At 65.9% G+C, this 56,158-nt stretch carries 50 protein-coding genes (2 of these 50 cut by a window edge); 32 read left to right on the top strand and 18 right to left on the bottom strand.

Features of this window, described 5'->3' with window-relative positions; all coding sequences use genetic code 11:
• The 3 genes in view from ACFQNJ_RS06130 to ACFQNJ_RS06120 are tightly spaced (at most 40 nt apart) and all read right to left on the bottom strand, a layout consistent with a single transcriptional unit that may run on beyond the window.
• Positions 1 to 283, bottom strand: the 5' portion of a protein-coding gene (locus tag ACFQNJ_RS06130; RefSeq protein WP_382254979.1) for a thiolase family protein. It extends 965 nt beyond the left edge of the window; 283 of the gene's 1,248 nt are visible here — the first part of the coding sequence; the start codon lies at positions 281 to 283; the stop codon falls past the left edge of the window.
• A gap of 11 nt (positions 284 to 294) precedes the next feature.
• On the bottom strand, positions 295 to 2,151 hold the full coding sequence (locus ACFQNJ_RS06125; RefSeq protein WP_382254977.1) for a feruloyl-CoA synthase: 1,857 nt from the start codon (positions 2,149 to 2,151) through the stop codon (positions 295 to 297).
• 40 nt (positions 2,152 to 2,191) lie between these two features.
• Positions 2,192 to 2,983 carry a crotonase/enoyl-CoA hydratase family protein gene (locus tag ACFQNJ_RS06120; RefSeq protein ID WP_374643221.1) on the bottom strand — a complete coding sequence of 264 codons (792 nt, stop codon included), beginning with the start codon at positions 2,981 to 2,983 and terminating at the stop codon, positions 2,192 to 2,194.
• Positions 2,984 to 3,176: 193 nt separating this feature from the next.
• Here ACFQNJ_RS06120 and ACFQNJ_RS06115 point away from each other — a divergent pair, with 193 nt between their 5' ends.
• From ACFQNJ_RS06115 to ACFQNJ_RS06090, 6 genes are all read left to right on the top strand, one after another.
• Positions 3,177 to 4,202 carry a TRAP transporter substrate-binding protein gene (locus tag ACFQNJ_RS06115; RefSeq protein WP_382254974.1) on the top strand — a complete coding sequence of 342 codons (1,026 nt, stop codon included), beginning with the start codon at positions 3,177 to 3,179 and terminating at the stop codon, positions 4,200 to 4,202.
• Between the two features lie 247 nt (positions 4,203 to 4,449).
• Positions 4,450 to 5,490: a TRAP transporter substrate-binding protein gene (locus ACFQNJ_RS06110; protein WP_382254971.1), complete on the top strand. Its 1,041-nt coding sequence runs from the start codon at positions 4,450 to 4,452 to the stop codon at positions 5,488 to 5,490.
• Between the two features lie 157 nt (positions 5,491 to 5,647).
• Positions 5,648 to 6,169, top strand: coding sequence for a TRAP transporter small permease (locus tag ACFQNJ_RS06105; protein ID WP_382254969.1), 522 nt, complete (start codon positions 5,648 to 5,650; stop codon positions 6,167 to 6,169).
• 3 nt (positions 6,170 to 6,172) lie between these two features.
• Positions 6,173 to 7,489 (top strand): TRAP transporter large permease, encoded by a 1,317-nt coding sequence (locus ACFQNJ_RS06100; protein WP_382254966.1) that lies wholly within the window; start codon positions 6,173 to 6,175, stop codon positions 7,487 to 7,489.
• Positions 7,490 to 7,595: 106 nt separating this feature from the next.
• Positions 7,596 to 8,504: an NAD(P)-dependent oxidoreductase gene (locus ACFQNJ_RS06095; RefSeq protein WP_382254963.1), complete on the top strand. Its 909-nt coding sequence runs from the start codon at positions 7,596 to 7,598 to the stop codon at positions 8,502 to 8,504.
• A 17-nt stretch (positions 8,505 to 8,521) separates the two neighbouring features.
• On the top strand, positions 8,522 to 9,493 hold the full coding sequence (locus ACFQNJ_RS06090; protein ID WP_382254960.1) for an AEC family transporter: 972 nt from the start codon (positions 8,522 to 8,524) through the stop codon (positions 9,491 to 9,493).
• 21 nt (positions 9,494 to 9,514) lie between these two features.
• Here the strand turns inward: ACFQNJ_RS06090 and ACFQNJ_RS06085 are convergent, their stop codons facing one another.
• Positions 9,515 to 10,414, bottom strand: a complete 900-nt coding sequence (locus ACFQNJ_RS06085; RefSeq protein ID WP_382254957.1) for a LysR substrate-binding domain-containing protein — start codon at positions 10,412 to 10,414, stop codon at positions 9,515 to 9,517.
• 188 nt (positions 10,415 to 10,602) lie between these two features.
• On the opposite strand from ACFQNJ_RS06085, the gene ACFQNJ_RS06080 reads away from it, so the two are divergent.
• The 8 genes from ACFQNJ_RS06080 (at position 10,603) to ACFQNJ_RS06045 (ending at position 17,390) form a co-directional block, all read left to right on the top strand.
• On the top strand, positions 10,603 to 11,631 hold the full coding sequence (locus tag ACFQNJ_RS06080) for an amidohydrolase family protein (RefSeq protein WP_382255379.1): 1,029 nt from the start codon (positions 10,603 to 10,605) through the stop codon (positions 11,629 to 11,631).
• Between the two features lie 27 nt (positions 11,632 to 11,658).
• Complete coding sequence (ligK, locus tag ACFQNJ_RS06075) at positions 11,659 to 12,342, top strand: 4-carboxy-4-hydroxy-2-oxoadipate aldolase/oxaloacetate decarboxylase (protein WP_382254954.1); 684 nt, start codon at positions 11,659 to 11,661, stop codon at positions 12,340 to 12,342.
• A 129-nt stretch (positions 12,343 to 12,471) separates the two neighbouring features.
• Positions 12,472 to 13,404, top strand: a complete 933-nt coding sequence (locus ACFQNJ_RS06070; RefSeq protein ID WP_382254951.1) for an amidohydrolase family protein — start codon at positions 12,472 to 12,474, stop codon at positions 13,402 to 13,404.
• 1 nt (position 13,405) lies between these two features.
• Positions 13,406 to 13,849: a protocatechuate 4,5-dioxygenase subunit alpha gene (ligA, locus tag ACFQNJ_RS06065; protein ID WP_374643240.1), complete on the top strand. Its 444-nt coding sequence runs from the start codon at positions 13,406 to 13,408 to the stop codon at positions 13,847 to 13,849.
• Between the two features lie 2 nt (positions 13,850 to 13,851).
• Complete coding sequence (locus ACFQNJ_RS06060; RefSeq protein ID WP_382254948.1) at positions 13,852 to 14,730, top strand: class III extradiol dioxygenase subunit beta; 879 nt, start codon at positions 13,852 to 13,854, stop codon at positions 14,728 to 14,730.
• A 12-nt stretch (positions 14,731 to 14,742) separates the two neighbouring features.
• Positions 14,743 to 15,696 (top strand): Gfo/Idh/MocA family oxidoreductase, encoded by a 954-nt coding sequence (locus ACFQNJ_RS06055; protein ID WP_382254946.1) that lies wholly within the window; start codon positions 14,743 to 14,745, stop codon positions 15,694 to 15,696.
• Between the two features lie 78 nt (positions 15,697 to 15,774).
• Positions 15,775 to 16,362: a hypothetical protein gene (locus tag ACFQNJ_RS06050; protein WP_382254944.1), complete on the top strand. Its 588-nt coding sequence runs from the start codon at positions 15,775 to 15,777 to the stop codon at positions 16,360 to 16,362.
• Between the two features lie 26 nt (positions 16,363 to 16,388).
• On the top strand, positions 16,389 to 17,390 hold the full coding sequence (locus tag ACFQNJ_RS06045) for an aldo/keto reductase (protein WP_382254942.1): 1,002 nt from the start codon (positions 16,389 to 16,391) through the stop codon (positions 17,388 to 17,390).
• A gap of 55 nt (positions 17,391 to 17,445) precedes the next feature.
• Here ACFQNJ_RS06045 and ACFQNJ_RS06040 read toward each other — a convergent pair whose 3' ends face one another.
• A complete protein-coding gene (locus ACFQNJ_RS06040) occupies positions 17,446 to 18,792 on the bottom strand; it encodes an esterase-like activity of phytase family protein (protein ID WP_382254939.1) in 1,347 nt (448 codons plus the stop codon).
• A gap of 236 nt (positions 18,793 to 19,028) precedes the next feature.
• On the opposite strand from ACFQNJ_RS06040, the gene ACFQNJ_RS06035 reads away from it, so the two are divergent.
• The 5 genes from ACFQNJ_RS06035 to arsA are packed head-to-tail and all read left to right on the top strand — an operon-like array spanning position 19,029 to position 23,761.
• A complete protein-coding gene (locus tag ACFQNJ_RS06035) occupies positions 19,029 to 19,499 on the top strand; it encodes a Spy/CpxP family protein refolding chaperone (RefSeq protein ID WP_382254936.1) in 471 nt (156 codons plus the stop codon).
• Positions 19,500 to 19,511: 12 nt separating this feature from the next.
• A complete protein-coding gene (locus ACFQNJ_RS06030; protein ID WP_382254934.1) occupies positions 19,512 to 19,826 on the top strand; it encodes a hypothetical protein in 315 nt (104 codons plus the stop codon).
• Positions 19,827 to 19,830: 4 nt separating this feature from the next.
• Entirely contained in the window at positions 19,831 to 20,532 is a 702-nt protein-coding gene (locus ACFQNJ_RS06025) for a response regulator transcription factor (RefSeq protein ID WP_382254932.1), read from the top strand.
• Positions 20,529 to 21,917, top strand: a complete 1,389-nt coding sequence (locus ACFQNJ_RS06020; protein WP_382254930.1) for a HAMP domain-containing sensor histidine kinase — start codon at positions 20,529 to 20,531, stop codon at positions 21,915 to 21,917. The genes ACFQNJ_RS06025 and ACFQNJ_RS06020 overlap by 4 nt, the downstream gene beginning before the upstream one ends.
• 44 nt (positions 21,918 to 21,961) lie before the next feature.
• Positions 21,962 to 23,761: an arsenical pump-driving ATPase gene (gene arsA, locus ACFQNJ_RS06015; protein ID WP_382254928.1), complete on the top strand. Its 1,800-nt coding sequence runs from the start codon at positions 21,962 to 21,964 to the stop codon at positions 23,759 to 23,761.
• Between the two features lie 12 nt (positions 23,762 to 23,773).
• On the opposite strand, the gene ACFQNJ_RS06010 is transcribed toward arsA, so the two are convergent.
• Genes ACFQNJ_RS06010 through ACFQNJ_RS06000 form a run of 3 tightly spaced genes read right to left on the bottom strand, consistent with a single transcriptional unit; the run spans position 23,774 to position 26,535 of the window.
• Complete coding sequence (locus ACFQNJ_RS06010; RefSeq protein ID WP_382254925.1) at positions 23,774 to 25,006, bottom strand: NAD(P)/FAD-dependent oxidoreductase; 1,233 nt, start codon at positions 25,004 to 25,006, stop codon at positions 23,774 to 23,776.
• A complete protein-coding gene (locus ACFQNJ_RS06005; RefSeq protein WP_382254922.1) occupies positions 25,003 to 25,326 on the bottom strand; it encodes a 2Fe-2S iron-sulfur cluster-binding protein in 324 nt (107 codons plus the stop codon). The genes ACFQNJ_RS06010 and ACFQNJ_RS06005 overlap by 4 nt, the downstream gene beginning before the upstream one ends.
• A gap of 21 nt (positions 25,327 to 25,347) precedes the next feature.
• The gene (locus ACFQNJ_RS06000) at positions 25,348 to 26,535 is read right to left on the bottom strand and encodes a cytochrome P450 (RefSeq protein WP_382254919.1); all 1,188 of its coding nucleotides are present in this window, start codon (positions 26,533 to 26,535) and stop codon (positions 25,348 to 25,350) included.
• Between the two features lie 112 nt (positions 26,536 to 26,647).
• Here ACFQNJ_RS06000 and ACFQNJ_RS05995 point away from each other — a divergent pair, with 112 nt between their 5' ends.
• The gene (locus ACFQNJ_RS05995) at positions 26,648 to 27,589 is read left to right on the top strand and encodes a helix-turn-helix domain-containing protein (protein ID WP_382254917.1); all 942 of its coding nucleotides are present in this window, start codon (positions 26,648 to 26,650) and stop codon (positions 27,587 to 27,589) included.
• On the opposite strand, the gene ACFQNJ_RS05990 is transcribed toward ACFQNJ_RS05995, so the two are convergent.
• Entirely contained in the window at positions 27,590 to 28,504 is a 915-nt protein-coding gene (locus ACFQNJ_RS05990) for a LysR family transcriptional regulator (RefSeq protein WP_382254915.1), read from the bottom strand.
• A 95-nt stretch (positions 28,505 to 28,599) separates the two neighbouring features.
• Between ACFQNJ_RS05990 and ACFQNJ_RS05985 the strand changes: the two genes are divergently transcribed.
• Both ACFQNJ_RS05985 and ACFQNJ_RS05980 read left to right on the top strand, forming a co-directional pair.
• On the top strand, positions 28,600 to 28,944 hold the full coding sequence (locus ACFQNJ_RS05985) for a protocatechuate 4,5-dioxygenase subunit alpha (RefSeq protein WP_382254913.1): 345 nt from the start codon (positions 28,600 to 28,602) through the stop codon (positions 28,942 to 28,944).
• 15 nt (positions 28,945 to 28,959) lie between these two features.
• Positions 28,960 to 29,808: a class III extradiol dioxygenase family protein gene (locus tag ACFQNJ_RS05980; RefSeq protein ID WP_382254910.1), complete on the top strand. Its 849-nt coding sequence runs from the start codon at positions 28,960 to 28,962 to the stop codon at positions 29,806 to 29,808.
• Positions 29,809 to 30,224: 416 nt separating this feature from the next.
• Here ACFQNJ_RS05980 and rpoD read toward each other — a convergent pair whose 3' ends face one another.
• Together rpoD and dnaG are read right to left on the bottom strand one after the other, a co-directional pair.
• A complete protein-coding gene (gene rpoD / locus ACFQNJ_RS05975) occupies positions 30,225 to 32,543 on the bottom strand; it encodes an RNA polymerase sigma factor RpoD (RefSeq protein WP_382254907.1) in 2,319 nt (772 codons plus the stop codon).
• Positions 32,544 to 32,829: 286 nt separating this feature from the next.
• Positions 32,830 to 34,797 (bottom strand): DNA primase, encoded by a 1,968-nt coding sequence (dnaG, locus tag ACFQNJ_RS05970; protein ID WP_382254905.1) that lies wholly within the window; start codon positions 34,795 to 34,797, stop codon positions 32,830 to 32,832.
• A 47-nt stretch (positions 34,798 to 34,844) separates the two neighbouring features.
• On the opposite strand from dnaG, the gene ACFQNJ_RS05965 reads away from it, so the two are divergent.
• Positions 34,845 to 36,491, top strand: coding sequence for an acyl-CoA synthetase (locus ACFQNJ_RS05965; RefSeq protein WP_382254902.1), 1,647 nt, complete (start codon positions 34,845 to 34,847; stop codon positions 36,489 to 36,491).
• Positions 36,492 to 36,518: 27 nt separating this feature from the next.
• On the opposite strand, the gene ACFQNJ_RS05960 is transcribed toward ACFQNJ_RS05965, so the two are convergent.
• Positions 36,519 to 38,375, bottom strand: a complete 1,857-nt coding sequence (locus ACFQNJ_RS05960; RefSeq protein WP_382254899.1) for a gamma-glutamyltransferase family protein — start codon at positions 38,373 to 38,375, stop codon at positions 36,519 to 36,521.
• Positions 38,376 to 38,511: 136 nt separating this feature from the next.
• On the opposite strand from ACFQNJ_RS05960, the gene ACFQNJ_RS05955 reads away from it, so the two are divergent.
• The 3 genes from ACFQNJ_RS05955 to ACFQNJ_RS05945 all read left to right on the top strand — a co-directional run bounded on the left by ACFQNJ_RS05955 (position 38,512) and on the right by ACFQNJ_RS05945 (position 43,025).
• Positions 38,512 to 40,455 (top strand): GspE/PulE family protein, encoded by a 1,944-nt coding sequence (locus ACFQNJ_RS05955; RefSeq protein ID WP_382254897.1) that lies wholly within the window; start codon positions 38,512 to 38,514, stop codon positions 40,453 to 40,455.
• Positions 40,456 to 40,513: 58 nt separating this feature from the next.
• Positions 40,514 to 42,430, top strand: a complete 1,917-nt coding sequence (locus ACFQNJ_RS05950) for a GspE/PulE family protein (protein ID WP_382254894.1) — start codon at positions 40,514 to 40,516, stop codon at positions 42,428 to 42,430.
• A gap of 67 nt (positions 42,431 to 42,497) precedes the next feature.
• Entirely contained in the window at positions 42,498 to 43,025 is a 528-nt protein-coding gene (locus ACFQNJ_RS05945; protein ID WP_374640614.1) for a GspE/PulE/PilB domain-containing protein, read from the top strand.
• Positions 43,026 to 43,032: 7 nt separating this feature from the next.
• Here ACFQNJ_RS05945 and ACFQNJ_RS05940 read toward each other — a convergent pair whose 3' ends face one another.
• The 3 genes from ACFQNJ_RS05940 to ACFQNJ_RS05930 all read right to left on the bottom strand — a co-directional run bounded on the left by ACFQNJ_RS05940 (position 43,033) and on the right by ACFQNJ_RS05930 (position 45,789).
• Complete coding sequence (locus ACFQNJ_RS05940; protein WP_382254892.1) at positions 43,033 to 43,791, bottom strand: 3-hydroxyacyl-CoA dehydrogenase; 759 nt, start codon at positions 43,789 to 43,791, stop codon at positions 43,033 to 43,035.
• Positions 43,792 to 43,893: 102 nt separating this feature from the next.
• On the bottom strand, positions 43,894 to 44,937 hold the full coding sequence (locus ACFQNJ_RS05935) for an extracellular solute-binding protein (protein ID WP_382254890.1): 1,044 nt from the start codon (positions 44,935 to 44,937) through the stop codon (positions 43,894 to 43,896).
• A 306-nt stretch (positions 44,938 to 45,243) separates the two neighbouring features.
• Entirely contained in the window at positions 45,244 to 45,789 is a 546-nt protein-coding gene (locus ACFQNJ_RS05930) for a phasin family protein (RefSeq protein ID WP_374640611.1), read from the bottom strand.
• A 251-nt stretch (positions 45,790 to 46,040) separates the two neighbouring features.
• Here ACFQNJ_RS05930 and ACFQNJ_RS05925 point away from each other — a divergent pair, with 251 nt between their 5' ends.
• From ACFQNJ_RS05925 to ACFQNJ_RS05915, 3 genes are all read left to right on the top strand, one after another.
• Positions 46,041 to 46,976 (top strand): histone deacetylase family protein, encoded by a 936-nt coding sequence (locus ACFQNJ_RS05925; protein WP_382254887.1) that lies wholly within the window; start codon positions 46,041 to 46,043, stop codon positions 46,974 to 46,976.
• Positions 46,977 to 47,012: 36 nt separating this feature from the next.
• Positions 47,013 to 47,459: an acyl-CoA thioesterase gene (locus ACFQNJ_RS05920; protein ID WP_374640609.1), complete on the top strand. Its 447-nt coding sequence runs from the start codon at positions 47,013 to 47,015 to the stop codon at positions 47,457 to 47,459.
• Positions 47,460 to 47,529: 70 nt separating this feature from the next.
• Entirely contained in the window at positions 47,530 to 48,255 is a 726-nt protein-coding gene (locus ACFQNJ_RS05915; protein WP_382254884.1) for a nitroreductase, read from the top strand.
• A 9-nt stretch (positions 48,256 to 48,264) separates the two neighbouring features.
• Here ACFQNJ_RS05915 and ACFQNJ_RS05910 read toward each other — a convergent pair whose 3' ends face one another.
• Complete coding sequence (locus tag ACFQNJ_RS05910; protein WP_382254881.1) at positions 48,265 to 49,041, bottom strand: hypothetical protein; 777 nt, start codon at positions 49,039 to 49,041, stop codon at positions 48,265 to 48,267.
• Between the two features lie 178 nt (positions 49,042 to 49,219).
• Between ACFQNJ_RS05910 and ACFQNJ_RS05905 the strand changes: the two genes are divergently transcribed.
• Positions 49,220 to 49,603, top strand: coding sequence for a cupin domain-containing protein (locus ACFQNJ_RS05905; protein WP_374640606.1), 384 nt, complete (start codon positions 49,220 to 49,222; stop codon positions 49,601 to 49,603).
• A 5-nt stretch (positions 49,604 to 49,608) separates the two neighbouring features.
• Here the strand turns inward: ACFQNJ_RS05905 and ACFQNJ_RS05900 are convergent, their stop codons facing one another.
• Together ACFQNJ_RS05900 and ACFQNJ_RS05895 are read right to left on the bottom strand one after the other, a co-directional pair.
• Positions 49,609 to 50,700, bottom strand: coding sequence for an endonuclease/exonuclease/phosphatase family protein (locus tag ACFQNJ_RS05900; RefSeq protein ID WP_382254878.1), 1,092 nt, complete (start codon positions 50,698 to 50,700; stop codon positions 49,609 to 49,611).
• Positions 50,701 to 50,737: 37 nt separating this feature from the next.
• The gene (locus tag ACFQNJ_RS05895; protein WP_382254876.1) at positions 50,738 to 52,516 is read right to left on the bottom strand and encodes a DEAD/DEAH box helicase; all 1,779 of its coding nucleotides are present in this window, start codon (positions 52,514 to 52,516) and stop codon (positions 50,738 to 50,740) included.
• Positions 52,517 to 52,803: 287 nt separating this feature from the next.
• Between ACFQNJ_RS05895 and ACFQNJ_RS05890 the strand changes: the two genes are divergently transcribed.
• Both ACFQNJ_RS05890 and ettA read left to right on the top strand, forming a co-directional pair.
• Complete coding sequence (locus tag ACFQNJ_RS05890; protein ID WP_382254873.1) at positions 52,804 to 54,981, top strand: DUF1631 family protein; 2,178 nt, start codon at positions 52,804 to 52,806, stop codon at positions 54,979 to 54,981.
• A gap of 149 nt (positions 54,982 to 55,130) precedes the next feature.
• Positions 55,131 to 56,158: the 5' portion of an energy-dependent translational throttle protein EttA gene (gene ettA, locus ACFQNJ_RS05885; RefSeq protein WP_382254870.1), read on the top strand. Its footprint extends 637 nt past the window's final position; only the first 1,028 of its 1,665 coding nucleotides appear in the window; its start codon is at positions 55,131 to 55,133; the stop codon falls past the right edge of the window.

Genomic DNA, 56,158 nt, shown 5'->3' with positions numbered 1-56,158 from the left:
GGGCCATCAGCGCCGGCACGTTGACCGGCACGCCGGCATACAGGCCGATGTGGCGCGGAAGGAAGAACTGGTCGAAGTCGCCAGGCGCCATGTTGCCGGTAACCACCGAGCCGATCTCCTCGGCCTGGGTACCGGTGCGGGCCAGCGCTTCGCGCGCCACCTTGATGCCCAGGTCGGTGGGGGAGACGTGCCCCAGGGCGCCGCAGTAGTCCACCATCGGGGTGCGCACACCGCCGAGGATGACCACGTCATCGAATGCGTTGAAAAAGCCTTTGCTGGCCATGGTGATGCCTTTCAGACGGTCGGTTTGATGATGTAGCGCAGCTCGTCGGCGTGCAGCTTGGCCACGGTGTCGGCGCGGTGCGCGAGCACGGCGCGCTGGTTGATGGAGCCCTTGTCGGTGATTTCCCCGCGGTCGATGGTGGGCGGGTCGGCCAGCAGGCACAGGCGTGCGATGCGGTTGGCGCTGCCGGTGGCCGTGCGGGCCAGCTCGTCGATCACGGTCTGGAAATGGGCGAGCACGCCGGGCGCATCCAGCACGTCGTGCATGGAGGCGTCCGCCGGCAGGCCGGCGAGCTGCCGCACAGCGGGGGTGGGGAAGACCATCGCACCGACCTCCTTCATGTTCAGCCCCGTCAGCACCACATCCTGGATATAGGGCGCGCCAGCGGCAATGATCTTGCCGCGCAGCGGGCCGACGCTGACGAAGGTACCGGTGGCCAGTTTGAAGTCCTCGGCGATGCGGCCGTCGAACTTCAGGCCTTGGTGCACGTCGGTCTCGTCGATCCACTTGAGTGCATCACCGGTCTTGAAGAAGCCTTCCTCGTCGAAGGCGTCGGCCGTCTCCTCGGGCATGCGCCAGTAGCCGGGTGTGATGTTGGGGCCGCGGTAGCGCACCTCGGTCTTGCCCTGCATGTCCACCAGCTTGAGCTCCAGGCCTGGGGTCGGCAGGCCCAGGTCGCCCGCCCTGACGTTGGGGCTGGTGACGAACAGGCCGAAGGGGCCGGATTCGGTCATGCCCAGGCCCGAGGTCATGACGATGCGTTGGCCCACTTCGCGCTCGGCGCTCTCGAACAGGCTGTCCCACACCGGCTGGGCCAGTGCGGCGCCGGCATAGAAGAACATGCGCACGCGCGAGAGCAGTGTGCGGCGCAGCTGGTCATCGGTTTTCATCGCATTGGCGATGGCCTCGAAGCCGGTGGGCACGTTGAAGTACACCGTGGGGGCTATCTCGCGCAGGTTGCGCAGGGTCTCGCCGATCAGCGCCGGCGTGGGCTTGCCGTCGTCGATGTACATGGTGCCCCCGTTGAAGATCACCATGCCGAAGTTGTGATTGCCACCGAAGGTGTGGTTCCAGGGGAGCCAGTCGATCAGCACCAGTTCGCCTTCGGTCAGCACCGGCATGGACTGCGTCATCTGCTGCTGGTTGGCACACCACATGCGCTGGGTGTTGATGACCGCCTTGGGCATCTTGGTGGAGCCCGAGGTGAACAGGAACTTGACGATGGTGTCCGGGCCGGTGGCGGCCATGGCCGCGTCCACGGCGGCGGTGGCTTCGGTGGCCAGCAGCGAGGCAAAGGAGGTGGTGTCCCGACCGGGCACGGTGCCTTCGGTACAGACCAGTTCGACGTCATCGCCCAGCGTGGCCAGCATGGCGCGTGCATAGCGGTTGGCGTCGCTGGCGAACACCAGGCCCGGTGTCAGGGTCTTGACGACGTGCTTGAGCTTGTCGAAATCCTGGCTGATGAGGGAATAGGCCGGGGAGGTGGGGCACCAGGGAATGCCGGCGACCATGCAGCCCAGTGCCAGCAGGGCGTGCTCCAGATCGTTCTCGCTGAGCACCAGCACCGGTCGCTCGGCCGACAAGCCCCGGTCCAGCAGCGCCTGGCCGATGCGGCGGGCAGCGTCCAGCGCCTGGGCAAAGCTGATGTGCTGCCAGTCGCCGCTGCTGCCGTCGGCCATGCGCTGGCGTCGGGCGAACAGGGTCTGCTGTGGCCGCTCCCTGGCCCAGTGCACCAGCCGGTCGGTCAGACGCTCAGGGTAGGGGGCCAGGGCCTGGTCGGCCACCAGGTAGTGCACGCCGGCTTCTCCGTCGCGCAGGGTGGCCTGGGTCACGCCGAAGGTCAGGGGGCGGTACTGGGCGGTCGTCATGTGGTTGTCTCCTGGGTCTTCTTGTGGGGCCAGCGCGGCCTCAGTCTTTCTTGACCTTTGCGGCCTTGCCTTCCAGAAAGGCTCGCACCCGGGCCTTGGCCTCGGGCGCGGCCTGGGCAATGGAAGAGATCAGCGCTTCGGTGAAGAAGCCGTGGTCGCCCGGCTGTTCGGCGATGCGGGGCAGCGCGTGCATCAGCGCGTAGTTGGTCATGGGCGCGTTGGTGGCGATGCGGGTGGCCAGCTCCAGGGCCTTGTCCAGCGCGGTGCCACCGGGCACCAGGTATTGCGCCAGGCCGATGCGCTCGCCGTCGGCGGCGTTGTACACGCGGCCGGTCAGCATCATGTCGGTCATGCGGGCCGCGCCGATCAGTTTGGGGATGCGCACCGAGCCGCCACCGCCGACGAAGATGCCGCGCGTACCCTCGGGCAGGGCAAAGAAGGTGCTGTCATCGGCCACGCGGATGTGGCAGGCACTGGCCAGTTCCAGCCCGCCGCCCACCACGGCGCCGTGCAGCGCGGCAATCACGGGCACGCGGCCCTTCTCCACGCAGTCCAGCGCCTGGTGCCACATGCGCGAATGGAAGATGCCTTCGCTGGCGTCGCGTTCCTGCAGCTCGGACAGGTCCAGGCCGGCGCAGAAGTGCTCGCCCTCACCATCAATCACCGCCGCGCGCACGCTGGCCGGCAGGTTCTGGAAGGTGTCACGGATGGCCAGGATCAGGCCGTCGCTCAGGGCGTTGCGCTTTTTGGCGCGCTGGAGCGTAATGACGGCGACTTCGGAATGTTCGCCATGCAGGCGCAGGCTGAGGTCGGCAGAGGAGGTGGTGGACATGGTGGCGTTCTCGCTCAGGTTTGATGGGATGATTATGGTTATAAATAATAACCAATGCAAGTCGTGCGAACCTAGGGTAAGCCCCATGTCCATGGCTTCCCTTGATGGTTATAAACAATAACCAACAGGGTCCAGGGTGGTCGTTGCCGGCTGGATCGTGTCCCCCGTTCCAACCCTTTTCAGGAGACATCCCATGGCATGGAAATTCAAGATCGCTACCCTGGCATTGGCCGCTTCGGCCAGCTTTGGCGCCCTGGCGCAGGAAGTGACGCTGCGTCTGCACCAGTTCCTGCCCCCGCAGGCCACCATTCCGGCCAAGGCCATCGTGCCCTGGATCAAGAAGATCGAGACCGAGTCCAATGGTCGCATCAAGATCCAGATGTTCAGCGCCATGCAACTGGGTGGCACGCCGCCCCAGCTGTTTGACCAGGCCCGTGACGGCGTGGCTGACATCACCTGGACCGTGCTGGGCTACACCCCCGGCCGCTTCATGAAGACCGAGGTGTTCGAGCTGCCTTTCATCACCGGTCTGTCATCGGAGAAGTCGTCTCGCGCCCTGTTCGAATACGTGCAGAAAAACGCCATGGACGAATACAAGGATGTCCAGTTGCTGACCGTGCACACCCATGGCCCGGGCCTGTTCCACACCAAGCAGCCGGTCACCGGTCTGGAGAGCCTGCGCGGCATGAAGATCCGTGGCGGTACCCGCATCGTCAACAACATGCTGACCAAGCTGGGCGCGACCCCGGTGGGCATGCCGGTGCCGGCCGTGACCGAAGCCCTGTCCAAGGGCGTGCTGGACGGCACCACGATCCCTTGGGAAGTGGGCCCATCGCTCAAGGTGCAGGAACTGGTCAAGCACCACACCACCTTCGCCGGTGGCAATGGTCTGTATGTGACGACCTTTGCCCTGTCGATGAACAAGAACGCGTACAACAAGCTGCCGGCGGACCTCAAGAAGGTCATCGACAACAACTCGGGCATCGAGACGGCGGCGTTCTTCGGCAAGGCCATGGACGAGGGTGACAAGGTCGGCCGAGACCTGGCCACCAAGGCCGGCAACAAGATCACCGAGCTGGAACTGGCGGAAGTGCAACGCTGGCGCCGTACCGCCAGCACGGTGGAGTCCGACTGGATCAAGGAGGTCGGTGCCAAGGGTATTGACGGCGCACGACTGGTGTCGGAAGCCCGCGCGCTGATGTCCAAGTACGAGAAGTAAGTCCCTGCCCCCGGCGTGGAGTGGAGCCTTCAGTGACGGCTCTCCGGGCCGGGGCGTGCCTGTCAATGTGGTCGAGGAGCTTTTTTCCATAACAAGGCGGCATAGCTGAAAGTCGGCGATGCCGCTTTTCAACAACTTGCAAAAAGCTCAAAGTCCTTACGGTTATCCATGGTGACCGGGGTTGCGGGTAAACCCGCAGCCTGCCTCAGCCGCAGGGCCGTTGACCACCATTGACCAGGAGACTCGCATGACCTACATCCGCCGCACTGCCCTGGCCGCGCTGGCCGCCCTTTCCACCCTCGCCATGCCAGGACTGGCGCAGGCCCAGCAGACCGTCACCCTGCGTCTGCACCAGTTCCTGCCGCCGCAGGCCGTGATTCCCGCCCAAGCCATCATTCCCTGGGCCAAGAAGGTTGAGGCCGAATCGAACGGCCGCATCAAGGTGCAGCTGTTCCACGCCATGCAGATGGGTGGTTCGCCGCCTCAGCTGTTCGACCAGGCCCGTGACGGCGTGGCCGACATCACCTGGACGGTGCTGGGTTACACCCCGGGCCGCTTCAACAAGTCCGAGGTGTTCGAATTGCCTTTCATGTGCAAGGGCGGTGGCGAGAAGTGCTCCCGCGCCTTCCACGAGTACGTGGAAAAGAACGCCGCTGACGAGTTCCGTTCGGTCAAGCTGCTGGCTGCGCACACCCACGGGCCGGGCCTGTTTCACACCAAGAAGCCGGTCGAAGGTCTGGAGAGCCTGCGCGGCATGAAGATCCGCGGCGGTTCGCGTGTGATCAACAACATGTTGACCAAGCTGGGTGCCACGCCCGTGGGCATGCCCGTGTCGGCGGTGACCGAGGCCCTGTCCAAGGGCGTGATCGATGGTGCCACCGTCCCTTGGGAAGTGGCGCCTTCCATCAAGCTGCCCGAACTGGTGAAGAACCACACCAGCTTTGCCATCGACGAAGGCATGTTCACCCAGACCTTCGCGTTCGTGATGAATCGCGCGGCCTACGACAAGCTGCCGGCTGACCTCAAGAAGGTGATCGACGACAACGCCGGTATCGAGACGGCGGCCATGTTCGGTCGTGCCATGGACGCCGGCGACAAGACGGGTCGCGACATGGCCGTCAAGGCCGGCAACAACGTGGCCATGCTGGACGTCGCGGAAACGCAGCGCTGGCGCCGCACGGCCAGCACGGTCGAGTCGGACTGGGTCAAGGAAATGCAGGGCAAGAACATCGATGGCGCCAAGCTGGTTTCGGAAGCCCGGGCCACCATCGGCAAGTACGCCAAATAAAGAGACAAGCCCGGCCCCACAGGGGCTGGGATTTCGATAGGTATAACGAATTTCATGATCCGTAACTCTGCGGTATAGTCGGCCGCCGAGCGGTGGCCGCTGCCCTGGCGGGGTCACTTCGCGGACAATGAATTCCCCTGTGTCAAAGGATCCGAGGATGATTGGTTTCATTTACCGGCTCTCGCACTGGACTGCCCTGGTGGGCGGCCTGGTGCTGGTGGCCCTGACCCTGATGGTGGTGGCCAGCGTGGCCGGCCGCGCACTGATCGGACTGGGCCTGGGGCCCATCCCGGGCGACTTTGAACTGGTGGAAGTGGGGGTCGGCATCGCCGTGTTCTTCTTCCTGCCCTGGTGCTACCTCAAGGGTGGTCATGCCACGGTGGATCTGCTGTACATGCACATGCCCAAGTGGTGCCAGCGCGGCATCGTGATCATCAGCGACCTGTTGATGCTGGTGGTCTGGCTGGTGCTGACCTGGATGCTCTGGCAGGGCATGCTGGAGAAGAAGGAATACGCCGAGACGACCTTCATCCTGCAGATGCCCATCTGGTGGGCCTATGCCTTCAGCCTGGTGGGTGCCGTCATCGGTTGCCTGAGTTATTTCGCCAAAACCCTGACCCTGCTGGGTCTGGCGTCCGAGCCCGAAGGCTGGACCGTTGAAGCCAATGCGGGGCACTGAAGCATGAGCAACCTTGAACTCGCCCTCTGGTCTTTCCCGATCCTGCTGCTGCTGATCTTTGTCCGTGTACCCATCGGCCTGTCGATGCTGGTGTGCGGTCTGGGTGGTGCCTGGATGATCTACGGCAACGCCGCGCCTATCCTGAACCAGCTCAAGCAGGTCACCTACACCACTTTCTCCAACTACAACCTCTCGGTCATCCCGCTGTTCCTGCTGATGGGGCAGTTTGCCGCGCTGGGCGGACTCTCCCAGGCGCTGTTCAAGGCGGCCGAGGCCTGGATGGGGCATCGCAAGGGCGGTGTCGCCATGGCGGCCGTCGGTGCCTGCGCGGGTTTTGGCGCGATCTGCGGTTCTTCGCTGGCCACCGCGGCCACCATGGGGCAGGTGGCTCTGCCCGAGCTCAAGCGCGCTGGCTACGCCGGTGGCATCTCCACCGCCTGTCTGGCCGCTGGCGGTACCTTGGGTATCCTGATTCCGCCATCGGTGGTGCTGGTGATCTATGCCATCCTGACCGAGCAGAACATCGCCAAGCTGTTCCTGGCGGCCTTCGTGCCTGGCATCCTCGCCGCGGTGGGCTACATGATCGTGATCTCGATCTACGCACGCCTGAACCCGAAGGAAGTGGGCAGCATGCCGCCCATGCCCATGAAGGAGCGCTGGGCTGCGACCATGCGTACCTGGCCCGTGATCGTCATCTTTCTGGTGGTGGTCGGCGGCATCTACAGCGGCGTGTTCACCCCCACCGAGGGCGCGGCCATCGGCGCCTTTGGCACGGGCATCGCGGCCTGGGCCGGTGGCGGCCTGAACCGCAAGACCTTGCTGGGTGCGGTGGTGGGTACCGCCATCGCCTCGGGCATGATCTACATGATCGTGCTGGGCGCAGGTCTGTACAACACCTTCCTGGCGCTGTCGCAGCTGCCGCAGGAAGCCGCCACCATTGTGGCGGGCTGGGGCCTGAGCCCGGTGCTGGTGCTCGTGGCCATCCTGGTGCTTTACATCCTGCTGGGCTGCTTCATGGATTCGCTGTCCATGATCCTGCTGACCATTCCGGTGTTCTTTCCCATCATCATGGCGCTGGACTTCGGTCTGCCGCCCGAGGAGCTGGCCATCTGGTTCGGTATCCTGGTGCTGATCGTGGTGGAGGTGGGACTTATCACGCCACCGGTGGGCATGAACCTGTTCGTGATCAATTCGATGGCCAAAGACGTGCCGATCACCCACACCTACCGTGCCGTGATGCCCTTCGTGGCCAGCGACATGATCCGCACCGCTATCCTGGTGATGTTCCCGTCGATCACGCTCTTCGTGCTGCGTTTCTGACACGGGTTCATTGATCGCATTGCCGCAGATCAGCCAAGGCCCGCCCGTGACGGCGGGCCTTTTTGCTTCCCGATATGGTGACATGCTCTCGCACCTGGAGTTTCACATGACCACACAGCCACTTCGCATCGGCATCATCGGCTACGGCGAGGTGGGCCGCATCTTCGCGGCCGGTCTGCAAGGGAGCGCTGGCTGGACCGGGGCCTGGGACCTCAAGTTTGAGGATCCAGCACTGGCCGCGGCTGCGCTTGATCATGCCGCACGGGCTTGCGTGACCGCCTGCGGCTCGGCCCGGGAACTGTGTGCCCAGTCCCATCTGATCATCTCCGCCGTCACCGCCTCCAGCACCCTGGAGGTGGCCCGGGAGGCGGCCGGGTTCCTGCGGCCAGGCACGTTCTTCCTGGATCTCAATTCGGCCTCGCCGGGCACCAAGCAGCAGGCTGCTGCTCTGGTGGATGCGGCCGGAGGGCGCTACGTGGAGGCCGGGGTGATGACCTCGGTCCCGCCTTACGGCATCCGCGTGCCCATGCTGCTGGGGGGCGCCCACGCGGCGGCCTTGCAGCCTGTGCTGGCGGGGCTGGGCATGTCGGTCCAGGTGGCCAGCGATCGGCTGGGGGTGGCGTCTGCCACCAAGATGTGCCGCAGCATCATGATCAAGGGGCTGGAGGCGCTGGTGATTGAGAGCTACACGACCGCGCGCCACTACGGCGTCGAGGACGCGATGATCGCCACGCTGCAGGAGACCTTCCCCGGCATTGACTGGACGCAGCAGGGTGCCTACTTCTTCAGCCGCGTGGCGCAGCATGGCCAGCGGCGCGCCGAAGAGATGCGCGAGGTGGCCAACACCGTCCGCGAGGCGGGGTTCGAGCCGTTCATGGCCAGCGCGATTGCCCGCAAGCACGACTGGATGGCGGCGCAGGCGCGCGCCGGCCATTTCGCCGATCTGCCCAAGGCCCCGGCCTGGCAGGCCTTTGCCGACCGTCTGCTGGCGGCGCGCCCTGCCGCCAACGACTGATTCCCGTCACACACACCATGCTCGACATCCTGGCCATCACCGGCCCCATTTACCTTTGCATCCTGGCGGGCTACGCCGCCGTGCGCTGGGGCATCTTCACCAAGGCGGAGATGCGGGTGCTGGGCAAGTTCGTGCTGCAGATCGCGCTGCCGGCGTTGCTGTTCTACGCCCTGGCGTCGCGGCCGCTGGCCGATGTGCTGCGACCGGGCTACTTGCTGGTCTACACCGCTGGCTCCTTGCTGGTGTTGCTGGGTGGCCTGCTGTGGTGGTGGAAGGTCCAGGGCAAGCCGCTGACCGAAAGCGCCTACGTGGCCATGGGCATGACCTGCTCCAACAGCGGCTATGTGGGCTACCCGATGATGCTGCTGCTCTTCGGACCGCTGGGTGGCGTGGTGCTGGCACTGAACCTGATCGTGGAGAACCTGGTCAAGCTGCCCCTGCTATTCACCCTGGCCGATGCCGGTGCACATGAGGGCGCCCGACCTACCGCTGGACAGGTGCTGCGCCAGACCCTGGACCGGCTGGTGCGCAACCCGTTGATCGTCGGCATCGTGCTGGGCCTGGCGGTCGCCCTGTCGGGCTGGCAGATGCCCCAGGTGCTCACGCGGGCGGTCACGCTGTTCTCCGGCAGTGCGGGTGGGCTGGCGTTGTTCATCATCGGCGGCAACCTGGTGGGGCTGCAGGTCAAGGGCATGCGGCGCCAGGTGGGGCTGATCGCGGTGGGCAAGCTGCTGATGCACCCGGCGGCCGTCTGGCTCGCCATCGCGGTGTGCGCCGCACTGGGTCTGCCTGTGCCCGAGGGGGATCTCAAGGCGGCGGCGGTGCTGTCGGCCGCCATGCCCATGCTGGGCGTTTACGCCATCCTGGCCCAGCGCCATGGGCATGAGGGATTCACCTCGGCCGCCTTGCTGGGTACCACTGCTGCCTCTTTCTTCACGCTCAGCGCCATCCTGTGGCTGCTGCGGCACAGTGCCGGCTGGCTGGGCTGACGCGCCCGGACGCTGGGTGCCTCAGCCCTGGGGTTGCATCACCGAACGGATCAGTTGCAATGCGGTCTGCTGGGTCAGCGTCGCCGGCCGCTGGGAACTGATGGCCAGCGCCACCCGGGTGCGCAGGGGCGGGTCGATGCGCCGCACCCGGTAGGCCGACGGCCGGATCGAGCTGGCCACGGCGTTGTGCGAGAGGAGGGCGGCACCGGCCCCGTCCGCCACCAGGTCGAGGATCGCGGGGACACCGTCGATTTCCAGAGTGACCGTCGGGCGCATGCCGATGGCGGCCATTTCGGTTTCCACATGCATGCGTACCGCGTTGGGGCGGCTGGGAATCACCAGGGGCATGCGGGCCACCTCCGCCAGGGGAACCGGCGCCGGGGGCGGCTCTTCAGACAGGCCGGGCGGACGGGGTTCGACCAGCCAGAGCTCTTCGTCGTCCAGGGGAATGAGTTCGATCTCGGGGGCAGGCTGGGCGTTGTAGAGCACGGCAATGTCCAGGCGTCCCGTCACCAGCCATTCCTGCATGGAATTCGACAGGCTTTCGGTGATGGACAGGCTGGCTTCGGGCAGTTGCTGGCGGAACTGCCGCGTCAGCGGCACGGTGAGCACGCGCGCCAGGCTGGGCGGCAGGCCGATGGCGACCCGGCCGGCCAGTGCGCCGCGCACGCGGCCAAGTTCTTCCCGGGCCCGCGCCACCTGGTGCAGGATACCCCGGCCGTGTTCCAGGAGCAGCTTGCCCGCCTCGGTGGGCGTGGCGCCGCGGCCGTTGCGCAGCAGCAGGTTCTGCCGCAACTCGACCTCCAGCAGACGGATCTGGCGCGAGAGAGCCGGTTGCGCGACATCCAGGGCCATGGCCGCCTTGGTGAAGCTGCCCATTTCGGCCACTCGCACAAAGTACTCGAGTTGCTTGAGGTCCATGATCTGCTGTTGGAGGAATAGCTGGATGATAGCTATAAGCAACTGTTCTAGCTGATAGCGCCGCCAGGCGGTTGGACAACGGGCGGGGCCGAATCACAATGCATGCTGATCCCCTGTGCCGGGTCCAGCGGTGGCTGATCGACGGCACGCACCACACCCGAGGAGCGTTCATGAGCCTGCAGAAACCCCTGATCATCGACTGCCACGGCCACTACACCACGGCCCCGAAGGCGCTGGAGAACTGGCGCAACCAGCAGATCGCCGGCATCAAGGACCCGGCCGTGATGCCCAAGGTGGCCGATCTCAAGATCAGCGACGACGAACTGCGCGAGTCCATCGAGACCAACCAGCTGCGACTGATGAAGGAGCGCGGTTCGGACATCACCATCTTCAGCCCGCGTGCCAGCTTCATGGCGCACCACATCGGCGACTTCAATGTGTCGTCCACCTGGGCCGCGATCTGCAACGAGCTCTGCTACCGCGTGAGCCAGCTGTTCCCCGACCACTTCGTGCCGGCCGCCATGCTGCCGCAGTCGCCCGGTGTGGATCCGGCCACCTGCATCCCCGAGCTGGAGAAGTGCGTCAAGGAGTATGGCAACGTCGGCATCAACCTGAACCCCGATCCTTCGGGCGGCCACTGGACCAGCCCACCGCTGACCGACAAGCACTGGTACCCCATCTACGAAAAGATGGTCGAGTACGACATCCCCGCGATGATCCACGTCAGCACCAGCTGCAACGCGTGCTTCCACACCACGGGCGCGCACTACATCAACGCCGACACCACGGCCATCATGCAGCTGATCCAGGGCGACCTGTTCAAGGATTTCCCGACGCTGAAGTTCATCATCCCGCACGGCGGCGGTGCTGCGCCCTACCACTGGGGCCGCTACCGCGGCCTGGCGCAGGAGATGAAGAAGCCCCTGCTGCAGGACCACCTGCTGAACAACGTGTTCTTCGACACCTGCGTGTACCACCAGCCGGGCATCGATCTGCTGACCAAGGTGATCCCGGTGGGCAACATCCTGTTCGCCTCCGAAATGATCGGTGCCGTGCGCGGCATCGACCCCGAGACCGGCAACTACTACGACGACACCAAGCGCTATGTGCAGGCCACGACCAACCTGAGCGACGAGCAGCGCTATCAGGTGTACGAAGGCAACGCGCGTCGCGTGTTCCCTCGCCTGGACGCACGCCTCAAAGCGGCCGGCAAGTAACCCATCGCAGAACCCGAGGAGAGAACCATGTACGAACTGGGCGTTGTCTACCGCAACATCCACCGCGCGGACCGCGCAGCCGCCGACGGCCTGGCCGCGCTGGGCTCGGCCACCGTCCACGAGGCCATGGGCCGGGTGGGCCTGATGAAGCCCTACATGCGGCCGATCCAGACCGGCGTGCAGGTGTCGGGCACGGCGGTGACGGTGTTGCTGCAGCCGGGCGACAACTGGATGATGCATGTGGCGGCCGAGCAGATCCAGCCGGGCGACATCGTGGTGGCGACCGTCACGGCCGAGTGCAGCGACGGCTATTTCGGTGACCTGCTGGCGACGTCGTTCCAGGCGCGCGGCGCGCGCGCCCTGATCATCGAGGCCGGTGTACGCGATGTGAAGACGCTCAAGGAGATGAACTTTCCGGTCTGGAGCCGCTACATCTCGTCCAAGGGCACGATCAAGGCGACGCTGGGTTCGGTCAACATCCCCATCGTCTGTGCCGGTGCCTATGTGACGCCGGGCGATGTGATCGTGGCCGATGATGATGGTGTGGTGTGCGTGCCCTCGGAACGCGCGGCCGAGACGTTGGCGGCGGCCGTCAAGCGCGAGAGCTTCGAAGGCGAGAAACGCGCCAAGCTGGCCAGCGGTGTGCTGGGGCTGGACATGTACAAGATGCGCGAGCCGCTGGCCGCTGCGGGTCTTCGATATATCGACTGATTTTTCTCCGGCAATGGCGTCGGCGACGGCGTGATGCGGCGGGGCTCATCAGTCCTTCGGCCAGCAAATCGCCCCGCCGCACCCCACCATCGCCGACTTGTTGGTGTTCGAACTGACCGAGAGCATTTCATGAGCAAACCTGTTTCCGGTGACTTCACCAAAACCGCGGGCTGGCTGGACTGGTACACCGGCCCGTCCAAGCCCCGTTTCCAGCTGCCCGCAGGCGCCGTGGATGCGCATTGCCACGTCTTCGGCCCGGGCGCGGAGTTCCCCTACGCACCCGAGCGCAAGTACACGCCCTGCGATGCCAGCAAGCACGAGCTGTTTGCCTTGCGCGACCATCTGGGCTTTGCGCGCAACGTGATCGTGCAGGCCACCTGCCACGGTGCCGACAACCGTGCCATGGTCGATGCCTGTCTGGCCAGCGGTGGCAAGGCGCGGGGTGTGGCCACGGTCAGGCGCTCGGTGACCGATGAAGAACTGCAAGCCCTGCACGCGGCCGGTGTGCGCGGCGTGCGTTTCAATTTCGTCAAGCGCCTGGTGGACTTCACGCCCAAGGACGAGCTGATGGAAATCGCCAGCCGTATCGCCAGGCTGGGCTGGCACGTGGTCATCTACTTCGAGGCAGTGGACCTGCCCGAGCTGTGGGACTTCTTCACCAGCCTGCCGACCACGGTGGTGGTAGACCACATGGGTCGTCCCGACGTGAGCAAGCCGGTGGACGGCCCTGAGTTCGCGCTGTTCCTGAAGTTCATGCGCGAGCACCCCAACGTCTGGAGCAAGGTCAGCTGCCCCGAACGCCTGTCGGTCACTGGCCCGAAGGCGCTGCAGGGCGAGCAGGCGGCCTATCGCGACGTGGTGCCTTTTGCCCGCAAGGTGGTGGAAGAGTTCCCCGACCGCGTGCTCTGGGGCACCGACTGGCCGCACCCCAACCTGAAGGACCACATGCCCGATGATGGGCTGCTGGTGGATTTCATCCCGTACATTGCGCCGACCGCCGAATTGCAGCGCAAGCTGCTGGTGGACAACCCGATGCGTCTCTACTGGCCTGAGGAGGTCTGACATGGCACTCGACAAACCTTACCTGGACGTGCCCGGCACCATCATCTTCGATGCCGAGCAAAGCCGCAAAGGCTACTGGCTCAACCAGTTCTGCACCAGCCTGATGAAGGCCGAGAACCGCGAGCGTTTCAAGGCCAACGAGCGGGCTTACCTGGACGAGTGGCCCATGACCGAGGAGCAGAAGCAAGCCGTGATGGCGCGCGATCTGAACTGGTGCATGCGCCTGGGCGGCAACATCTATTTCCTGGCCCGCATTGGCGCCACCGACGGCAAGAGCTTCCAGCAGATGGCGGGCTCCATGACCGGTATGACCGAGGAAGAGTACCGCGCCATGATGTTGGCCGGCGGCCGCTCGGTCGAAGGGAATCGCTACCTCGGTGAGGACGGCGACGCACAACCCCACCGCCAGCCCCAGGGGGCCGCCGGCAAGAAAGCAGGAGCCTGAACATGGCGAAGATCACCGCATCCGTCTACACCTCGCACGTGCCGGCCATCGGCGCGGCCATGGACCTGCACAAGACGCACGAGGATTACTGGAAGCCGCTGTTCGCGGGCTATGACTTCTCCAAGCAGTGGATGAAGGACAACAAGCCCGACGTCGTCTTTCTGGTCTACAACGACCACGCCACGGCCTTCAGCCTGGACCTGATCCCGACCTTTGCCATCGGCACCGCCGCCGAGTTCCAGCCGGCTGACGAGGGCTGGGGCCCGCGCCCGGTGCCCAAGGTGGTGGGCCATCCCGAACTGGCTTCGCACATCGCGCAGTCGGTCATCCAGCAGGATTTCGACCTGACCATCGTCAACAAGATGGAAGTCGACCACGGCCTGACCGTGCCGCTGTCGCTGATGTGCGGCGAACTCGACCCGGTCAAGGACGCCTGGCCGGTCAAGGTGATTCCGTTCGCTGTCAACGTGGTGCAGTACCCCGTGCCCTCGGGCAAGCGCTGCTTTGCGCTGGGCCAGGCGATCCGCAAGGCGGTCGAGAGCTTCGATGAAGACCTGAACGTCCACATCTGGGGCACCGGTGGCATGAGCCACCAGCTGCAGGGCGCGCGCGCCGGCCTGATCAACCGCGAGTGGGACAACCAGTGGCTGGACCAGATGATCAACGACCCGGTCGCCTGCGCCAACACGCCGCACATCGACTACGTACGAGAGGCCGGTAGTGAAGGTATCGAGCTGGTCATGTGGCTGATCGCTCGCGGCGCCATGGCCGACGTGAACGACGGCAAGGTCACCGGCCCGCTGCCCACCATCAAGCACCTCTTCTACCATGTGCCCGCGTCCAACACGGCGGTCGGGCACGTGATCCTCGAGAACGCATAAAGGAATTCCATCATGACCATCAAAGTCGCTCTCGCCGGCGCCGGCGCCTTCGGCATCAAGCACCTGGACGGCATCAAGAACATTCCCGATGTGGAAGTGGTTTCGCTGATCAGCCGCGATCTGGCCAAGACACAGGAAGTGGCCGACAAGTACGGCATCAAGCATGTCACCACCGATCTGGCCGACTCCCTGGCGATTAAGGAAGTGGACGCAGTGATCCTGTGCACGCCGACGCAGATGCATGCCGCCCAGTCCAAGGCCTGCCTGGAAGCGGGCAAGCACGTGCAGGTGGAAATTCCGCTGTGCGACATCCTGGCCGAGGGTGAAGAGGTGGTGGCGCTGCAGAAGCAGACCGGTCTGGTCGCCATGTGCGGCCACACCCGCCGCTTCAACCCCAGCCACCAGTTCGTCAACAAGAAGATCAAGGCGGGCGAGTTCAACATCCAGCAGATGGATGTGCAGACCTACTTTTTCCGCCGCACCAACATGAACGCGCTGGGTCAGCCGCGCAGCTGGACCGACCACCTGCTATGGCACCATGCCGCCCACACGGTGGATCTGTTCGCCTACCAAGCCGGCAGCCCGATCGTGAAGGCCAATGCCATCCAAGGACCGATCCACCCGACGCTGGGCATCGCCATGGACATGAGCATCCAGCTCAAGGCGGCCAACGGCGCCATCTGCACGCTGAGCCTGTCCTTCAACAACGACGGTCCGCTGGGCACCTTCTTCCGCTATATCGGCGACACCGCCACCTACATCGCGCGCTACGACGACCTGTTCAACGGCAAGGACGAGAAAATCGATGTGAGCCAGGTAGACGTGTCCATGAACGGTATCGAGCTGCAGGACCGTGAGTTCTTCGCCGCTATCCGCGAAGGCCGCGAACCCAACGCCAGCGTGGCGCAGGTGCTGCCCTGCTACCAGGTGTTGCACCAGCTGGAGCAGCAACTGAACGCTGGCTGATCCGGCTTGGCCGTCTGGCGCTGAAGGCCTTGCCACGCAAGGCCTTTTTTGCGTCGATGGCTCTGCCATACTGCCGCCATGAACTGGAGAAACCTCGCCTTCCTGGCCATCGTCGGCTTCGGTGCCTGGCAGTACTGGAGCGACCGGCCGGTCAAGGTGGCGCCTGGCGTGACCGTCGCGGCCGAGCCGCGCCAGAACGACGCGGGCAGTGCCGAGTTTGTGCACAAGGGCTACACCATCGCGCCCCTGCAGACCTTCGACATCGAAGCCCGGGTGCTGGGCGTCAAGAGCTATCGCACAGGGCGCGAGGCCGACCTGTCGCCGGTTGACCTGGCGCTGGGCTGGGGGCGCATGTCCGACAGCGCGGTGCTGGAACAGGTGAGCATCTCGCAGGGCAACCGTTTCTACTTCTGGCGCGTGAAGGAGTTCCCGATTCCGCGCGAGGAGATCGAACGCTCCAGTGCCAACATGCACATGATCCCCGCCGACAGCGGTATCGAGCGGCGACTGGACCAGGTGCGCGAAGGCCAGCGTGTGCGCATCCAGGGCTGGCTGGTCGAGGCGCGTGGCCACGATGGCTGGCGCTGGCGCAGCTCGCTCACCCGCAACGACACCGGCGCCGGTGCCTGTGAGGTCATCTACGTGCGCGACATCGCCATTCTCTGATTCCTCCATCTTTCAGGAACCCGACCATGCATCAACGACCACTCGGCCCCTTCAGCGTCAGTGCCATCGGCCTGGGCTGCATGAACATCTGCCATGCCTATGGCTCCCCCATTCCCGAGTCCGAGGCCGAGCGCCTGTTGCTGTCCGCGCTGGACCAGGGTGTGACCCACTTCGACACCGCTGCGCTCTACGGTTTCGGGGCCAGTGAAACCATGATTGGCAAGGTGCTGTCTGCCCATCGCAACCGTTTCGTGCTGGCCAGCAAATGCGGTATGCAAGGCGTGGACGTGAACGGCGACGGCAAGCTGGTGAGGGTCATCGATGGCCGGCCCGCCACGATCAAGGCCACCTGTGAAGCGGCGCTGCGGAGGTTGAAAACCGATGTGATCGATCTGTACTACCTGCACCGCTGGGACAGGCAGGTGCCCATCGAAGACAGCGTCGGGGCGCTGGCCGACTTGGTGCGCGAGGGCAAGATCCGCAGCATCGGCCTGTCAGAGGTGTCGGCCGCCACCCTGCGCCGGGCCCATGCGGTGCACCCGATCGCGGCCTTGCAGACCGAGTATTCGCTCTGGACCCGCAACCCCGAGATTGCGGTGCTCGATGCCTGCCGAGAACTGGGCGTGAGCTTCGTCGCCTTCAGCCCGGTGGCGCGTGGCTTCCTGTGCGGACCGATGGACGTTGCGGCTTTTGACCCCAAGGACATCCGCCGCAGCATGCCGCGCTTTGCGGCCGACAACTACGCCCGCAATGCCGAGCTGCTGCCGGCCTACCAGCAGCTGGCCCGGGAGGCGGGCTGTACCCCGGCGCAGCTGGCCATTGCGTGGCTGCTGCACCAGGGCCCGGACATCCTGCCGATTCCAGGCACCACCCGGATCGATCACCTGACCGACGATCTGGGGGCTGCCGATGTGAAGCTCTCAGGTGACTTGCTGGCACAGCTGGATGCGCTGATCAATCCGCGCACCGTGCACGGCGATCGCTACAACGACCAGGCCAACCGCGAGGTGGATACCGAGCGCTTCTAATGACCCTATGGAAAGGCCGGCGAGGTGCCGGCCTTCTGTTGAATCGATCCCGGGCTCAGCGGGCCTGCAGGAACTCGCTCACGTCCAGCAGCACCAGTTCGTTGTCGTCGGCCTTGTTGGGCTCGCGGCTGCTGGAGAAGGGCAGGTTGTTGTCGTTGCCCACCACAATGTGGCGGCTGTCGACGATCTCCACGTTCTCGATGGTGAAGAAGGGGAAGGTCAGCACGCCGTCGTTCAGCGGTTTGCGGGCCAGTCCCTTGGGGTCCTCGATCTTCATCAGGTCGATGTAGCCGATCTTGCGCACCGGCCCGTTGACATTGGCCTCGCTCAGTTCCACCTTGTAGACGCGCTTGAACTTGGCCAGGTCATGGAAGCAGTCGGTGCGTTTCTGGCCTTCGGGGCAGGCCTTGTCGGCGGTGCCTTCGCCGTTGTCGCGCTCGATGATCAGGCCCTCGGTCGGGCTGATCATGTTGAAGTCGCCGATGGCGTGGTGGTTGGCTTCCAGCACGTACTTCCAGTGCCGGCCGGTCCACTGTTCGGACGCCACATCGAACTCCAGCACGCGCAGGTACTGCTTGCCGTCCAGTTGCTCGGCGGCTTTTGCCGCTTCGTCCCACAGGGCGCCTTCGAGCAGGGCGTACAGCTTGCTGCCGTCGGGGGATGAGGCCAGGCCCTCATAGCCCTTGGAGCGGCGGACCTGGAACTTTACCTCACCACCCGGCGCACCCGGGGTGAGGACCGAAGGATGGTCGGGCGAGACCACGGTCTTGCCATCCACCTTCGTTTCATGGACGGCCCGTACCCGGCCCTTCATGTCGGCCTTGATGAGGTACGGACCAAACTCGTCACCGATCCAGAAGTGGCCGCCCGCGATCTGGAATCCCTCCAGGTCAAAGTCGGCACCGGTGAGATAGCGCTGCTTCGTGCCTTCGTGCACGATGCGGTGGGGCACTTTCTTGTCCGGGTCGTGCAGGAACACGGTCTCCAGTCGCTTGAACTGGCCGGTCTTGAAGTCCACCGCGTGGCGGTTGAGGAACAGCATGAAGTCGGGGGAGTTGGCTTTGGATCCGGCGCCGTTGTCGGTCAGCAGCCAGAAGCTGCCGTCGGCCATGCGCTTGATGCCCGAGTGGCCCTGCACCGGCTGGCCGGCAAACGGCAGCGAGACGCCAGTGGGACGGCCGGCGGACTTGCCTTCGACGCTGCCGATTTTCTCGACGCGCTGACCGGTGGTGAATTTGCCGCTGGTCTTCAGGTCGGCGGGGGCATCCTTGGGGGCCGGCAGGAAGGTCTGCGCCGGCACGATGGCATGGCCAGCCAGGCGTGCGGGGTAGGCCGTCTGGGCGTGAACAGAGGTCAGGGTGAGCAGGGCGCCCGCAGCGGCCGCGATCAGTTTGAGATGCATGGTGCAGTGAGATGAGTCGTTGTATGAACCAGGATGCCGTCTCCTCGGATCGGCGAGCACGACTGTGCCCGTGCCTTGTGACAGGCAAAGGAAGGTTTCATGACGGCGGCATGAAAGCCAGGGCCGGGCCACCGCCGAAACAAACCGAAAAAAAGCGCGACGGCCAAGACACCACGCCTTTGCAGGGGACGGGCACCATCAGCTCATCCCAACGTCATTGCAAGGAGCACGACATCATGAAACCCTGGATCAAACGCACCCTCATCGGCCTGACCGGCGTCACGGTCCTCGTCGCAGGTCTCTCCGCCTGCGGCCACCGTGGTGGTCATCACGGGCAGGGCTGGAGCGAGGAGCGCATCACCGAGGTGAGAGGCAAGGCCATCGAGCGCATCAGCGGCAAGCTCGATCTCAATGCCGAACAGAAGGCCAAGCTGGGCGCCCTTGCCGATCAGATGATCGCCTCGCGCAAGGCCTTCCGCGGCAACAGCGATCCGCGCACCGACCTTCAGTCCCTGATCGCCAGCGACAAGTTCGACCGCACCAAAGCGCAGCAACTGCTGGACCAGAAGCTGCAGGCGGCGCAGGGCAACGGCCCGCAGATGCTCAATGCCTTCGGCGACTTCTACGACAGCCTCAACCCCGAGCAGCAGAAGCAGGTGCGCGAGAAGCTGGAGCGCCGTGGGCACGGCTGGTGGGGCCGTGGCTGACCGGAGGCGGCCATGTCACCGGCCCTGCAGAACCTGCATCAGCTCACCCGCCTGGGCAAGGCCCATGCGCCTGCCTTGCTGGCGCAGGCCGATGATCCGCACGCCGAACTGCTCGCCATGATCTGGGGGCCGCAGTTCGACCGCGAGTACGCCCTGGACTGGTGGGCACGGCTGTCGCGCCAGCGGCCGGTGGAGGCCATGCCCATGCTGCCCGAGCTGCTGTCGGCGGCCGAGCGCTTCGATGCGCTGGCCACCCGACAGCAGCAACTGCTGCGTCGCCTGGTGCTGCGGCACCGCTCGGGACAGATGGCGGCAATGTCAGAATGAAGCCATGCACCGCATCCTGTTGATCGACGACGACGAGCAGCTGGGGCCGCCGCTGGCGGCCTACTTCCAGCGCTATGAGCTGCAGCTGACGCAGGCCGTGAAGCCCAGCGATGGTCTGGCCCGGCTGCGCGGTGGCGACTTTGATGCGGTCATCCTGGATGTGATGCTGCCCGAGATGGACGGCTTCGAGGTCTGTCGCACCATCCGTCGCGAGAGCGATGTGCCCATCGTCATGCTCACCGCCCGTGGCGAGGTCATGGACCGCGTGGTCGGGCTGGAGCTGGGCGCTGACGACTACCTGCCCAAACCCTTTGAGCCGCGCGAACTGGTCGCCCGCATCCAGACCGTGCTGCGCCGCCAGAACGGGCGCAACCACCGCCACGGGCAGGCGGCCCTTGCGCAGGAGGCGCTGCGCTTCGAGGGCCTGACCATCGACCTGGCCCGGCGCGAGGTGCTGCGGGACGGCCAGGCGGTGGAACTGACTGGCTCGGAGTACGAACTGCTGGTGCTGCTGGCACGAGAACCCGGCCGCGTCTACAGCCGCGACGACATCCTCAATCACATCCGCGGCCACGAGGCCGACCTGTACACGCGGGCCGTGGACATCGTGGTCAGCCGGCTGCGCAAGAAGCTCGAACCGCTGGACTGCATCAAGACCCTGCGCAACGCGGGCTATTCGCTGGCGCTGCGCCGCCTGCCCTCATGAACGATCAGACCTCCAAACCGACCGCGCGCTGGCGCGAGGTCAAGCACCGCATTGCACACTCCATCAAGCTGCGCATGGTGCTGGTGTTCCTGCTGCTGGCGGCAGCCATGACCTTTGTGTTCATCAGTGGGGCGCAAAAGGCGTTTTCGGTGGGGTGGCGCGAAGCGGCTCGCCCCCTGTTGATGGATTATGTGGACCGCTTGGCGGTCGACGTGGCCGGTGGCGACGGCGATCTGCCCAGCATCGCTCGCGCCCAGGCCATCGCCGATCGTCTGCCCCTGGTGGTTCGCATCAGCGGCCCCCAGGTCAACTGGTCGTCCCACCCCTCGCAGCCACCGTCGGACTGGCTCTGGCACAAGGACGAGCAGGCCGGCCGCTGGGACGACGAAAACTGGGGCGGCTCCAAGGATTGGGATCGCATCCTCACGCGCAGCACCGCCGATGGTCACCGCATCAGCTTCGACATCAATCAGGCGGCCTTTGAGCGGCGGCCGCGTCTCATTGGCTACGCGCTGACCGCCCTGCTGGTGCTCACGCTGCTGGCCTGGCTGTATGTGCGCCGGCAACTCAAGCCGCTGGACGCGATCGGGGAAGGAGCGCGGCGCTTCGGCCGTGGCGACTTCAGTCAGCCGATTCCGGACCGGTGCTGCCAGGCTCACGACGAGCTGGGCGAGCTGGCCACCACCATCAACACCATGGGGCGCGACATCCACCAGATGCTGGAGGCCAAGCGCGCCCTGCTGCTGGCCATCAGCCACGAACTGCGCAGCCCCATCACCCGCGCCCGCCTTCACGCCGAACTGTTGCCGGAAGAGGGCGACGCCGCGCTGCAGCGCCAGGCCCTGCTGCGCGACCTGCAGGAGATGGCCAACCTGGTCAGCGACCTGCTGGAGAGCGAGCGCCTGTCCAATGGCCACGCTGCCCTGCAGCGCGAGGCCACCTGCCTGGTCGGCCTGACCGGCGAGGTGCTGCACGAGCTGCAGGCACGGCACCCGGCCGCCACTGCCGTCACCATTCTGGCCTCGCCCGACCTGCCCAAGCTCAGCGTTGATCGCGCCCGCATGCGCCTGTTGCTGCGCAACCTGCTGGACAACGCCCTGCGCCATGGCGCCGATGCCGCTCAGCCGCCCGAGGTGACGCTGTCCCGCACGGCGGACGCCCAGGTCATTGAGGTACGCGACCACGGCCCTGGCGTGCCCGACGAGCAGCTGGCGCAACTGGCGCAGGCCTTCTACCGACCAGACAGCGCCCGCACGCGTGCCGCCGGCGGGGTGGGCCTGGGTCTTTACTTGTGCCGCCTGGTGGCACAGGCCCACGGGGGGCGGCTGGCGTTGGAGAACGCGCGGCCGGGCTTGCGGGTGCGGGTGGAGCTGCCGCTGGCTTGACAGACGTCAGGCCGCTGAGGGCCACGGTGTGTCATGCTTGATGCATGAATCAGAGCGTACTTCCCACCGCCGATCTGCCCGGCTTCGCCACCGCACCCACCCGCTTCCTGTTCTTCACCGGCAAGGGTGGGGTGGGCAAGACCTCCCTGTCCACGGCGACCGCCATTGCGCTGGCCGACCGCGGCCGGAAGGTGCTGCTGGTCAGCACGGACGCCGCGTCCAACCTCGACGAAATGCTGGGGGTACCCCTGTCCAACCACCCGGTGCCGGTCACGGGCGTACCGGGTCTGGCCATGCTCAACATCGACCCCGACGATGCAGCCGAGGCCTATCGCCAGCGTGTGCTGGCCCAGATGGAAACCGATGCGTCCGATGCCGAACGCCAGACCGTGCGCGAGCAACTGTCGGGCGCCTGCACCACCGAGATCGCGGCCTTCGACGAGTTCGCCGCCCTGCTGGCAGGGGAAGGCGACGGTAGGGCCAGCTATGACCATGTGGTGTTCGATACCGCCCCCACGGGGCACACCCTGCGCCTGCTGAGCTTGCCCAAGGCCTGGACGGGTTTCCTGGCGGGCAACGACCGCGGGGCATCGTGCCTGGGCCCGCATTCGGGCCTGAAGATGCAGGAGGCCCGTTTCAACGCGGCCTTGCGCGCCCTGGGTGACCCGGCGCTGACCACCGTGGTGCTGGTGACCCGTCCTGATCCACGCCCCATGCAGGAGGCCGCGCGCACCTCGGACGAATTGCGGCAATTGGGCCTGTGCAACCAGCGCCTGGCCATCAACGGGGTGTTCCACGCCAGTCGGTCTGACGATCCGGTGGCGCGGGCCATCGAGGTCCTGGGCCGCAAGGCGCTGGACACCTTGCCCGATGCACTGGCCGGCCTGCCGCGCGACGAAATTCCGCTGCGAGCCTTTGACACCGTGGGGCTGCCGGCTCTGCGCGCCCTGTTCGGTGCTCCGCCGACCGGGGTCCCCACGCCGCCGCAGGAGGCTGCCGGCACGGCAACACGCCTGCCCGCCGAGCCCCTGCACCTGCTGGCCGACGAATTGGCGGCCGCGGGTCACGGGCTGATCATGGTCATGGGCAAGGGCGGTGTGGGCAAGACCACCATCGCCGCTGCACTGGCGGTGGGCCTCGTGCAGCGGGGCCACAGCGTGCACCTGACCACGACCGACCCAGCCGCGCACGTGGCCGACACCCTCAACGGCGGCCTGCCGGGCCTGAAGGTGGGCCGCATCGACCCCAAGGCCGAGACCCAGGCCTACATTGCCAAGATCATGGCCAGCCGGGGCAAGGACCTGGACGAGCAGGGCCGTGCCTTGCTGCTCGAAGACCTTCAGTCCCCCTGCACCGAAGAGGTGGCGGTCTTCCATGCCTTCAGCCGCGTGGTCAACGAGGCACGCACCGCCTTTGTGGTGCTGGACACCGCACCCACCGGCCACAGCCTGCTGCTGATGGACGCCACCGGTGCCTACCACCGCCAGATGACGCGGCAGTACGAGGGCAGCGCCAACGCCAAACACATCATCACACCGCTGATGCGCCTACAGGATCCGGACACGACCCGTGTGCTGATTGTCACCCTGCCCGAAGTCACACCTGTCAGTCAGGCGGCCGCGCTGCAGGATGATCTGCGCCGCGCCCGCATCGAGCCCTGGGCCTGGATCATCAACAAGAGCATCGCCGCCACGGGTACTACCGACCCCCTGCTGCAGGCGCGCCTGGCCGGCGAGCACCGCCAGGCCGCACGCATCGCCAGCGGACTGGCCCGCCGCACCTTCGTGCTGCCCTGGTTGCCCGAGCCGCCCGTGGGGGTGGAGGCTTTGGGGCGGCTGGTGTAAGGATCGATCGGATTATTTCAACAACCCACCCAGATCAAAACTCACATCCCCTGCCTGCCAGGGTGTGGGTGACACGCCCGCGTCCAGCAGCTTGCGCGCCTGCAGATGGTCCTTGGCCGCATTGACGCTGTCGACCGCCAGCAGCCGGTCGCCCTGGAAGTGGTAGACGCTGAAGCTGCCGCCCGCCATGTCGCCGCGCACCGCCCAGGCATCGGCTCCCGTGGACAGACCGGCCATCTGCAGCTTGCGGTCGTACTGGTCGCTCCAGAACCAGGGGGTGGCGTTGAAGGGGCGGTCCTGCCCCAGCAGCGCGGCGGCCGCGCTCTTGCCCTGTTCGGTCGCGTTCTGCACCGACTCCAGGCGCAGCAGTGAACCGTCGGCCAGGCGCCGTGCGGTGCAGTCTCCTGCGGCGACGATGGCCGGGTCGCTGGTGCGCCCGCAGGCGTCCACCACGATGCCACGGTCACATGCCAGCCCGGCGTCGCGGGCCAGCTGGTCGTTGGCGACCACACCGATGCCGACCACCACCAGACCGGCCGGCAGTACGCTGCCGTCGGTCAGCTTCACGCCGCTCACACCATTGGCATCGGCCTCAATACCCGCCACCTGGGCGTTCAGCATCAGTTGCACGCCATGGCTGCGGTGCAGGCTGGCGTACCAGTCGGACAGCACCGGGGCCAGCACCCGGCCCAGCAGGCGGGGGGCGGCTTCCAGCACGGTCACGCGAGCGCCTTTCTTGCGCGCGGTGGCGGCCACTTCCAAGCCGATGAAGCCGCCGCCGATCACCACGATGGGCAGGTCTTGTTCAATGCACACCGCCATGCGCTCGGCAATGGCGCTGGCGTCTGCGCGTGAGCGCAGGGGCAACACCCCGGCGGCATGCCCGCCAGTCAAGGGCAGGGCGCGTGGCGTGGCGCCGGTGGCCAGCACCAGGCCGGTGTAGGGCAGGGCGCTGCCATCGGCCAGTTGCAGGGTTTTCGCGTCACGGTCGATGCGTTGCACCGTCAAGCCGGTGCGCAGCTCAATGCCCTTGCGTGCCAGCATCTCCGGCGCGCGCATCACCAGCTGGGCTGCATCCATCTCGCCGGCCAACCAGGCCTTGGACAGCGGCGGACGGTGGTAGGGGCCATGCGGCTCGTCACCCAACAGGGTGATGCTGCCCTCGTAGCCGCCCGCGCGCAGGGCCTCGGCGGCCTGCACGCCGGCCTGGCCGGCACCCACGATGACGATGCCGGGCGCGGTCATTCCTGGCACTCGGGCAAGGTCACCACGCCGCCTTCCAGCGCGGGGCTGGCCTTGATCTGGCAGGCCAGCCGGCTGTTCGGTCGGCGTTCGGCCACCACGTTCTCCAGCATGTCCAGCTCGCCCTGCGAGGGTGGAGGCAGCACGCCGGCCAGCATATCGTCGACGTAGCAGTGGCAGGTGGCGCAGGCGCAGGAGCCGCCGCATTCGCCAATGATGCCGTCGATGCCGTTGGTGGTGGCGCCCTGCATCAGGCTCCAGCCGTCGGCCAGGTCGATGGTGGTGGACTGGCCGTTGGCCTCGACATAGGTGATGTGTGCCATCGTGGTCTTTCTGCGTTGAACTTACTGGGCCTTGAGCTGCAGCACCAGCGGGCTGCGGAAGGTGGACGAGGGCATCCAGGGCAGCTGGTCAGCCACACGCCTGTAGTCGGGCACCACCTGGTGGAATTCCTCGAATGCGATCTTGACCGCCAGACGGGCAATCGCGGTGCCCAGGCAGGCATGCACGCCACCGCCAAAGCCCAGATGGCCACGCGGCTTGCGCGCGATGTCATACACATCGGGATTGGGGTACTGGCGCTCGTCGCGGTTGCCGCTGCCGTAGGCCAGACAGACGAAGTCGCCTTCCTTCATGGTCTGGCCGTGCAGGGTCACGTCCTTCATCAGGCGGCGGCGGAAGCGCTGGGCCGAGGTGTTAAAGCGCAGGCTCTCCTCGATCGCATCAGGCAACAGGGCCGGGTTGGCCACCACGGCGCGGCGTGCCTCGTCAAACGTGGCCAGGTTGTAGGCGAACATCATCATGAAGCCGCCCAGCGATTCCACGCCCGCCATGATCAGCGTGGTGGTGGTCAGTAACACCTCGCGGTCGTCCAGCCGGTCGCCGTCGATCTCGGCCAGCGCGAAGTTGCTGATCAGGTCGTTCTGCGGGCTGGCCCGGCGCATGGCGATGACCTTGCTCGCGTAGTCCTGCATCCAGTTGTAGGCCGCAATGTGTTCCGGCCCCTTGGCGCGGGTGCGGGCATCGCTCTGCACCATCAGCACGGCGTTCTCGCGCACCTCATGCTCGGGCACCAGCGCGTCTTCGCCCATGGGCAGGCCCAGCGCGGCCATCAGCACCTTGACGGTGAACTGCGAGGAGACGTCCTTGAAGTCGAACTCCTTGACGTCCTTGACCTGCGCAAACACCTGTTTCGCCACGTCACGGATCGGCTCTTCCAACGCCATCAGGTTGCGCTTCATGAACGCGTGCTGGATCAGGCCGCGCAGGCGGTCGTGTTTTGGTGGGTCCGAGCTGCCCAGCGTGGCGCCCGCGCGGCCGGGCAGCTCGGTCATCAGGTTGCCGCTGGCGCTGGAATACGTCTGCCAGTCCTGTCCGGCGGTCACGATGTCGCTGTAGCGCGAGAGGATCCACATCTGCGCCTCCTCGCTCCAGAAGCAGGGGAATTCATCGCGCAGGCGCTTGTAGCTGGGGAAGGGATCGGCGTCGATGGCCGGGGAATACGGGTCGAAGTGGAAGCTGCCAAGGCCCATGTGATGTCTCCTGTGGGGTGGATCGTGGGTTGGAACTGTAGGTGCGCCGGCCGAACATGCCACTGCAAAAAGAAGGGACAATTCTTGTACTTTTCGATCAAGGAGACTGACGATGGCGAGAACGCCAGACCGGATCGCCACCGCGCCGTCATCGCGCCGGACCAGCGGCAGCATTCCCAGGTTTTCGCTCTACGGCGAGCCCGCACAGCCCGGTGAGGAACTGCTGCACATCGAAGAGGTGCAGTCGCGCAGTCGCCTCTATCACTGGGAAATCGATGCCCATGTGCACCAGGGGCTCTACCAGATCCTCTGGCTGGCAGCCGGTTCGGCCGAGGTGATGCTCGACGAGTGGCGCGCGCAGGTGCAGGGGCCGGCGGCCATCGTGGTGCCGCCGGGTGTGGTGCATGGCTTTCGCTTCGCTCCGGAGACCGATGGCCGGGTGCTGACGCTCAGTGCCCGGTTTCTGGTGGAAGGCGAGTTCCAGGACATCGGCAAGGCCTTCCGGGCCCTGTTCTCGGCGCCGGGCGTCTTGCACTTTTCCCCGGACGACGGCGAGGCGCATCGGCTCCATGTGCAGCTGGCCGAACTGTCGGCCGAGTTCGCGCTGCCGGGTGCGGCCGATGCGCCGGTGCTGCGCTGGCTGGCGCGGGCGGTGGTCTGGCGGCTGGCACGGGCCAGCGAGCAGGGCCAGCGCGAGGGCGGCGATGCCAAAGCGCACCAGGCCCTGTTCACCCGCTTTCTGTTGCTGGTGGAGCAGCACTTTCTGGAGCATTGGCCGATGGATCGGTATGCCTCGCGCCTGGGTCTGTCCACCCAGCGGTTGAACCGGCTGGTGCGGGCCGAGCGGGGCTGCACCGCGCTGGAACTGGTGCACGAACGCCTGACCCGGGAGGCCTGCCGGCGACTGGTCTACATCGCCGCGCCGGCGGCCAGCCTGGCGCTGGAACTGGGCTTTGAAGACCCGGCCTACTTCTCGCGCTTCTTCAAGCGCCGGACGGGGCAAAGTCCGCAGCAGTGGCGCCGTGCGCACACCGGGCCAGTGTCCCGCGCCTGATCAGTAAGGACGAGCAGGCACCGCCGCCGGCGCCAGAGCCAGGATCTGCTCGCGCAGCCAGCGGTGCGCTGCGTCGCTCTGGTGCTGCCGGTGCCAGATCAGGTACATGGGCATGGTGGGGCAGGGCAGGGGCACGGTGGCGTGGGCCAGGTCGCGCATCAGGCTGTGCTGCAGCAGCGACGGAGCGGTCGCCAGCAGGGCGCTGCCCTTGATGAAGGCTGGCAGACCTGCAAACCCGGGCACCATCAGCACGAACCGGCGTCGTATGCCCCGGGCTTCCAGGGTGCGATCCAGGTACAGCGCACGGCGCGGCTCATAGACCACCGTGGCATGGTCGGCCGCCAGGTAGTCCTCCAGGCTGTCGGGCGCCTGGCGTACCGCCGGATCAAAGAACACGCGGTAGACGTCCTCGAAGATGCGCTGCTGCAGGATGTCACTGCCCTCGGGCGGACGGGGGCTGATGGCGATGTCGCAGATCCGGTCGCGCAGCATCTCCAGGCTGGGCACGTCTGACGGGATGATCCGCAGCGTCACGCCAGGCGCCGCCTCGCGCAGCCGACGAGCGAGCGCCGGCAGCAGCACGTCGCGCTGGAAGTCATTGGCCGCGATGGTCACCGTGGCCTGCCAGCGGGACGGATCGAAGTCGCCCGCGTGGGCAAAGCGCTCGAGCTGGCGCAGCAACGCCCGGGCCTCTTGGGCCAGTTCCTGTGCCCGCGCGGTGGCCACGATGCCCCGGCCACTCTTGACGAACAGCGGATCACCGGTGATGCCCCGCAACTTGTCCAGCTGGTGGCTGACCGCCGACTGGGTGACGCCCAGTTTCTGCGCCGCGCCCGTGACGCTGCCGGCCTCCACCACCGCCACCAGTTGCTGCAAGGAACGGGCGTCCAGATCAGACCAATCGAAATTGCTCATGTATCTGATGATGAAAGAACGGTTCATTTTTGGCAAGCCGTTGGTGACACTCCGCTGTGACACAGATCAATCCACCCCCACGCAGGAGACCGGCCGTGAGCAAGACCATCCCCGGCACCACCCCGTTTGACGGTGACGCTGCCCAAAAAGGCTATGCGTTGAACAAGATGTGTTTTTCGTTCAACGACAAGGCCAACCGTGAGGCCTTCGTGGCCGACCCCGAGGCCTACATGAAACGCTACGGCCTCAACGCGCAGCAGGCCGAGGCCATCCGATCCAAACAGGTGCTGGCCATGATCGCCGCGGGCGGCAACGCCTACTACCTGGCCAAGTTCGCGGGCATCTTCGGGTTGGACATGCAGGACATCGGCGCCCAGCAGACGGGCATGACCAAGGACGAGTTCAAGGCCAAGCTCGTGGCCGCGAATGACCAGTGCTGACAGCGGAGATTTTTCATGGCACAACTCATCGGTGGCCTGGCCACCTCGCACATTCCCGCCATCGGCGGCGCCATCCACAAGGGCAAGCAGAACGAACCCTACTGGAAGCCCTTTTTCGACGGCTTCCCGCCCATCCACCAGTGGCTGGGCAAGGTCAGGCCCGACGTCGTCGTGGTGTTCTACAACGACCATGGGCTGAACTTCTTCCTGGACAAGATGCCGACTTTTGCCATCGGCGCCGCGGCCGAATACCGCAACGCCGATGAGGGCTGGGGCATTCCCACGCTGCCTCCCATGCCCGGTTGTCCGGACCTGTCCTGGCACCTGATCCGCGAGCTGATCGCCAAGGAATTCGACATCGTGACCTGTCAGGAAATGCTGGTGGACCATGCCTGCACACTGCCGTTCAAGCTGTTCTGGCCGAATCACGACGTGGCCCCGGTGCAGATCGTGCCGATCGACATCAACACCGTGCAGTTTCCGCTGCCCACCGCCAAACGCGTCTACAAGCTGGGCAAGGCCGTGGGCGAGGCGATCCAGAGCTGGGACAGTGACAAGCGGGTGGCCGTGATGGCCACCGGCGGCCTGTCGCACCAGCTCGACGGTGAACGTGCGGGTTTCATCAACAAGCAGTTCGACCTGCAGTTCCTGGACAGCATGGAAACCAACCCGGAATGGGCGACGCAGTTTTCCGATCTGGAGCTGGTGGAAAAGGCAGGTACGCAGGGGGTGGAACTGCTGATGTGGCTGGCGATGCGGGCCGCGCTGACGGCCGCCGGTGCTGGCGTGCGCAAGGTGCACAGCAACTATCACATCCCGATTTCCAACACCGCCACGGGTGTGCTGGCGCTGGAGACGGTCTGACTTTTTGTCGGCGTCTGGTGCTGGTAAATAAAGGGAGCCTCTGGCTCCCTTTTCGTTTTGTGTGTGCCAGCGTGTGGGCGCTGCCGTGATCGCCGGGTATCCGTCTCCGCGAATGTCCCCCGGCGGCCTGCGGCCGCCTCCTCCTTTATTTCGCTGCGTCGGACACCCGACACTCACGGCATTTCGGGCGGTGTGGGCAAGCCGGCGGTGGGGAGCCCAGACGCCACTGCGGCGGGAGTATCCGGTGCCTGCCGCAGCGAAATAAAGGAGGAGGCGGCCGCAGGCCGCCGGGGGACATTCGCGGAGGCAGGTGCCGGGTGCTCCCGCCGCCGCCCGATATCTCTGAACGAAACCTCCAGAGCAAAAAAACGGGGACCCGAAGGTCCCCGTCAAAGCATGGAATCGCTGAAGTCAGATCACAGCGAATCGATGAAGCTGCGCAGCTTGTCCGAGCGGCTCGGATGCTTGAGCTTGCGCACCGCTTTCGATTCGATCTGACGGATGCGCTCGCGCGTCACATCGAACTGCTTGCCCACTTCTTCCAGCGTGTGGTCGGTCGACATCTCGATACCGAAGCGCATGCGCAGCACCTTGGCTTCGCGCGGCGTCAGGCTGTCCAGGATTTCCTTGACCACCTCGCGCAGGCCGGCCTGCATCGCGGCCTCGATCGGCGCGGTGTTGGCCTGGTCCTCGATGAAATCGCCCAGGTGCGAATCGTCGTCGTCACCGATGGGGGTTTCCATCGAGATCGGCTCCTTCGCAATCTTCATGATCTTGCGGATCTTGTCCTCGGGCATCTCCATCTTCTCGGCCAGGATGGACGCATCGGGCTCGAAGCCGTGCTCCTGCAGGTGCTGGCGGCTGATGCGGTTCATCTTGTTGATGGTCTCGATCATGTGCACCGGGATGCGGATGGTGCGGGCCTGGTCGGCGATCGAGCGCGTGATGGCCTGACGGATCCACCAGGTGGCGTAGGTCGAGAACTTGTAGCCGCGGCGGTATTCGAACTTGTCCACCGCCTTCATCAGACCGATGTTGCCTTCCTGGATCAGGTCCAGGAACTGCAGGCCACGGTTGGTGTACTTCTTCGCGATCGAGATCACCAGACGCAGGTTGGCCTCGATCATCTCCTTCTTGGCATCGCGCGAATTGGCCTCGCCTTCGTTCATCCGCTTGTGGATGTCCTTGAGCTGGGTCAGGGGCACCACCACGCTGTTCTGGATGTTCAGCAGGCCCTGCTGAAGTTCCTGGATCGGGGGGATGTTGCGTTCCATCACCGGGCTCCAGGGCTTGCCGGCGGCCGCTTCCTTCTCCACCCACTTGAGGTTGAGCAGGTTCTCGGGGAAGGCCGCGATGAACTTCTCCTGTGGCATGCCGCACTTGTCCACGATGATGCGGCGCAGCTCGCGCTCCTTCTTGCGCACCTCGTCCACCTGACCGCGCAGCGTGCTGCACAGCTTTTCGATGGCCTTGGCGGTGAAGCGGATCGTCATCAGGGTTTCGGTGATGCCCTGCTGCGTCTTCATGTAGCTGGCGCTGCCGTAGCCTTCCTTGTCGTAGACCTTGTGCAGCTTCTCGAACTGGGTGCGGATCTTGTCGAAGCGCTCCAGTGCCTCGCGCTTGAGCTCTTCCAGCTTGCGCGACAGCGCCTTGGAACCGCCCTTGCCATCATCGTCGTCGGCTTCGTCGTAGTCGTCGAAGTCTTCTTCGGCCACATAGTCGTCGGCCTCGTCGGCGTCGGCAAAACCATCGACCACGGTGGAGATGACCACCTTGCCTTCACGGATCTCTTCGGCCATGGCCAGCAGCTCGGCAATGGTGGCCGGGCTTTCGCTGATGGCGGCCATCATGTCGTTGAGGCCGCCCTCGATCCGCTTGGCAATCTCGATTTCGCCTTCGCGGGTCAGCAGTTCCACCGTGCCCATCTCGCGCATGTACATGCGCACCGGGTCGGTGGTGCGGCCGAACTCGCTGTCCACGGTGGACAGGGCGGCTTCGGCTTCCTCTTCGGCTTCTTCCTCGGTCGCGGCGGTCGGGCCGGAGTTGGACAGCAGCAGCGTCTCGGCGTCGGGCGTCTGTTCGTAGACGGCCACGCCCATGTCGTTGAGCAGCGAGACCACGACTTCCAGGGTCTCGGCCTCGACCAGCTTGTCGGGAAGGTGGTCGTTGATCTCGCCGTGTGTCAGGTAGCCGCGCGTCTTGCCCAGCTTGATCAGGGTCTTGAGGCGCTCGCGGCGCATCCGGGCTTCTTCTTCGGACAGGACGGTGTCGTCCAGGCCGAATTCCTTCATCAGCGCGCGCTCCTTGGCCTTGCTGATCTTCATGCGCAGCGGCTTGACCTTCTCGACCGGTGCAGCCGGATCGGCGACCACCTCTTCGACGACCTCCTCGGTCAGGTCCTCTTCGATGTCGCTCAGGTCGGCGTCGTCGAAGTCGGCATCTTCCTTCTTTGTTGCGGCTTTGGGCTTGCGGCCGCGCTTGGCCGCGGGCTTGTCGCCAGCGGCGGCGGCCTTGGCCGGACGGCCAGGCTTCTTCTTGGGTGCGGCGACAGCTTCCGCTGTCACATCGAGTTCTTCGGTGGCGGCGGCCTTGGATTTGGTCGTCTTGGTGGTCTTGGCAGTCACGGGGGGAGCAGCTTTCTTTTTGGCCACTTCCGGAGCCGCTGCGGCAGCGCTGGCTTTCTTGGTGGTTTTTGTGCTGGACACGGCAGGCGTACTGGACTTCTTCGCGGGCATGAGGACCTCAAAAAACGTCAGGAAAGGAACCGGCTGGGACACACAAAAATCGCCAAGACGCACCGCGGGCGGTGTTCCGGTGGTTTTTGTCGGGCACAAATCCCGCCTTCGGCCGGGAAAGGCGGGCTGCAAGCTGTCGGGCGAACATTTGGTGTGCAGTCCTTGCGGGTTTCCGTCGGTGCCCGTGGGGCATCCGAGGTGGCCGGGGGAATGTCCCTGATGCCTCGTGCGTGAGGTTGGCCGGTGCCGGAGGTGCTGCTGTCGCGCTTGCGGTGCAAACCCTACATTATACCGGTTGACCCGATTTCAAGTGCTTGATGCGCTCGTTCAGTCGCTTGAATTCATCAAATGCGCCACGGTCACCCTGCTGCACCCGGGCGGCCAGCACCGCCGCCTGCGCACTCAGGGCGTCGATGCGCAGCAGGTCCATCACGCCGGCCAGCTCCGAGAGCTCGGCCTCGGTGTCGGCACCCATGGTCACCTGCTCGACCTCGGCACAGACGAAGGCTTCGTGTTCGTGGCCGCGCAAGGCTTCCCGCAGCACCGCCCAGGGCATGGGGCCGTGTTCGTGGATTTGCGCCTCCAGCCAGGCAAAGACGCTGCCGTGGGGCGCGGGCAGGTGGGCCAGCATCGCATGGTCGTCTGCCGACAGGCTGTCCCACGCCTGGGCGTTGGCCAGGAGGAGGCCCACGGCCCGGTCGGCGCGGGTGACGCTGGCGCGCTGTTCACCCAGCATGCGGGGCGGCGGGGGCGGTTCCCGACGCCATTTGCCGCCACCCCGGGATGGATATCGGGTCGATGCCCCGCTGTCTTGCCGGTAGGACGGGACGCCCGGCCGGGCTGTGGGGGTGTAGGCGCTGGTGTGGTTCATCGGCGCCTCCGCACTGTCCTGGGGGGCGGCGCCGGTGGCTGCTTCCCGGCGGGGGCGGCCAGACGGTGGAGCGGCCTGCCAAAGCTGCAGCAGGTCCTGGCTGGCGATGCCAACCGCCTGGGCGATGTCGCCCAGCAGCTGGCGCTTGAGGGCGCCGTCAGGTAGGGCGCTCCACAGGGGGCGAGCCTGGCTGGCCATGCGGGCCCGTCCCTCCGCGCTGCCGGTGTCGCAGTCGGCCGAGGCGGCCTCCAGCAGGAAGCGCGACAGCGGCAGGGCTTCGCGCACCCGTTCGGCAAAGGCGTCGGCCCCGTGCTCACGGATGAAGCTGTCCGGGTCGTGCTCGGTGGGCAGGAACAGGAACTTGACGCTGCGGGTGTCGGTGGCCAGGGGCAGGGCGGCGTCCAGGGCCTTGCGCGCGGCGCGGCGGCCGGCGGCGTCGCCGTCGAAGCTGAACACCACCGCATCGGTGAACCGGAACAGCTTCTGCACATGGTCGGATGTGCAGGCGGTGCCCAGCGTCGCTACCGCATTGGCAAACCCCAGTTGCGCCAGCGCCACCACGTCCATGTAGCCCTCGGTCACCAGGGCGTAGCCGTGCTGGCGGATGGCGGTGCGCGCCTCGAACAGGCCATACAGCTCCCGCCCCTTGCTGAACACCGGTGTTTCCGGCGAGTTCAAGTACTTGGGTTCGCCCTTGTCCAGCACCCGGCCGCCGAAGCCGATGCACTCGCCCTTGACGTTGCGGATGGGAAACATGACCCGGTCCCGGAAACGGTCGTAGCGCTTGGCCTGTCCGTCGGCACCCTTTTCGTCCTCGTGCTCGATCACCAGCCCGGACTCCACCAGCAGCGGCTCGGCGTAGTCGGGGAACACATTGGCCAGATGCCGCCAGCCTTCCGGGGCATAGCCCAGGCCGAAGGTCTTGGCGATCTGGCCCGACAGGCCCCGACCCTTGAGGTAGGCCACCGCCCTGGGCGAAGCCTTCAGGGCTTTCTGATACGCCACCGCCGCCTTCTCCAGCACATCGGTCAGCGTGGCCTGCTTCTGGCGTTGCCGTGCGGCGCGTTCGCGGTCCTGGGGCGACACGTCTTCCTCGGGCACCTGCATGCCCACCTGCTGGGCGAGGTCCTTGACCGCTTCCACGAAGTTCATCCCCGTGTGCTCCATCAGGAAGCCGATGGCGTTGCCGTTGGCGCCGCAGCCGAAGCAGTGGTAGAACTGTTTGGACGGACTGACGCTGAAGGAAGGTGACTTCTCGCCATGAAAGGGACACAAGCCCATCAGGTTGGCGCCGCCTTTCTTGAGCTGGACGTGCTTGCCCACCACATCGACGATGTCGACGCGGGCAAGCAGGTCCTGGATGAAAGACTGGGGTATGGCCACGGGGCTATTCTCCAACATGACATGAGCACCCTCAGGAGATACCGCACATGACAAGCATCTACGACCAGGACCTGCCCCGCAACGAGGCCAACTTCGCCCCCCTGTCCCCGCTGTCCTTCATCGAGCGCACGGCCGAGGTCTATCCCGACCGGCTGGCCATCGTGCACGGGGGGCTGCGCCAGACCTGGGCGCAGACCTACGCGCGCACCCGCCAGCTGGCCAGTGCCCTGCAGCGCGCGGGCATCGGCAAGAACGACACCGTCGCGGTGATGCTGCCCAACACGCCACCGATGGTCGAGGCCCACTTTGGCGTGCCCATGGCCGGTGCCGTGCTCAACACCCTGAACACCCGATTGGACCCCGAAGCCATCGCTTTCATGCTGGACCATGGCGAGGCGAAAGCGGTGATCGTGGATCCCGAGTTCGCCGGCACCATGGCCAAGGCCCTCCAACTGCGCCAGTCCACCACGCCGCTGCTGGTGATCGACGTGCAGGATTCGCTGTTCAACGGAGAGAGCCAGGCCATCGGCAGCACCACCTACGAGGCCTTCCTCGCCGGCGGAGACCCGGCCTTTGCCTGGCAACTGCCCGGCGACGAATGGGATGCCATCGCCCTGAACTACACCAGTGGCACCACCGGTAACCCCAAGGGCGTGGTCTACCACCACCGCGGCGCGGCCATGAATGCGATCAGCAACGTGCTGGAGTGGGACATGCCCAAGCACGCGGTCTACCTCTGGACCCTGCCCATGTTCCACTGCAACGGCTGGTGCTTCCCCTGGACGGTCGCGGCACGCGCGGGCGTCAACGTCTGCCTGCGCCGCGTGGAGGCGCAGACCATCTTCGACCTGATGCGTGAGCATGGCGTGACGCACTACTGCGGCGCCCCCATCGTGCAGGGCCTGCTGGTCAACGCACCCGCGTCCATGAAAGAAGGCATCCCGGCGGGCGTCAAGGCCATGGTCGCCGGGGCTGCGCCTCCCGCCTCGATGATCGAAGGCATGGAGCAGATGGGCTTCGACCTGACCCACGTCTACGGCCTGACCGAGGTGTATGGCCCGGCCACCGTCTGCGCCAAGCACGACGCCTGGAACGAACTGGACATCGGCGAGCGTGCCCGGCTCAACGCCCGGCAGGGCGTGCGCTACCACCTGCAGCGTGACGTGCGGGTGCTCAACCCCGAGACCCTGCAGCCGGTGCCGCAGGATGGCGAGACCATGGGCGAGATCATGTTCAAGGGCAACATCGCCATGAAGGGCTATCTCAAGAACCCCAAGGCAACGGCCGAGGCGTTTGCCGGTGGCTGGTTCCACAGCGGTGATCTGGCCGTGCAGTACGCCGACGGCTACTTCAAGATCAAGGACCGCAGCAAGGACATCATCATCTCGGGCGGCGAGAACATCTCGTCCATCGAAGTCGAGGATGTGCTGTACCGTCACCCGGATGTGCTGGCGGCTGCGGTGGTGGCCCGTCCCGATCCGAAGTGGGGGGAAACCCCTTGCGCGTTCGTAGAGCTCAAGTTAGGGGCGCAGACCCGTCCCGAGGACATCGTGGCCCACTGCAAGCAGCACCTGGCCGGTTTCAAGGTGCCGCGCTACGTGGTGTTCGGTGAACTGCCCAAGACCAGCACCGGCAAGATCCAGAAGTTCGAACTGCGCAAGCGGGCCGGTTCCGCGTCGGCCATCGACGTCTGATACCCCGTCTTCCTGCCGGCAGGCGGATCAGTCTCCGGCCACCAGACCCTCGCGGCGGGGGTCGGCTCCCCCCAGCCAGCGACCGTCCGGCGCCCGCTGCAGCGCTTGGATGCCACTGGGCATGGGGACCTGGTTCACCGTGTGACCCCGTTGCTCCAGGACCTGGACGGTGCTGGCGGGAAAGCGCTCGGCTTCCAGCAGGACCGGTCCTCCGAGGCTGCCGAAGTTGGGCAGATCGATGGCCGACTGGGGCGACAGGCCGCCGTGCCAGGTGCCCAGCAGGGTCTTGGCGGTGAAGTGGATGATGAGCGCGCCGCCAGGGCTGCCGGTGCTCATCAGCAACTCGCCCGTGGCCCGGTCGAACACCAGCGTGGGCGACATCGACGAACGCGGGCGCTTGCCTGGCTCCACCCGGTTGGCGACGCGGCGACCACTCTCGTCGGCCGGGACAAAGCTGAAATCGGTCAGCTGGTTGTTCAGCAGGAACCCGCCGGGGCGCGCGGGATTCGTGCTGACCATCAGCCGTGATCCGAAGCCCGCTTCGATGGTCGTGGTCATGGCCAGGGCGTTGCCATGGGCGTCCACCACGCTGATGTGGCTGGTGCCGTATTCGGGTTGTTCGGGCATGGGTGCCCACGCTGAGACCCTGCCGGTGGGCTCGCCGGCCTCCACCCGGGCGGCGCGCCTGGGTCCGATCAGCCGGGCCCGTTCGTCCAGGTAGACAGGATCGAGCAGGCTTTGCCAGCGCCCCGCCGGTGGCGCCACCCTCTCTGGATCCGCCACGTAGCGGGCGCGGTCGGCAAACGCCAGGCGGGACGCCTCGGTGTAGGTGTGCAGCCAGGCGGCATCGGGTGTGCCTCCCAGTGCCAGCGCATTACCCGGCGCTCTTGCCAGGAGGCCCAGTATCTGCCCGATTGCCAAGGCCCCCGAACTGGGCGGCGGAAATCCGCAGATGCGCAGCTGGCGCGGTGGCGCTGCATGGTCAAAGCACAAGGGCTCGCGTTCGCGTGGCGTGTAGGCCCGCAGGTCCGCCTGGTCCAGCGCGCCAGGGCGGGACGGATGCTCTCGCACCTTCTGCACGATGGCGTCGGCCACCGGCCCGTCCTGCATGGCCTCGGGGCCTCGTCGGGCGAGCTGGCGCAGCACCTCGGCCAGTTCCGGGTTGCGCAATTGGTGGCCCACCGGGTGGGGCTGGCCGTCCGGCCGGTAGAAATAGGCCCTGGCCACCGGGTCATCCCGCAGGGCCTGCTCGGCGGCCAGCAGGGTGTGCAGCCGCGGGCTGAGCTCGAAACCGTCGTCGGCCAAGCGGATGGCGGGCTCGAACAGCCGGCCCCATGGCAAGCGTCCGTGTTGCCGGTGGGCCATGCCCAGCATCGACACGGTCCCCGGCACGCCCACCGATTGGCTGCCGACCACCGCCTGCATGAAAGGCACGGGTTTGCCGTCCGGCCCGACGAACATGTCAGTGCGCACGCCTCGCGGTGCCGTCTCCCGCCCATCAAAGGCCTGCACGCGCCGGCCATCGTGGTGCAGCAGGAAAGCGCCACCGCCGATGCCGCTGGATTGCGGCTCCACCAGCGTCAGCACCATCTGCGCGGCAATCGCCGCGTCGATGGCACTTCCCCCCGCCCGCAACATCTCCAGCCCGGCTGCCGAGGCTGCCGGGTGGGCGGTCGCCACCGCATGCCGGTCAAAGCTCCGGCCGATTCGAAGTCGCTGGCCGGACGGACCTTCGGGCTGAATCAGGGCTTCTTCGGCTCGGGTATGCTTGCCGGGGTATGGTGCAAGGCTGTCGGAAGCGGCGCAAGCGGTGAGCAGCACGGCGGCCAGACAGGCCGCCCAGGTCCGTGGCAGGGTGTCATGGCGATGTGTGCGATCGTTCATGTTCGGTGGCCTCGCTGGACAGGCGGTGGTGGCTGACAGCCCCTGGCGTGTGATACGTCAACGACAGGTCGACAGCCTCGCGCTAAGGTTGAATGTGCTGAAAATACCACGCTAGATCTCGCCGCAAGGACGCTGGATGACATTGTCGCCCCCCCTTCCCACCCGTGTGCCGGTCATGACGGATCCGGTGGATACACCTGTCCGAAGCTTGCCGCAGTTGCAGGCATCCCTGGACCTGCAGCGTCGAAAGCCCATCGTCGGGCTGAGGCAGGCCCTGGTGGAGCTGGGGCTGATCGACGGGGTCACGGCGCAACGCCTGGCCAACGAAGACCCGGACCTGTTCCGCTCCCGCTCGTCCGAGCTGGTCATGCGCACCCTGGTCACCGACGATGAACTGCAGCGTGCCCTGGCCCGGGTGGCGGGTCTGGTCGAGATCGATCTGATGGACTTCAGCCTCGAGCGTGACGCGTTCAAGCTCATCACGGTGCCCCAGGCCCGCAGCCTCAACGTCGTGCCGCTGGGGATGACCAACGATCAGCTGGCGGTGGCCTCCTGCACGCCCACCAGCGCGGACCTTCAGCGCCAGCTGAGCAATCTGTCGGGGCACTCGGTTCTGCTGGTGTGGGCGCCGCGGTCGGCCATCGCCCACCGGCTGGATTTGCAGGAGCGCATGACCCGCGACGCGCTGGCACATGGGGAGGTCTCGGCCAGGGATGTCCGCCAGCGGCTCATGCCCAACGGCCAGTCCACAGGGGCAGCCGCGACGCTGGGACTGGAAGACCTGGTGGTCCAGGCCATGTCCGAAGTGGGCACCTCCAACGAGGCCGAGCAGTTGGCCTCAGCCGCCGAGTCGGCGGGCATGGTCCGGCTGGTCAACGAGATGATCACCGAAGCCCAGCGCACGCATGCGTCGGACATTCACATCGAGTCCAATGCGGGCGATGCCATGACATCGATCCGCTTCCGTCGCGATGGCGATCTGGAGCCTTACCTGATGCTGCCGGCCCGCTTGCGTGGTCCGCTGGTCTCGCGCATCAAGATCATGTCCAAACTGGACATCGCCGAGCGGCGCCGACCCCAGGACGGCAAGATCGATTTCTCCGAGTACGGTGGGCAGCAGCTGGAACTTCGCGTGGCGGTGATGCCCACGCACGATGGCCTGGAAGATGTCGTCCTGCGGCTGCTGGAGTCGGCCAAGCCGCTGCCCCTGTCTAAGCTGGGGCTGCAGCCCCGCGACATGGACATCATCGCCAGTTTCTCGCAACGCAGCTTCGGCATGGTGCTGGCCGCCGGCCCCACCGGCTCGGGCAAGACGACGACCCTGCACTCCATGCTGGCCGAGGTCAACACCCCGGACAAGAAGATCTGGACGGCGGAAGACCCGATCGAGATCACACAGCCCGGTCTGCGCCAGGTACAGATGAACTCCAAGATCGGCCTGACCTTTGCCAACGCGATGCGGGGGTTTCTGCGGGCCGATCCCGACATCATCATGGTGGGCGAGATCCGGGATGCCGAGACGGCCAAGGTGGCCATCGAGGCGTCGCTGACCGGTCACCTGGTGCTCTCGACCCTGCACACCAACAACGCCAGCGAGAGTGTGGTGCGCCTGCTGGACCTGGGCATGGACCCGATGAACTTCGCCGACTCGCTGCTGGGCATCGTGGCCCAGCGCCTGGTGCGTCTGCTCTGCGACCGTTGCGCCGTGATCCAGCCCATGGACGAGCAGGACTGGAACGCCTTGCTGGCCGAATACATGGAAGGCAGCGACCTGAGCCACGCCGAGGCGCAGGAGCGGCTGTTCAAGGCCACCGATGCGCACTCGTCTGGTGAGATCCGCGTGCGCCGGCCGGTCGGCTGCGAGCATTGCGGCGGCAAAGGCTACAAGGGGCGTATCGGCATCTACGAGATCCTGCAGAACTCCCGCTCGATCAAGCAGCTGATCCAGGACCGGGCGCGGCCCTCCGAGGTGTTCGACACGGCGGTGCGTGAAGGCATGCGCAGCCTGCGTCATGACGCGCTGGAGAAGGTCGTGCAGGGGCTGATCGACCTCAAGCAGGCCCGTCTGGCGTACCGCTGATCATGCCCACAAGCGCGCCCGCCTGGTCTGGTGGCCTGTCATCGCAGGGACTCGATCCTTGAGCACCGGTCCCTCGTCCCTCATGGGCCTGGCCGAGCACCCGGAACGGCGCTCTGCCCACACCCTGGCACAACTGCAGCTGGCCATGGAGCTGCAGCGGCAGGTGCCCATCCTGAGCTTGCGACAAGTCATGCACAAGTTGCATCTGCTGGACGAAGCGACGCTGGCGGTGCTGGAGTGGGAGGATCCTGAGCTGTTGCGCTCCCGGTCCCGCGTGCTGGTCGAGCGACTGCTGATCACCGACGAAGAGTGGCACCGGGCCATGGCGATCGTGGCGGGATTGGTCGAGATCGACGTCGCGACCTTCTCCATCGATCCCCGTGCGCTGGACCTGCTCCCCCTGCAGAAGGCCATGCTGCACCGGGTGGTGCCACTGGGCATGCTGCACGACCTGTTCATGGTCGCATCCAGCAAACCGACCAGTGTGGATCTGCTGCACGAACTGGTGTCCGCCTCGGGCCACTCGGTGGCGATGGTATGGGCCAGTGCCGATGACATCGACCGGCGTCTGGCGTTGTTGTCCAAGGCCTCGGGTGTGACATTGCCTCCGGTGGTCGAGCCCACGCCCCCGGCCCGCAAGACACCGCCGCCCCCACCGGCCACGGTGCAGGACGAACTGGTTCAGTTGGCCATGCAGGAGGTGGGGGCCACCCCCGATGCCGCCGAAATGGCGGCCATCAGCGAAAGCTCCGGCGTGGTCAGGCTGGTCAAGCGCACCATCGCCGAGGCGCTGCGCACGAACACCTCGGACATCCACATCGAGTCGAACCCGGGCGATGAGCCCACCTTCATCCGCTTCCGGCGGGATGGAGATCTTGAACAGCATCTGGTCCTGCCGGCCAAGTTGCGGGCACCGCTGGTCTCGCGCATCAAGATCATGGCCAAGCTCGACATTTCCGAGCGCCGCCGGCCGCAAGACGGCAAGATCGATTTCTCGGAGTTTGGCGGTCCCAAGCTGGAACTGCGTGTGGCCGTGGTGCCCACCCATGACGGTCTGGAAGATGTGGTGCTGCGCCTGCTGGCGTCCTCCAAGCCGCTGCCGCTGAGCAGCCTGGGTTTCCAGCCCCGCGATCAGGACATCGTGGCCTCCTTTTCTGCGCGCTCCTTCGGCCTCATCCTGGCCGCCGGGCCCACCGGATCGGGCAAGACGACCACGCTGCATTCGATGCTGGCCGAGGTCAATACGCCCGAGAGGAAAATCTGGACCGCAGAGGATCCGATCGAGATCAGCCAGCCCGGCTTGCGCCAGGTGCAGGTCAATCCCAAGATCGGCGTCACGTTTGCCAGTGCCATGCGCAGCTTCCTGCGGGCCGACCCCGACATCATCATGATTGGCGAGATCCGGGACGCGGAGACGGCGAAGATCGCCATCGAGGCCTCACTGACCGGTCACCTGGTGCTCTCGACCCTGCACACCAACAGCGCCAGCGAAAGCGTGGTCCGTCTGCTTGACCTGGGCATGGACCCGATGAACTTCGCCGACTCGTTGCTGGGCATCGTGGCCCAGCGTCTGGTCCGCCGCCTGTGCCGCCAGTGCGCGGCCGCCAGCGAACTGGATGACCGCGGCTGGCAGGATCTGGTCAAGGAGTACCGGCAAGGCAGTCCCCTGACCGAGCAGCAAGCCGCAGAGCGCTTGCTGGACGCTGCGGGGGTGTCGTCGCCGGCAGCGGTGCGCGTGTGGCATCCGGTGGGGTGTGAGCGCTGTGGCGGAAAAGGCTACAAGGGGCGCCAGGGGGTGTATGAACTGCTGCAGAACAGTGAAACCATCCGGCAGCTGATCCAGGAGCGGGCGAGACCGGCGGGCATCTTTTCCGCGGCCGTGACCGAGGGCATGCGCAGCCTGCGGCATGATGCGCTGGAGAAGGTGGTCCAGGGACATCTGGACATGGCCCAGGCCAGGGCCGCGTATCGCTGACGCGCATCGGCTAAGCTAGCCGGTAGCGGTCGCTGGCAGGTGCCCGGCCGTGTCTTCAGGGGAAATCATGAGTACAGAACCACGCACCGCGGTCGCACCCCAGGTGGCGGCGCGCAATTTGCCCGAACTGCTGCAGGCACTGCAGTCCCTGCGGCGCGCGCCCATCGTTGACCTCAAGCAGGCGCTGATGCAACTTCAGGTGCTGGACGAGGCCACCATCACGGCGCTCGACCAGGAGGACCCGCAGCTGTTCCATTCGCGCTCCCGCAAACTGGTGGAGCGGGTGGTTGTCAGCGAATTCGACTGGCACCGTGCCATGGCCCGTGTGGCCGGGCTGCCCGAGATCGACGCGTTGACCTTCGAGATCGACCCCAAGGCGCTGGAGGTCGTGTCCATCGATCAGGCCCGTCTGTACGGCGTGCTGCCGCTGGGCATGGTCGACGAGCTGTTCTTCGTGGCCGCCAGCAAGCCGACCAGCGATGAACTCCAGCATCAGCTGCAGGTCGCCACGGGTGGTCGCAGCATGCCCATGGTCTGGGCGTCGGCCGATGCCATCGACCGACGCCTGGATCAGCTGGGCTCGCCGCTGATCTGAGGTCGCGTCAACGCGGTGCCAGACGGATGGCACCGTCCAGGCGGATCACCTCGCCGTTGAGCATGTCGTTCTCGATGATGTGCTTGGCCAGCTTGGCGTAGTCGGTCGGGGTGCCCAGGCGGCTGGGGAAGGGCACGCTGGCGGCCAGCGCGTCCTGCACCTCCTGCGGCATGCCGAACAGCATGGGCGTACCGAAGATGCCGGGTGCGATCGTCATGTTGCGGATGCCGTTGCGCGCCAGGTCCCGAGCGATCGGCAGGGTCATGCCCACCACACCACCCTTGGACGCCGCATACGCCGCCTGGCCGATCTGGCCATCGTAGGCCGCAACGCTGGCGGTGGAGATCATCACACCGCGCTCGCCCGTGGCCTCGGGCTCGTTCTTGCACATGGCATCGGCCGCCAGACGGATCATGTTGAAGCTGCCCACCAGGTTGACCATGATGGTCTTGGTGTACACCGCCAGCGAATGGGCGCCGTTCTTGCCCACCGTCTTTTCGGCCGGTGCAATGCCGGCGCAGTTGACCAGACCCATGAGCTTGCCCATGGACACGGCCTTGGCCACCACGGCCTGGCCATCGGCTTCGTTGCTGACGTCGCATTTGACGAAGGCGCCGCCGATCTCCCTGGCCACGGCTTCGCCTTTCTCGACCTGCATGTCGGCAATGACGACCTTGCCGCCATTGGCGGCCAGCATGCGGGCCGTACCTTCGCCCAGGCCCGACGCGCCGCCGGTGACGATAAAGACCTTGCCTGCGATTTCCATGATGTGCTCCTCGTTGGGGTGGGATGGATGATCAAGTTGACGTTGACGTAAACGTCAATTATCGCCCACAAAAAAGCCCGCGAAAAGCGGGCTGTCAGGAGATCACTTGTACCCGACGCGGTCCAGCATCTGCTGCACCTTGGTCATGTGGCGGGCCACGGAACCCAGCGGAATGGTCTCCGCCTTGAAGTTCTCGCCCCCCATGGCCTTGAGGGCCGGGTTGTCGATCTTCACCCCCTTGGCGGCAGCGAACTCGTTGTTGCCGTTGGCAAAATACTCTTGGGCGAAGGGGCTGGCCAGGTATTCCATGAAGACGATCGCGTTGTCACGGTTCTTGGCATGCTTGGCCACGGCGGCGCCGGCAATGTTCACATGCGTACCGCTGGTGCCCTGGTTGGGGAACACCACCTTGATCTTCTCGACCACGGCGCGGTCCTCGGCCTTGGTCGACTTCATCAGGCGGGCCAGGTAGTAGGTGTTGGTGATGGCCACGCCGCACTCACCGGAGGCCACGGCCTTGATCTGGTCGGTGTCGCCGCCCTTGGGTGCGCGGGCCATGTTGTCCACCATGCCCTTGAGCCAGGCTTCGCCCTTCTGGTCGCCCAACCGTTCGACCACCGTGGCAAACAGCGACAGGTTGTACGGATGCGATCCCGAACGGGTGCAGAGCAGGCCCTTGAGCTTGGGGTCAGCCAGTTGCTCATAGGTGGCCACATCGGCGGCCTTCACGCGAAGCGGGTCATAGACGACGACACGGGCCCGGGTGGAGAAGCCGGTCCAGGTCACACCGTCGGCCGTGGCGTCGGCGCGCAGGTTGGAGGGAATGGCGGCATCGAGCTTGGCCGACTTGATCGGCTGGAACAGGCCCTGGCTGTCGGCGCTGGCCATGCGGGCGGCGTCCACCAGCAGCACCACGTCGGCAGGCGAGGCAGCACCTTCAGCCTTCAGTCGGGCAATGATGCCGGCATCGTCGGCGTCCACCCGGTTGATCTTGATGCCGGTGGTCTTGGTGAAGTTGTCGTACATGGCCTCGTCGGTCTGGTAGTGACGGGCCGAGTAGAGGTTGAGCACCTTGTCCTGTGCCTGTGCGGCCAGGGCTGCCGCGGCGGCGGCCAGAACGATCGGGAGCTTGGCAAGGAATCGCATGCGAGTTGTTTCCGTGGAAAAGGGTCGGTCAGGCTGTCTCGCAAAGACAGTCAACGCGTATCGTAACATTAATGCGAATGGTTATTGATAAAAACCACACGACAGACGAAAAAAAGCCCCGGCTTGCGACCGGGGCTCTAAGGGGTCCGATGAAATCCGATTTCGAAAAGGACCCGAGGAGACAACCAGAAAAACGGCTGGGGTTGCCAGCACCGCCTCTCAAGGTCTGATGCCAGTATGCCCCTGATCGCTTCCCGAGCCCTTGACCTTGGTCAAGAAGCGGCGAAAGAAGCGACGCCGTGTCAATCAGCGCTTCTTGGTGGTCGTGGCCTTGGCGGCGTTCACGGCCTGGCTGGTGACGGCATTGAAGTTGGCTTCGGCCATTTCAGAGGCCTGCTTGACGGCCTTCTGAACGGACTCCATGGCGTTGTTGGCGGCGGACACGGCGCTCTTCATCACGGCCACGGCGGTCTCGGAACCGGCGGGAGCGTTCTTGGCGGCATTGTCGACCACGGCCATGAACTTCTTCTGGGCGTCGGCGGCCTGGGCTTCAGCGGCCTTGCCGAACTCGGCCCCGGTGCCCGAAGCGATGTCGTACAGGTGGCGGCTGTAAGCCACGGTCTTTTCGGCCAGGGGCTGCATCAGGCTGGCTTGCAGGGTCAGCAGTTCCTGGGCGTCCTTGACGGACATCATGGCCTGGGTGTTGTTGGCGGCTTCGGCCATGGCGGCCTTGGTGGCCTGGATGTTCAGCTCGACGAGCTTCTCGACGCCTTCAAAGGCCTTCTGGGTCAGGCCGAAGAGGGTTTCGAGGTTGGATTTCTGGGCGGCGACGATTTGTTCAGCGGTCAACATGTTCATACTCCTTGATGGTTGATCTGGGGGGTAGTTGAAGCCTGCGTGGAACACCGCGCTGTCTGGACGCTGTTCTTGTCGTTCGCTTTGCTGCGCTGCAACATGACTCGAATTATAGGCATCCGACCGTTGGATGCAAGGCTTTTTTGTTGCGGTGCAGCAAATTAGTGTCCATCGCCTAGAACCGGGGTCGGCTGGTCGGTCTTGGCGGCGCAGCCACAATCGGGCGTCTGTCTTGTCAGCCCTCTGCCGTGCACGTTTACTACGCCGACCATTTCGTCCTGCCCTTGCCCCAGGGGCATCGCTTCCCCATGGCCAAGTACGGTCTGCTGCGGCAGCGCCTGGACGGCCTGCCGGGTGTCAGCCTGGCCGAGGCACTGCCCGCAACCGATGGCGAACTGGCGCTGGCACACACGCCGGCTTACATCGCAGCGGTTCGCAACGGGACGCTCAGTGCGGCGGCCCAGCGCGAGATCGGATTTCCCTGGAGTCCGGCCATGGCCGAGCGGGCGCGGCGATCGGTCGGCGCGACTGTCCAGGCCTGTCGCATCGCGATGGCCGGGGATGGCCTGGCCGCCAACATTGCCGGGGGCACCCACCATGCCTATGCCGACAAGGGCAGCGGGTTCTGCGTCTTCAACGACTCGGCGGTCGCTGCCCGGCTGATGCAGGCCGAACATGCCCGGCGCCAGCGCCCAGCTGGCGTGCTGCGGGTGGCGATCATCGATCTGGATGTCCACCAGGGCAACGGCACCGCGAGCATCTTTGCGCGTGATGAGTCGGTTTTCACGCTGTCCCTGCACGGTGCGCGCAACTTCCCGTTCCGCAAGGAGCCGAGCGACCTGGACGTGGAGTTGCCCGATGGTTGTGCCGACGCCGAGTACCTCGAAGCGCTCGAACAGGCATTGAATGAGCTGGAACGCCGGTTTGACCCGGGCCTGATCATCTACCTGGCGGGCGCCGATCCGCATGAGGGTGACCGCCTGGGTCGACTGAAGATCAGCTACGACGGGCTGGAGGCCCGTGACCGTCGTGTGATGGACTGGGCCTGGCAGCGACGCGTTCCGTTGGCATTTTCGATGGCGGGCGGATACGGCACCGACATCGAAACCACCCTGACGGTGCAGACGAACACCTATCGCGTGGCGCTGGACTACCACGCCCGCTGGCAACGCTCGCGAACGTGACAGGGGGTGGCGTGTGCCACAGGCAGAATCGCGACCATGAACGCTGCCTCTCCCGTCCGCCCGCAAGCCCGCCCCCGCGACCATTACCGCGTGTTTCGTCCCATCGGCACGCGCTGGATGGACAACGATGTCTACGGGCACGTCAACAACGTCGTCTACTACAGCTGGTTCGACACGGCGGTCAATGCCTGGCTGATCGAGCAGGGCGCGCTGGACATCCACGCCGGTGAGGTCATCGGTCTGGTCATCGAGACCCAGTGCAACTACTTCGCGCCCCTGGCGTTTCCCCAGACCATCGAGGCCGGCCTGCGCGTGGCGCATCTGGGTTCGTCCAGTGTGCGTTACGAGGTTGGCCTGTTCGCCCAGGGCGAGCCGCTGACGGCCGCCTGCGGACACTTCATCCATGTGTACGTGGACCGCCAGACGCGGCGTCCGGTGCCCTTGCCCCCCAGCCTGAAGACCGTCCTGCAGACCGCGCTGTGACACGGGCGGTTGCGCCAGACGGCGCTGACATAATTGACGTTTACGTCAACGTAAATCCAGGAGACAACACATGAGCCAGAACCCGACGGCGCCAGCCGTGACCGACGCCGCCAGCGTGGATGCCGCCATCACCAGCCGGATGTCCGCCCGGGCCTTTCTGCCCACGGCGATTTCCCGCGAAACGATCGAGCACATCCTGACGGTGGCCAGCCGGGCCCCGTCGGGCACCAATACCCAGCCGTGGAAGGTGTACGTGCTGCAGGGCGCCAGCCGTGACAGCCTGGTGGACAAGTGCTGTGCGGCGCATGACGCCCTCAGGGCCGATCCCTCGCTGGCCGAACAGTATCGCGAGGAATACGACTACTACCCCCCGCAGTGGGTCAGTCCGTACATCGACCGCCGCCGCGAGAACGGCTGGGGCCTGTACGGCCTGCTGGGCATCGGCAAGGGCGACAAGGACCGGATGCACCTGCAGCACCAACGCAATTTCCGTTTTTTTGACGCGCCGGTGGGGCTGATGTTCACCATCGACCGGGTCCTTGGCCGAGGCTCGCTGGTGGACTACGGCATGTTCCTGCAGAACATCATGGTCGCGGCGCGCGCGCAGGGACTGCACACCTGCCCGCAGGCCGCGTGGAACGGCTTTGCGCGCATCATCCTGCCGCACATCGGGGCAGGTGAGGGCGAGATGCTGGTGTGCGGCATGGCCCTGGGCCATGCCGATCCGGACGACAAGGTCAACGGATTCCACACCCCGCGCGAGCCAGTGTCTTCGTTCACCCGCTGGCTGGACTGAGGTCGTCGTTCAGTAGGGGTCCGGCACAAACCGGCCCTCTCCCGGGAACGGGTCGGGCCGGTGCCAGCGGCGCGGCCGGATGATGCCCATGGCCACCAGCTTGTCATGGCTGTCGTACCGGATGCTGACCACCTCGTCCGGCTGGTCGCTTAGCCGCTCGAATTCGGTTCGTCTGGCCCGATCGAACTCGCGCTCACCGTGGCCGGTGCCCACCGATGGCGCCGCCGCAGAAGGGCCGGAGCGTCGGCTGGAATAGGGGGTGACCCGGTCGGGGTCCTGCCATTCGGGCGCGGGCCACTCTGGCGTCACCACCACCGGCCGTTCACGAAAAACCGCCACCCCGATCACGCCGACATCGTCCGGTCGACCCGTGCGTGCCGCGTAGGACCGGCTGATGCGGGTGAAGTGAAAGGCCGCAATCTCACGTTCGGACTTTCGCCACCCGGCGATTTCGGTCCGGTCCCAGGGGCGCACCACATAGCCGGCCTGATCCGTGGCGGCGGTCTCGCCGCTGATCACATTGATGCCATCGACCGACACAACCCCCAGCAGTCGTTCCGGTGTCCGGTTCCGCAGTTCGATGGCATATCGAACACCCGGCTCGCCCGCGATCCAGCGTTGACCACGGTGCTCGTAGACCGGGATCTCACGGCCGCGCTGGCGGTCGATCACCCGCAGATCCATCCATCCCCGGTCGGCGGCCTGCACGGGCAGGGTGGTCAGCACCGGTGCGGCGGCCAGCAGGCCGATGAGGTGGCGGCGATTGAGCTTGGGAGACGCGTTCATGAGGCACCTTGAAGGGCAGTGGATGATGGAAAGCATTGGGCATGGCCAGCGTATCCGGCCCTTGGGGTGGGCTGCAACGGCCTGTAAAAAGATGCATGCCCGCTTTACCGCCGTGGCATCGGGCGATCTCTGCTACAAACCCGGCAAGGGTGCCACCCGGTGCCCTCAAGGATGCCCAATGACTGTGTTTCGCCGTGTTGAACTCTTCACCGACCCCGAAGGCCTGGCGCGCTTTCGGGAAGACGACCTCGCGCTGGATGAAGGCTCGCCAGCGGCGCGGTTGTCCAGCCTCATGCCTGTCTCTGGGCTGCAACTGCGCCAGAGCCCGGTCGGATTCCGCAGTGAGTTCCACTGCACAGGTGCCCCGCAGTGGCTGTTCGTCCTGCGCGGCTGCATGGAAATCGGGCTGCGGGATGGCACCACCCGTCGCTTCGGCCCAGGCGAGCACTTCTTCTCCAACGACACGTTGCCGCCGGGGGCCACGTTTGACCCGGCGGTGCACGGCCACTGCAGTCGGCAGGTCGGTGACGAACCGCTGGTGACCGCCTTTGTGCGTGTCTGAGGCGATCAGCCGATGGCGGTTGCTGCATCAGGCAGCTTCACCCGCAGAAGGGCGCGGACGAAGCCATGGTCGCTGCGGGCGCGGCTGCGCCCCTCGTGCAGGTGGTCATTGAAGACCTCCACACGCACCACATCCCCGATGGCTCGCGGGTTGTCGGCCACAAACTCCTCGCTGACCAGCACCTGATCGAGCACTTCCGGGTAGCCCTGATGGATGTGCGAATAGGCCACGTCACGTCGCAGCGCTGCACCGGCCTGCACATCCCAGGCATTGAACAGGGCCGCATCACGGGCGCCCTTGTCATAGGCCGTCTGCGAGGTGGCGGCGATCAGCTGGGTGGTCACGCTGTGCGGACTGTCGTTGAGGTCGCCCATCAGCACCAGCGGCAGCCGGGTGCGGTGCAGCAGTTCGACCACCTTCAGCCGCAGGGCCAGGGCTTCGGCGGCACGCATCATCAGCGATCGCAGCGAGGCGACCGCCTGCACGGTCGGATCGTCCGGATCTTCCAGCGGTTCCCCTTGCTGGTCCTGCAGGAACTTGGGTCGCTTGGACTTGAGGTGCGCGGTGATCACGCAGACCGGCTGGCCATGTTTCATGCGCAGCCGTGCCATCAGCGGCGGACGCTCGAAGGCGCGATGCGGCCCCAGGCCCGGCACATCGAGCACCGCTGCCGCAGGGAAGTCCTGCCAGGACTCCACCGCATCGACCTTCAGCCGCGTGACCAGGCCAACCCTGGGCGTGCCCTGCGCGCCGTGTTCGTCTGGGCCGTTCCCAGCTCCTGGCACCATGACCGATCCGTACTGCAGGCCGCTGCGGGCGATGGCGACGCGCAGGGCCACCTCGTCCCAGACCTCCTGAACCGCCAGGACGTCGGCGTTGAGGGTGCGAAAACGATCACCCAGCCAGTCGGCCTTGCGCGTGAACTCATCCTGGCTGTAGGCGGACTGGTTCGCATAGAAGGCTCGGCCAGGCTGGGCCAGGTTGAGCAGATTGCAGGTGGCCACGGTCAGGGTGGCCCAACGTGACAAAGCCCCGGAACCACCGTTGCCGGTGGTCGTCGGGGCTTGATCTTCAGGACTCGTGCGCTCGGTGTTCATGAGCGCACTGTAACCACCCCTTCAGGGGTGGCACGGATCAGCGGATTCGTCCGTAACTGGTGCGCAGCGGATCGGCGCCACCGCCGCCGCGTTGCTTGTCGCCGCCCTTGTTCTTGTGACGGTTGCCGGTGCGCATGGCGTCGATGCTGGTGCGCAGCGGATCCGGCTGACCACCGGGGGCGGCAGAGCGCGGACGTGGCTCGCGGATGCGCAGCTGTCCCAGGTGGGCGTTCGGGCCGGGCTGACGCTCGGGCCGATCACCTTCGCCGTCCCAAGCCCTTTCCGGGCGGGGGCCGCGTTCCTGACGCGGCGGACGGTCATTGCGGGGTGCCTGGGCCTGCTGTCCCTGGCCTTGACCCTGCCCCTGGCCGCGACCACCGCGGCGGCGTCGCGAGCGACCGGTGCCATCGCCTCGTGGCCCTTGCTGGGACCGGCCGGCTTCACCTTCGCCCTGTGACGGGTTGCCTTCGCCATCGCTGCCGGCGGCGCTCTGCGGACGCGGGCTACGGGCTTTGGGCTGGCCTTCGGCGGCCTTTTTCTCGCGGATGCGCTGCATCATCTCCTGACGGGCCGCCTTGGCGGCGGCGGCCATCACCTCGCGGCTGGGCGGCTTGCCGGCGCCGCCCCACAGGGTCTGGCGACCCATGGCGATGGGTTCGGCAATCTCGCCGGGTTCAGGCATGAACTCCTGGAAGATCTCCACAGGAATCTGCTGCTTGGTGAAGCGCTCGATCTCCATCATGAAGCCTTCCTCGTCCAGGCAGACGAGGTTGACCGCCTGACCTTCGCGGCCTGCCCGGCCGGTGCGGCCGATGCGGTGAACGTAGTCTTCCGGGATATTGGGAATTTCGTAGTTGACGACGTGCGGCAGGTCATCGATGTCGATGCCTCGGGCAGCGATGTCGGTGGCGACCAGGGCCCGGATTTCGCCGCTCTTGAAACCGGCCAGTGCCTGGGTGCGTGCACCCTGGCTCTTGTTGCCGTGCAGGGCCATGGCCTTCACGCCGTTCTTGGTGAGGTAGTCGGCCACGTTGTTGGCACCGAACTTGGTGCGCGTGAACACCAGCACCTGGCTCCAGTTGTGCTGCTGGATGATGTGGACCAGCAGCGCCTTCTTCTTGTTGCGGCCCACCGGGTGGATGACCTGGGTGATGCGCTGGACCGTGGTGTTCGGCGGCGTGACCTGGATGTGCTGCGGGTCATGCAGCAGACCGCCCGCCAGGTCGCGGATCTCGTCGCTGAAGGTGGCCGAGAACAGCAGGCTCTGCTTGGCCTTGGGTAGCAGGGCCAGCACCTTCTTGACGTCGTGGATGAAGCCCATGTCCAGCATGCGGTCGGCTTCGTCCAGCACCAGCACCTGCACGGTGGACAGGTCCAGATGGCCCTGCTGGTGCAGGTCGAGCAGGCGTCCGGGGGTGGCGACCAGGATGTCGACGCCCTTCTTCATGGCGTTGATCTGGGGGTTCATGCCCACGCCACCGAAGATGACCGCAGAGGTCAGCGGCAGGTGCTTGCCGTACGTGCGCACCGACTCCTCGACCTGGGCCGCCAGTTCGCGCGTGGGGGTGAGCACCAGGGCACGAATGCCGATGCCACCGAACTGGCTGCGGGCCCGATCGGCCTGCGAGAGTCGCTGCAGCAGGGGCAGCGTGAAAGCCGCGGTCTTGCCGGTGCCGGTCTGTGCGCCTGCCAGCAGGTCGCGTCCGGCGAGCACGGCCGGGATGGCCTCGACCTGGATGGGGGTGGGGGTCTCGTAGCCCTGTTCGCGCACCGCTTGCACGATGGCCGGGGCCAGGTTCAGTTCGTCAAAGTTCATTGGCAGTAGGGGCGCCCGTCCAGGGCGCTGGGGGCATCGGCCACTCCCGATGGCGGGTTGCCAAAGGGCCAGAACGGGCTGATGGATACAGGAATGGGCGCCACCTGGGTTTGGGTGTTCGCCCCGGCGTGATCGCCGGTGCCGGGCCGACTGGAGTGCCCGAACAGGGCGTATTGTCGCACGGCTTGCAGCCTGTCTGCTCAGCGCACCCGTTCAACGCCTGCCGAACCCTTTCGGAGGTGTCCGAATCCATAATGCTTTCTTAGTCAATCCCAGCGCCATCGACCATGCATGCCCCCCAGCTGATCCGTTCCGGCATTGCCAACGACACGGGCAAGCTGCGTCCGACCCTGCAGCACACGCTGGAGGCGGCGCTGTCGATTTCGGACGCCATGATCGACGAGTTGCTGGAGGCGCTGGCGCCGGCCTGCGATCTCTCCAGGCCGTCGGGTCTGCCCATGGGGCTGGAACTGGTGGATGTGGTCACGGTCGAACGCCTGATGGGCGACGCCGACGCGCTCAAGCGCGACTGGAACCATCACCTGCGACAGATGATGTACCACGGGCAGGGGGACGAGGCGCTGGCCCAACCGGCCATGCGTTTCGATGACCTTCGGCTGCTGGATGACCGGCACATCAACGCGAGCATCGAGTTTGCGACGGCCGAGCAGGGGCTGCTCAGGCCCACGGCCGAACTGCTCCCACGATTGAACGCGCTCGTGAGCAACCTCATGGGGTGGCTGACGGTGCAGCCCGATCTCAATCCGCTGAGGCCCCGCACCTACGCGGTGGCGCTGCGGTCCCTGATGGTGCAGCATGTGCCCGATCCCCAGCAGCGCAGCGTGCTGTTCGTGCCGGTGGCCAACATCCTAGGAGAGAGCCTTCGACAGGTCTACCGTGAACTGATCCAGTGGTTGCAGGCCCACGGGGTGGAGCCCCTGCTGCCCCCGAGTGCCAGGCAAACCCCGGACCAGCCACCCAGCCAGGCCGTCGGACGCACGCTGCTGACGCTCGGCCGCCTGCGTCAGTTGCTGGCGGGTGAGCTCAATGCCCCGGCCGACGGCGGGCCCATGTTCCTGCACACGGTGCCGGCGTCCATGAGCGCGCTGGAAGACATGGACATGATCGAGCCGCTGCTGCAGCGCCTGCGCAAGCGGCCGGCCACCGAGGCTGGCGGTGCAGACCCCGCCATGCCCGAGCTGCCGGTGGTCAGCGGCCAGCACCTGGGGCGACTGCTCGGCCAGGAGGTGGTGCGGCTGATGCTGGAGAACCTTACCCAGGACGAGCGGCTGCTGCCTGCCATCCGGCGTGAACTGGGCCTGCTGGAGCCTTCGCTGATCCGCCTGTCGCAGGCCGAGCCCCGGTTCTTCAGTGACCGGCTGCATCCCGCCCGCCAGCTGCTGGAAGTCATTGCCCAGCGCGGGCTGGGCTACCAGAGCAACCGGGATGACGGCTTCGAGGACTTCATCCGGTCGGTCGGCGCAGCGGTTCGCGCCATCGACCAGGTGGAGGTGTCGGACGAGATGTTCGCCCGGCTGCTCAAGCGCCTGCGACAGCGTTGGGAGCAGGACGATGCCCGCAAGCTGCAACGCCAGGCCGATGCGGCCCGGGCCCTGCTGCATGCCGAGCAGCGGCAGACTCTGGCAGAGCGACTCGCTACCGAGTACCGCCAGCGCCTCCAGGACAAGGAGGTGCCGGAGTTCGTTCAGCGCTTTCTCACCGGTCCGTGGGCACATGCCGTGGCCGAGAGCCAGTTGGTGCCCACCCAGGGCACGGATTCGCTGGATGGTGTGGCCGATGAGCTGATCTGGAGCGCGCAGGCCGGGCTGATCCGGCGGGACGCCGATCGTCTGGGTCGCCTCGTGCCGAGACTGCTGGAGCAAATCCGGCAGGGTCTGCTGCGCATCGGCTACCCGGCCGAGCTGACCGGACAGTTCATGGACGAGCTGGTGCGGTTGCACGAGAAGGCCTTTGACATACCGGTGCTGACCGAGGTGCCCGCGCCCGCACCCCAGGTGGATCGGACCGACATGGTGACCACTGTGACCCCCCCCGATGCGTCTGCGGTTGATGCACCGGGGGCTGAACAGGAGCCGCTGAGTGAACCGTTGGACGACACCTTCTGGATGGCCGGTCAGGAGGCGGACGAGGCTGGTTTCCTGGACGCGGTCTCGGGTCCCATGCCGCTGGAGCCGCTGGTGCCGATCGATCTGGCCACGGGCGCCTGGGTCGACCTGCACGTGCAAGGCGAATGGATCCGTGCGCAACTGACCTGGACCAGTCCCCGCGGCGGGTTGTACATGTTCGTCTCATCCAGGGGGACGGCCCATTCCATGACCCGCCGAACGATGGAAAGGCTGCGCAACAAGGATGCGCTGCGTGTCGTTTCACGCGGTGGCATGGTCGACGGTGCGCTGGATGCCGTGGCCCAGGAAGCGCTGCGCAATACACAGGCATCTTCCTGAGATCACCCGCTTTCGGACGGTCATTCCTTTGATTGGCCCATCCCGGCGATAATCGAGGTTTTGGCGCCGGCCAGCCCCTCTTGCGAGGCAGTCCCGGTCAGCCCGGCGGACCAGCTGTTCCGCCCATTCCCCACCCCTTGCGAACTGCCATGGCCCAATACGTCTTTTCCATGAACCGCGTCTCCAAGACCGTGCCGCCCAAGCGGCAGATCTTGAAAGACATTTCCCTGTCCTTCTTCCCCGGCGCCAAGATCGGCGTGCTCGGCCTCAACGGTTCGGGCAAGTCCACCCTGCTCAAGATCATGGCGGGTGTCGACAAGGAGATCGAGGGTGAAGCCATCCCGATGCCCGGCATCCAGATCGGCTACCTGCCCCAGGAGCCGCAGCTGGATCCCGAGCAGACCGTTCGCCAGGCGGTGGAAGAGGGCATCGGCGGTGCGCTCAAGGCCAAGGCCCGCCTCGAAGAGGTGTACGCCGCCTACGCCGAGCCCGACGCCGATTTCGACGCCCTGGCCGCCGAGCAGGCTGAGCTGGAAGCCATCATCGCCGCCAGCGGGTCTGAAAACTCCGACCTGCAGCTGGAACTGGCGGCCGACGCGCTGAACCTGCCGCCCTGGGATGCCGTCATCAAGAACCTGTCCGGTGGCGAGAAGCGCCGCGTGGCCCTGTGCCGCCTGCTGCTGTCCAAGCCCGACATGCTGCTGCTGGACGAGCCGACCAACCACCTGGACGCCGAATCCGTGCACTGGCTGGAGCAGTTCCTGCAGCGCTTCCCCGGCACCGTGGTGGCCATCACCCACGACCGCTACTTCCTGGACAACGCCGCCGAGTGGATTCTCGAACTCGACCGCGGTCATGGCATTCCCTGGAAGGGCAACTACTCCGAGTGGCTGGACCAGAAGGGCAAGCGCTTGGACCAGGAACAGAAGGCCGAGGATGCCCACCGGAAGGCCATGAAGGAAGAACTGGAGTGGGTGCGCAAGAACGCCAAGGGCCGTCAGGCCAAGAGCAAGGCCCGCCTGGCCCGTTTCGAGGAGCTGAGCGACGTCGAATACCAGAAGCGCAACGAGACCAACGAGATCTTCATTCCCGTGGCCGAGCGCCTGGGTGCCCAGGTCATCGAGTTCAACGGCGTGACCAAGTCCTTCGGCGACCGCGTGCTGATCGACAACCTGAG

Source organism: Hydrogenophaga bisanensis, from assembly GCF_042665135.1.
In the GTDB taxonomy this organism is placed as follows: Bacteria; Pseudomonadota; Gammaproteobacteria; order Burkholderiales; family Burkholderiaceae_C; genus Hydrogenophaga; species Hydrogenophaga bisanensis.
Note: the sequence above shows the minus strand (reverse complement) of the source record. Positions and strands in the feature narration are given on the sequence as shown.

Bases quoted from the DNA above. Each gene is read 5' to 3' on its own strand.
- ACFQNJ_RS06125 (WP_382254977.1), bottom strand. From the start codon at position 2,151: ATGACGACCGCCCAGTACCGCCCCCTGACCTTCGGCGTGACCCAGGCC.
- ACFQNJ_RS06120 (WP_374643221.1), bottom strand. From the start codon at position 2,983: ATGTCCACCACCTCCTCTGCCGACCTCAGCCTGCGCCTGCATGGCGAA.
- ACFQNJ_RS06115 (WP_382254974.1), top strand. From the start codon at position 3,177: ATGGCATGGAAATTCAAGATCGCTACCCTGGCATTGGCCGCTTCGGCC.
- ACFQNJ_RS06110 (WP_382254971.1), top strand. From the start codon at position 4,450: ATGACCTACATCCGCCGCACTGCCCTGGCCGCGCTGGCCGCCCTTTCC.
- ACFQNJ_RS06105 (WP_382254969.1), top strand. From the start codon at position 5,648: ATGATTGGTTTCATTTACCGGCTCTCGCACTGGACTGCCCTGGTGGGC.
- ACFQNJ_RS06100 (WP_382254966.1), top strand. From the start codon at position 6,173: ATGAGCAACCTTGAACTCGCCCTCTGGTCTTTCCCGATCCTGCTGCTG.
- ACFQNJ_RS06095 (WP_382254963.1), top strand. From the start codon at position 7,596: ATGACCACACAGCCACTTCGCATCGGCATCATCGGCTACGGCGAGGTG.
- ACFQNJ_RS06090 (WP_382254960.1), top strand. From the start codon at position 8,522: ATGCTCGACATCCTGGCCATCACCGGCCCCATTTACCTTTGCATCCTG.
- ACFQNJ_RS06085 (WP_382254957.1), bottom strand. From the start codon at position 10,414: ATGGACCTCAAGCAACTCGAGTACTTTGTGCGAGTGGCCGAAATGGGC.
- ligK (WP_382254954.1), top strand. From the start codon at position 11,659: ATGTACGAACTGGGCGTTGTCTACCGCAACATCCACCGCGCGGACCGC.
- ACFQNJ_RS06070 (WP_382254951.1), top strand. From the start codon at position 12,472: ATGAGCAAACCTGTTTCCGGTGACTTCACCAAAACCGCGGGCTGGCTG.
- ligA (WP_374643240.1), top strand. From the start codon at position 13,406: ATGGCACTCGACAAACCTTACCTGGACGTGCCCGGCACCATCATCTTC.
- ACFQNJ_RS06060 (WP_382254948.1), top strand. From the start codon at position 13,852: ATGGCGAAGATCACCGCATCCGTCTACACCTCGCACGTGCCGGCCATC.
- ACFQNJ_RS06055 (WP_382254946.1), top strand. From the start codon at position 14,743: ATGACCATCAAAGTCGCTCTCGCCGGCGCCGGCGCCTTCGGCATCAAG.
- ACFQNJ_RS06050 (WP_382254944.1), top strand. From the start codon at position 15,775: ATGAACTGGAGAAACCTCGCCTTCCTGGCCATCGTCGGCTTCGGTGCC.
- ACFQNJ_RS06045 (WP_382254942.1), top strand. From the start codon at position 16,389: ATGCATCAACGACCACTCGGCCCCTTCAGCGTCAGTGCCATCGGCCTG.
- ACFQNJ_RS06040 (WP_382254939.1), bottom strand. From the start codon at position 18,792: ATGCATCTCAAACTGATCGCGGCCGCTGCGGGCGCCCTGCTCACCCTG.
- ACFQNJ_RS06035 (WP_382254936.1), top strand. From the start codon at position 19,029: ATGAAACCCTGGATCAAACGCACCCTCATCGGCCTGACCGGCGTCACG.
- ACFQNJ_RS06030 (WP_382254934.1), top strand. From the start codon at position 19,512: ATGTCACCGGCCCTGCAGAACCTGCATCAGCTCACCCGCCTGGGCAAG.
- ACFQNJ_RS06025 (WP_382254932.1), top strand. From the start codon at position 19,831: ATGCACCGCATCCTGTTGATCGACGACGACGAGCAGCTGGGGCCGCCG.
- ACFQNJ_RS06020 (WP_382254930.1), top strand. From the start codon at position 20,529: ATGAACGATCAGACCTCCAAACCGACCGCGCGCTGGCGCGAGGTCAAG.
- arsA (WP_382254928.1), top strand. From the start codon at position 21,962: ATGAATCAGAGCGTACTTCCCACCGCCGATCTGCCCGGCTTCGCCACC.
- ACFQNJ_RS06010 (WP_382254925.1), bottom strand. From the start codon at position 25,006: ATGACCGCGCCCGGCATCGTCATCGTGGGTGCCGGCCAGGCCGGCGTG.
- ACFQNJ_RS06005 (WP_382254922.1), bottom strand. From the start codon at position 25,326: ATGGCACACATCACCTATGTCGAGGCCAACGGCCAGTCCACCACCATC.
- ACFQNJ_RS06000 (WP_382254919.1), bottom strand. From the start codon at position 26,535: ATGGGCCTTGGCAGCTTCCACTTCGACCCGTATTCCCCGGCCATCGAC.
- ACFQNJ_RS05995 (WP_382254917.1), top strand. From the start codon at position 26,648: ATGGCGAGAACGCCAGACCGGATCGCCACCGCGCCGTCATCGCGCCGG.
- ACFQNJ_RS05990 (WP_382254915.1), bottom strand. From the start codon at position 28,504: ATGAGCAATTTCGATTGGTCTGATCTGGACGCCCGTTCCTTGCAGCAA.
- ACFQNJ_RS05980 (WP_382254910.1), top strand. From the start codon at position 28,960: ATGGCACAACTCATCGGTGGCCTGGCCACCTCGCACATTCCCGCCATC.
- rpoD (WP_382254907.1), bottom strand. From the start codon at position 32,543: ATGCCCGCGAAGAAGTCCAGTACGCCTGCCGTGTCCAGCACAAAAACC.
- ACFQNJ_RS05965 (WP_382254902.1), top strand. From the start codon at position 34,845: ATGACAAGCATCTACGACCAGGACCTGCCCCGCAACGAGGCCAACTTC.
- ACFQNJ_RS05960 (WP_382254899.1), bottom strand. From the start codon at position 38,375: ATGAACGATCGCACACATCGCCATGACACCCTGCCACGGACCTGGGCG.
- ACFQNJ_RS05955 (WP_382254897.1), top strand. From the start codon at position 38,512: ATGACATTGTCGCCCCCCCTTCCCACCCGTGTGCCGGTCATGACGGAT.
- ACFQNJ_RS05945 (WP_374640614.1), top strand. From the start codon at position 42,498: ATGAGTACAGAACCACGCACCGCGGTCGCACCCCAGGTGGCGGCGCGC.
- ACFQNJ_RS05940 (WP_382254892.1), bottom strand. From the start codon at position 43,791: ATGGAAATCGCAGGCAAGGTCTTTATCGTCACCGGCGGCGCGTCGGGC.
- ACFQNJ_RS05935 (WP_382254890.1), bottom strand. From the start codon at position 44,937: ATGCGATTCCTTGCCAAGCTCCCGATCGTTCTGGCCGCCGCCGCGGCA.
- ACFQNJ_RS05930 (WP_374640611.1), bottom strand. From the start codon at position 45,789: ATGTTGACCGCTGAACAAATCGTCGCCGCCCAGAAATCCAACCTCGAA.
- ACFQNJ_RS05920 (WP_374640609.1), top strand. From the start codon at position 47,013: ATGAACGCTGCCTCTCCCGTCCGCCCGCAAGCCCGCCCCCGCGACCAT.
- ACFQNJ_RS05915 (WP_382254884.1), top strand. From the start codon at position 47,530: ATGAGCCAGAACCCGACGGCGCCAGCCGTGACCGACGCCGCCAGCGTG.
- ACFQNJ_RS05910 (WP_382254881.1), bottom strand. From the start codon at position 49,041: ATGAACGCGTCTCCCAAGCTCAATCGCCGCCACCTCATCGGCCTGCTG.
- ACFQNJ_RS05905 (WP_374640606.1), top strand. From the start codon at position 49,220: ATGACTGTGTTTCGCCGTGTTGAACTCTTCACCGACCCCGAAGGCCTG.
- ACFQNJ_RS05900 (WP_382254878.1), bottom strand. From the start codon at position 50,700: ATGAACACCGAGCGCACGAGTCCTGAAGATCAAGCCCCGACGACCACC.
- ACFQNJ_RS05895 (WP_382254876.1), bottom strand. From the start codon at position 52,516: ATGAACTTTGACGAACTGAACCTGGCCCCGGCCATCGTGCAAGCGGTG.
- ACFQNJ_RS05890 (WP_382254873.1), top strand. From the start codon at position 52,804: ATGCATGCCCCCCAGCTGATCCGTTCCGGCATTGCCAACGACACGGGC.